Origin of the sequence: Mesorhizobium sp. M0854 (assembly GCF_040319815.1) — a bacterium.
GTDB lineage: Bacteria > Pseudomonadota > Alphaproteobacteria > Rhizobiales > Rhizobiaceae > Mesorhizobium.
Window position 1 is genome coordinate 1 of sequence record NZ_JAMYOL010000028.1, and the last position, 56,917, is coordinate 56,917.

Annotated in this window: 53 protein-coding genes and 1 pseudogene (1 of these 54 cut by a window edge); 30 read left to right on the forward strand and 24 right to left on the reverse strand. The window is 62.5% G+C overall.

Annotated features, from left to right (window positions below; translation table 11 throughout):
• Positions 1-105: 105 nt before the first annotated feature.
• Together NKH99_RS26960 and NKH99_RS26965 are read right to left on the reverse strand one after the other, a co-directional pair.
• Positions 106-2,157, reverse strand: coding sequence for an elongation factor G (locus tag NKH99_RS26960; protein WP_353016582.1), 2,052 nt, complete (start codon positions 2,155-2,157; stop codon positions 106-108).
• Between the two features lie 163 nt (positions 2,158-2,320).
• A complete protein-coding gene (locus NKH99_RS26965) occupies positions 2,321-3,187 on the reverse strand; it encodes an alpha/beta fold hydrolase (RefSeq protein WP_353016585.1) in 867 nt (288 codons plus the stop codon).
• A gap of 144 nt (positions 3,188-3,331) precedes the next feature.
• Between NKH99_RS26965 and NKH99_RS26970 the strand changes: the two genes are divergently transcribed.
• A complete protein-coding gene (locus NKH99_RS26970) occupies positions 3,332-3,931 on the forward strand; it encodes a methyltransferase family protein (protein WP_353016588.1) in 600 nt (199 codons plus the stop codon).
• 30 nt (positions 3,932-3,961) lie between these two features.
• On the forward strand, positions 3,962-4,357 hold the full coding sequence (locus NKH99_RS26975; protein WP_352683825.1) for a (R)-mandelonitrile lyase: 396 nt from the start codon (positions 3,962-3,964) through the stop codon (positions 4,355-4,357).
• A 6-nt stretch (positions 4,358-4,363) separates the two neighbouring features.
• On the opposite strand, the gene NKH99_RS26980 is transcribed toward NKH99_RS26975, so the two are convergent.
• A complete protein-coding gene (locus NKH99_RS26980; RefSeq protein ID WP_353016591.1) occupies positions 4,364-5,566 on the reverse strand; it encodes a pyridoxal phosphate-dependent aminotransferase in 1,203 nt (400 codons plus the stop codon).
• 202 nt (positions 5,567-5,768) lie between these two features.
• On the opposite strand from NKH99_RS26980, the gene NKH99_RS26985 reads away from it, so the two are divergent.
• The 3 genes from NKH99_RS26985 to NKH99_RS26995 all read left to right on the forward strand — a co-directional run bounded on the left by NKH99_RS26985 (position 5,769) and on the right by NKH99_RS26995 (position 8,384).
• Positions 5,769-6,662, forward strand: coding sequence for an EAL domain-containing protein (locus NKH99_RS26985; protein WP_352816137.1), 894 nt, complete (start codon positions 5,769-5,771; stop codon positions 6,660-6,662).
• On the forward strand, positions 6,659-7,513 hold the full coding sequence (locus NKH99_RS26990; RefSeq protein WP_023678335.1) for an EAL domain-containing protein: 855 nt from the start codon (positions 6,659-6,661) through the stop codon (positions 7,511-7,513). Before NKH99_RS26985 ends, NKH99_RS26990 begins: the two co-directional genes overlap by 4 nt.
• A 262-nt stretch (positions 7,514-7,775) precedes the next feature.
• Complete coding sequence (locus NKH99_RS26995) at positions 7,776-8,384, forward strand: glutathione S-transferase family protein (protein ID WP_353016594.1); 609 nt, start codon at positions 7,776-7,778, stop codon at positions 8,382-8,384.
• 79 nt (positions 8,385-8,463) lie between these two features.
• Here NKH99_RS26995 and NKH99_RS27000 read toward each other — a convergent pair whose 3' ends face one another.
• From NKH99_RS27000 to NKH99_RS27010, 3 genes are all read right to left on the reverse strand, one after another.
• Positions 8,464-8,718 carry a type II toxin-antitoxin system RelE family toxin gene (locus tag NKH99_RS27000; protein ID WP_352616729.1) on the reverse strand — a complete coding sequence of 85 codons (255 nt, stop codon included), beginning with the start codon at positions 8,716-8,718 and terminating at the stop codon, positions 8,464-8,466.
• On the reverse strand, positions 8,715-8,915 hold the full coding sequence (locus NKH99_RS27005; protein WP_352475039.1) for a hypothetical protein: 201 nt from the start codon (positions 8,913-8,915) through the stop codon (positions 8,715-8,717). Before NKH99_RS27005 ends, NKH99_RS27000 begins: the two co-directional genes overlap by 4 nt.
• Before the next feature lie 274 nt (positions 8,916-9,189).
• Positions 9,190-9,402, reverse strand: coding sequence for a cold-shock protein (locus NKH99_RS27010; protein WP_023678332.1), 213 nt, complete (start codon positions 9,400-9,402; stop codon positions 9,190-9,192).
• Positions 9,403-9,701: 299 nt separating this feature from the next.
• Between NKH99_RS27010 and NKH99_RS27015 the strand changes: the two genes are divergently transcribed.
• Complete coding sequence (locus tag NKH99_RS27015; protein WP_352772958.1) at positions 9,702-10,028, forward strand: hypothetical protein; 327 nt, start codon at positions 9,702-9,704, stop codon at positions 10,026-10,028.
• A 52-nt stretch (positions 10,029-10,080) separates the two neighbouring features.
• Here the strand turns inward: NKH99_RS27015 and NKH99_RS27020 are convergent, their stop codons facing one another.
• Complete coding sequence (locus NKH99_RS27020) at positions 10,081-10,650, reverse strand: methylated-DNA--[protein]-cysteine S-methyltransferase (RefSeq protein ID WP_353016597.1); 570 nt, start codon at positions 10,648-10,650, stop codon at positions 10,081-10,083.
• A gap of 207 nt (positions 10,651-10,857) precedes the next feature.
• Here NKH99_RS27020 and NKH99_RS27025 point away from each other — a divergent pair, with 207 nt between their 5' ends.
• From NKH99_RS27025 to NKH99_RS27040, 4 genes are all read left to right on the forward strand, one after another.
• Positions 10,858-11,634, forward strand: coding sequence for a transglycosylase SLT domain-containing protein (locus tag NKH99_RS27025; protein WP_353016600.1), 777 nt, complete (start codon positions 10,858-10,860; stop codon positions 11,632-11,634).
• A complete protein-coding gene (locus NKH99_RS27030; RefSeq protein ID WP_353016603.1) occupies positions 11,627-12,115 on the forward strand; it encodes a GNAT family N-acetyltransferase in 489 nt (162 codons plus the stop codon). Before NKH99_RS27025 ends, NKH99_RS27030 begins: the two co-directional genes overlap by 8 nt.
• Positions 12,116-12,401: 286 nt before the next feature.
• Positions 12,402-12,785, forward strand: coding sequence for a DUF6152 family protein (locus NKH99_RS27035; protein ID WP_353016606.1), 384 nt, complete (start codon positions 12,402-12,404; stop codon positions 12,783-12,785).
• Complete coding sequence (locus tag NKH99_RS27040; protein ID WP_353016609.1) at positions 12,786-13,250, forward strand: DUF6644 family protein; 465 nt, start codon at positions 12,786-12,788, stop codon at positions 13,248-13,250.
• 332 nt (positions 13,251-13,582) lie between these two features.
• Here the strand turns inward: NKH99_RS27040 and NKH99_RS27045 are convergent, their stop codons facing one another.
• The 3 genes from NKH99_RS27045 to NKH99_RS27055 all read right to left on the reverse strand — a co-directional run bounded on the left by NKH99_RS27045 (position 13,583) and on the right by NKH99_RS27055 (position 20,432).
• Positions 13,583-15,562, reverse strand: coding sequence for an ATP-binding protein (locus NKH99_RS27045; protein ID WP_353016612.1), 1,980 nt, complete (start codon positions 15,560-15,562; stop codon positions 13,583-13,585).
• A gap of 272 nt (positions 15,563-15,834) precedes the next feature.
• Positions 15,835-19,338, reverse strand: a complete 3,504-nt coding sequence (gene carB / locus NKH99_RS27050) for a carbamoyl-phosphate synthase large subunit (protein ID WP_353016615.1) — start codon at positions 19,336-19,338, stop codon at positions 15,835-15,837.
• A 212-nt stretch (positions 19,339-19,550) separates the two neighbouring features.
• A complete protein-coding gene (locus NKH99_RS27055) occupies positions 19,551-20,432 on the reverse strand; it encodes an SH3 domain-containing protein (RefSeq protein WP_353016617.1) in 882 nt (293 codons plus the stop codon).
• A 263-nt stretch (positions 20,433-20,695) separates the two neighbouring features.
• On the opposite strand from NKH99_RS27055, the gene NKH99_RS27060 reads away from it, so the two are divergent.
• Positions 20,696-23,083 (forward strand): DNA/RNA non-specific endonuclease, encoded by a 2,388-nt coding sequence (locus NKH99_RS27060; protein WP_353016620.1) that lies wholly within the window; start codon positions 20,696-20,698, stop codon positions 23,081-23,083.
• Between the two features lie 106 nt (positions 23,084-23,189).
• On the opposite strand, the gene NKH99_RS27065 is transcribed toward NKH99_RS27060, so the two are convergent.
• Together NKH99_RS27065 and NKH99_RS27070 are read right to left on the reverse strand one after the other, a co-directional pair.
• A complete protein-coding gene (locus NKH99_RS27065; RefSeq protein WP_353016623.1) occupies positions 23,190-23,936 on the reverse strand; it encodes a metallophosphoesterase family protein in 747 nt (248 codons plus the stop codon).
• A 94-nt stretch (positions 23,937-24,030) separates the two neighbouring features.
• A complete protein-coding gene (locus tag NKH99_RS27070) occupies positions 24,031-24,384 on the reverse strand; it encodes an ArsR/SmtB family transcription factor (protein WP_352457526.1) in 354 nt (117 codons plus the stop codon).
• A 193-nt stretch (positions 24,385-24,577) separates the two neighbouring features.
• Between NKH99_RS27070 and NKH99_RS27075 the strand changes: the two genes are divergently transcribed.
• Positions 24,578-25,756 (forward strand): MFS transporter, encoded by a 1,179-nt coding sequence (locus NKH99_RS27075; RefSeq protein ID WP_254820339.1) that lies wholly within the window; start codon positions 24,578-24,580, stop codon positions 25,754-25,756.
• Positions 25,757-25,902: 146 nt separating this feature from the next.
• Entirely contained in the window at positions 25,903-26,088 is a 186-nt protein-coding gene (locus NKH99_RS27080; protein ID WP_352822014.1) for a hypothetical protein, read from the forward strand.
• A 2-nt stretch (positions 26,089-26,090) separates the two neighbouring features.
• On the opposite strand, the gene NKH99_RS27085 is transcribed toward NKH99_RS27080, so the two are convergent.
• Positions 26,091-26,690: a LysE family translocator gene (locus NKH99_RS27085; protein ID WP_352473933.1), complete on the reverse strand. Its 600-nt coding sequence runs from the start codon at positions 26,688-26,690 to the stop codon at positions 26,091-26,093.
• A gap of 92 nt (positions 26,691-26,782) precedes the next feature.
• Here NKH99_RS27085 and NKH99_RS27090 point away from each other — a divergent pair, with 92 nt between their 5' ends.
• Positions 26,783-27,652, forward strand: coding sequence for a LysR family transcriptional regulator (locus NKH99_RS27090; RefSeq protein WP_353016626.1), 870 nt, complete (start codon positions 26,783-26,785; stop codon positions 27,650-27,652).
• Positions 27,653-27,705: 53 nt separating this feature from the next.
• Here NKH99_RS27090 and NKH99_RS27095 read toward each other — a convergent pair whose 3' ends face one another.
• Both NKH99_RS27095 and NKH99_RS27100 read right to left on the reverse strand, forming a co-directional pair.
• Positions 27,706-28,359 (reverse strand): dihydrofolate reductase family protein, encoded by a 654-nt coding sequence (locus NKH99_RS27095; protein ID WP_353016629.1) that lies wholly within the window; start codon positions 28,357-28,359, stop codon positions 27,706-27,708.
• 151 nt (positions 28,360-28,510) lie between these two features.
• A complete protein-coding gene (locus NKH99_RS27100; RefSeq protein ID WP_353016632.1) occupies positions 28,511-29,878 on the reverse strand; it encodes an Nramp family divalent metal transporter in 1,368 nt (455 codons plus the stop codon).
• A 235-nt stretch (positions 29,879-30,113) separates the two neighbouring features.
• On the opposite strand from NKH99_RS27100, the gene mntR reads away from it, so the two are divergent.
• From mntR to NKH99_RS27115, 3 genes are all read left to right on the forward strand, one after another.
• Positions 30,114-30,569, forward strand: coding sequence for a manganese-binding transcriptional regulator MntR (gene mntR / locus NKH99_RS27105; protein WP_023678308.1), 456 nt, complete (start codon positions 30,114-30,116; stop codon positions 30,567-30,569).
• Positions 30,570-30,792: 223 nt separating this feature from the next.
• Entirely contained in the window at positions 30,793-31,710 is a 918-nt protein-coding gene (ypfJ, locus tag NKH99_RS27110; protein WP_352473939.1) for a KPN_02809 family neutral zinc metallopeptidase, read from the forward strand.
• Positions 31,711-31,860: 150 nt separating this feature from the next.
• Positions 31,861-33,129, forward strand: coding sequence for a TCR/Tet family MFS transporter (locus NKH99_RS27115; protein ID WP_352683610.1), 1,269 nt, complete (start codon positions 31,861-31,863; stop codon positions 33,127-33,129).
• Positions 33,130-33,184: 55 nt separating this feature from the next.
• On the opposite strand, the gene carA is transcribed toward NKH99_RS27115, so the two are convergent.
• Positions 33,185-34,402, reverse strand: coding sequence for a glutamine-hydrolyzing carbamoyl-phosphate synthase small subunit (carA, locus tag NKH99_RS27120; protein ID WP_084641355.1), 1,218 nt, complete (start codon positions 34,400-34,402; stop codon positions 33,185-33,187).
• Between the two features lie 318 nt (positions 34,403-34,720).
• Here carA and NKH99_RS27125 point away from each other — a divergent pair, with 318 nt between their 5' ends.
• Positions 34,721-35,170 carry a GatB/YqeY domain-containing protein gene (locus tag NKH99_RS27125; RefSeq protein WP_353016635.1) on the forward strand — a complete coding sequence of 150 codons (450 nt, stop codon included), beginning with the start codon at positions 34,721-34,723 and terminating at the stop codon, positions 35,168-35,170.
• A 56-nt stretch (positions 35,171-35,226) separates the two neighbouring features.
• Positions 35,227-35,784: a GNAT family N-acetyltransferase gene (locus tag NKH99_RS27130; RefSeq protein ID WP_353016638.1), complete on the forward strand. Its 558-nt coding sequence runs from the start codon at positions 35,227-35,229 to the stop codon at positions 35,782-35,784.
• 2 nt (positions 35,785-35,786) lie between these two features.
• On the opposite strand, the gene NKH99_RS27135 is transcribed toward NKH99_RS27130, so the two are convergent.
• The 3 genes from NKH99_RS27135 to NKH99_RS27145 form a co-directional block, all read right to left on the reverse strand.
• The gene (locus NKH99_RS27135; RefSeq protein WP_353016642.1) at positions 35,787-36,968 is read right to left on the reverse strand and encodes an MFS transporter; all 1,182 of its coding nucleotides are present in this window, start codon (positions 36,966-36,968) and stop codon (positions 35,787-35,789) included.
• A 127-nt stretch (positions 36,969-37,095) separates the two neighbouring features.
• Positions 37,096-37,305: a DUF2061 domain-containing protein gene (locus tag NKH99_RS27140; RefSeq protein ID WP_292658743.1), complete on the reverse strand. Its 210-nt coding sequence runs from the start codon at positions 37,303-37,305 to the stop codon at positions 37,096-37,098.
• A 132-nt stretch (positions 37,306-37,437) separates the two neighbouring features.
• Complete coding sequence (locus NKH99_RS27145) at positions 37,438-39,102, reverse strand: Na/Pi cotransporter family protein (RefSeq protein WP_353016645.1); 1,665 nt, start codon at positions 39,100-39,102, stop codon at positions 37,438-37,440.
• Between the two features lie 378 nt (positions 39,103-39,480).
• On the opposite strand from NKH99_RS27145, the gene NKH99_RS27150 reads away from it, so the two are divergent.
• Complete coding sequence (locus tag NKH99_RS27150; RefSeq protein WP_353016648.1) at positions 39,481-39,852, forward strand: RcnB family protein; 372 nt, start codon at positions 39,481-39,483, stop codon at positions 39,850-39,852.
• An 87-nt stretch (positions 39,853-39,939) separates the two neighbouring features.
• On the opposite strand, the gene NKH99_RS27155 is transcribed toward NKH99_RS27150, so the two are convergent.
• Complete coding sequence (locus NKH99_RS27155) at positions 39,940-42,819, reverse strand: putative Ig domain-containing protein (RefSeq protein ID WP_353016650.1); 2,880 nt, start codon at positions 42,817-42,819, stop codon at positions 39,940-39,942.
• 282 nt (positions 42,820-43,101) lie between these two features.
• Here NKH99_RS27155 and dnaG point away from each other — a divergent pair, with 282 nt between their 5' ends.
• From dnaG to NKH99_RS27190, 7 genes and pseudogenes are all read left to right on the forward strand, one after another.
• Complete coding sequence (gene dnaG, locus NKH99_RS27160; RefSeq protein WP_353016653.1) at positions 43,102-45,063, forward strand: DNA primase; 1,962 nt, start codon at positions 43,102-43,104, stop codon at positions 45,061-45,063.
• 374 nt (positions 45,064-45,437) lie between these two features.
• On the forward strand, positions 45,438-47,459 hold the full coding sequence (rpoD, locus tag NKH99_RS27165) for an RNA polymerase sigma factor RpoD (RefSeq protein WP_023678297.1): 2,022 nt from the start codon (positions 45,438-45,440) through the stop codon (positions 47,457-47,459).
• A gap of 38 nt (positions 47,460-47,497) precedes the next feature.
• Positions 47,498-48,061, forward strand: a complete 564-nt coding sequence (locus NKH99_RS27170; RefSeq protein ID WP_353016656.1) for a hypothetical protein — start codon at positions 47,498-47,500, stop codon at positions 48,059-48,061.
• Positions 48,062-48,196: 135 nt separating this feature from the next.
• Positions 48,197-48,595: pseudogene (locus NKH99_RS27175) on the forward strand (sigma-70 family RNA polymerase sigma factor); the annotation flags it as partial.
• 10 nt (positions 48,596-48,605) lie between these two features.
• On the forward strand, positions 48,606-49,181 hold the full coding sequence (locus NKH99_RS27180) for a hypothetical protein (RefSeq protein ID WP_352815511.1): 576 nt from the start codon (positions 48,606-48,608) through the stop codon (positions 49,179-49,181).
• 234 nt (positions 49,182-49,415) lie between these two features.
• Positions 49,416-49,709, forward strand: coding sequence for a GYD domain-containing protein (locus NKH99_RS27185; protein WP_292658752.1), 294 nt, complete (start codon positions 49,416-49,418; stop codon positions 49,707-49,709).
• A 210-nt stretch (positions 49,710-49,919) separates the two neighbouring features.
• Positions 49,920-50,300 (forward strand): thiol-disulfide oxidoreductase DCC family protein, encoded by a 381-nt coding sequence (locus NKH99_RS27190; RefSeq protein WP_352491498.1) that lies wholly within the window; start codon positions 49,920-49,922, stop codon positions 50,298-50,300.
• 159 nt (positions 50,301-50,459) lie between these two features.
• Here the strand turns inward: NKH99_RS27190 and NKH99_RS27195 are convergent, their stop codons facing one another.
• Positions 50,460-50,612 (reverse strand): DUF2798 domain-containing protein, encoded by a 153-nt coding sequence (locus NKH99_RS27195; RefSeq protein ID WP_352591312.1) that lies wholly within the window; start codon positions 50,610-50,612, stop codon positions 50,460-50,462.
• Between the two features lie 270 nt (positions 50,613-50,882).
• Here NKH99_RS27195 and NKH99_RS27200 point away from each other — a divergent pair, with 270 nt between their 5' ends.
• Both NKH99_RS27200 and NKH99_RS27205 read left to right on the forward strand, forming a co-directional pair.
• Positions 50,883-51,566 (forward strand): PadR family transcriptional regulator, encoded by a 684-nt coding sequence (locus tag NKH99_RS27200; protein ID WP_352491496.1) that lies wholly within the window; start codon positions 50,883-50,885, stop codon positions 51,564-51,566.
• A 112-nt stretch (positions 51,567-51,678) separates the two neighbouring features.
• A complete protein-coding gene (locus NKH99_RS27205) occupies positions 51,679-51,969 on the forward strand; it encodes an HlyU family transcriptional regulator (RefSeq protein ID WP_023678291.1) in 291 nt (96 codons plus the stop codon).
• Between the two features lie 8 nt (positions 51,970-51,977).
• On the opposite strand, the gene NKH99_RS27210 is transcribed toward NKH99_RS27205, so the two are convergent.
• The 3 genes from NKH99_RS27210 to NKH99_RS27220 all read right to left on the reverse strand — a co-directional run bounded on the left by NKH99_RS27210 (position 51,978) and on the right by NKH99_RS27220 (position 56,710).
• On the reverse strand, positions 51,978-54,554 hold the full coding sequence (locus NKH99_RS27210) for a polynucleotide kinase-phosphatase (RefSeq protein WP_353016658.1): 2,577 nt from the start codon (positions 54,552-54,554) through the stop codon (positions 51,978-51,980).
• Positions 54,551-55,933, reverse strand: a complete 1,383-nt coding sequence (locus NKH99_RS27215; protein WP_353016660.1) for a 3' terminal RNA ribose 2'-O-methyltransferase Hen1 — start codon at positions 55,931-55,933, stop codon at positions 54,551-54,553. Before NKH99_RS27215 ends, NKH99_RS27210 begins: the two co-directional genes overlap by 4 nt.
• Before the next feature lie 132 nt (positions 55,934-56,065).
• Entirely contained in the window at positions 56,066-56,710 is a 645-nt protein-coding gene (locus tag NKH99_RS27220) for an FMN-dependent NADH-azoreductase (protein ID WP_353016663.1), read from the reverse strand.
• 110 nt (positions 56,711-56,820) lie between these two features.
• Between NKH99_RS27220 and NKH99_RS27225 the strand changes: the two genes are divergently transcribed.
• On the forward strand, positions 56,821-56,917 hold the beginning of the coding sequence (locus tag NKH99_RS27225; RefSeq protein WP_352450726.1) for a LysR family transcriptional regulator. It continues 860 nt past the right edge of the window; 97 of the gene's 957 nt are visible here — the first part of the coding sequence; the start codon lies at positions 56,821-56,823; its stop codon lies beyond the right edge, outside the window.

The following is a 56,917-nucleotide window of genomic DNA, read 5'->3' on the forward strand; positions in this document are numbered from 1 at the left end:
CCAACCTGGGGGCGGACCTCCCGTTTCGCCCCCCCCGAAGCCGGCCCGAAATAACGGGCGCCCGGGTCTTCGGGGCGCCGTTTTCTGTTGGGCCGCAAGGGCAGCTCAGGCGGCCTTGCCGTTGGCGTTCAGCGCTTCGTCGGCCAACCGGCCGGTGAGTTCGGCCATGTGGTCGAAGACGGCCCGGTAGCTGGCGACACCCGCAGTGGCCGAGCGCAGCTCGATGATGAGGTCGCCGATCTCGGCCTGCGGCATGGTCGCCTCGACCACGTCCCATCCCGGCCAGTCGGGCCGCGCGTCGTAGCCGAGGATCTGGCCGCGCCGCTGCGGGATCAGAGCGATGATCTTCGACGTCGCATCCGACGGCGTGACGATCTCGACCTTCATCACCGGCTCCAGCAGCACCGGCGAGCACGCGGCCATGCCTTCCTTCATCGCCAGCTTCGCCGCCATCTGGAAGGCCATGTCGGAGGAATCGACCGCATGGTAGGAGCCGTCGGAAAGGTTGACGGCAACATCGACGACCGGGAAGCCGAGCGGGCCCGATTTCAGGTAATCGCGCACGCCGGTCTCGACCGACTGGATGTAGGTCTTCGGCACGACGCCGCCGGTGATCGTATCGGTGAACTGGAAGCCTGACCCGCGCGGCAGCGGTTTGATCTCGATCACGACGTCGCCGAACTGGCCGTGGCCGCCCGATTGTTTCTTGTGGCGGCCGCGCTGCTGCGTCGCTTTGCGGATCGTCTCGCGGTAGGGCACGGCCGGCACATGGCCTTCGACCGGGATCTGGTTCTTGCCTTCCAGCCGCTCGCGCACGACGCGCAGATGCATCTCGCCATGGCCAGACAGCACGGTTTCGGCCGAATCCTGGTTGTGATGCAGGTTGAGCGAGGGATCTTCCTCGGCCAGGCGCTGGATGGCCGCCGACATCTTGACCTCGTCCTTGCGCTCTTTCGGCCGCAGCGCGAAGGCGAAGACCGGTTGCGGCGGCGCCAGCGTGACCAGCGGCTGGATGCCGCCCTTGGTCGAGCTCAGCGTCTGGCCGGTCCTGACGGCGTCCAGCTTGCCGAGCGCGACCGTGTCGCCGGCCTTGGCCGAAGTCAGCTTGACCTGATCCTTGCCGAGCATCTTGTAGATGCCGGAGACCTTTGCCGTCTCGCCGTTGGGAAGGAACAGCTCGGCGGCGTCGGCGACCTGGCCGGACAGGATGCGCGAGACCGACAGCTTGCCGCCATGCGCGGTGTGGATGGTCTTCATCACCTGGACCACGGTGGCATTGCCATCGGGCGCGCCGAGACGCTGGCGCGTCGCCGCGATGTCGGGTGCGTCGTGACGGATCGCCTTCAACAGGCGCAGCACGCCATTGCCTTTCTCGGCGGTGCCGATCAGTACCGGCGTCACCGTGCCGTCGCGCAGATCTGCGGCGAGGTCGTCGAAGATCGCGTCCTTCGGCGGTTCGATCTCGTCCAGCAATTGCTCCATCAGGCGGTCGTCATGGTCGGCGAGCGTCTCCAGCATGGAAAAGCGCGCCTCGAGCTCGCGCGCCTTGTCGTCGCTCGGGATCTGGGCGACCTCGCTCTCGGCATATTCGCGGTAGATGTAGGCACGCTCCAGAGCGAGGTCGATCGAGCCGATGACGACGCCGTCCTTGCGCAGCGGGATCTGGCGCAGCAGCAATGGCACCGAGCTTGCCGGCTGCAGCATCTTCAGCGTGTCGCGCACACCTGCTATCGCCTTGTCGACCTTGTTCAGGAACAGCATGCGCGGCACGCCGAGCTCGTCGAGCTTGCGCATGATCAGCTGCAGGGCAGGGATCTTCTTCTCGTCGGCCTCGGCAACGACCACGGCGACGTCGCAGGCGGCCAGCACCGGCTCGGCTTCGAAGGAGAATTCGATCGAGCCGGGACAATCGACGAAGGTGAACGGCTCGCCCATGAAATCGGTGGTGGCGAAGGTCGCCTCGACGCTCATGCCGTGAGCGCGCGCCTCGGGCGAATGATCGGAAACGGTATTTCCGGACGAAACGGGATTCTGGCGGGGAATGGCGCCTGTACGGGCGAGTATGGCTTCGAGAAGTGTCGTCTTACCGCTTGCGAAGGGACCGACTATGGCAATGCATTTCGGTCCCGTGCGTCGTCCTCCGGCGCGAGTACCCATGGCTGACCTCCACTCAGGCGTTTCCCTGTGAGCGGCGGCCGGCCTGTCGGCCGTCGCGGGCGAGGCTTTTTTCAATTTGCCACCTACCCAAAGGGCATCGTCCCACGGGCAGGCCGGGAGGGCAAGGGATTTGAAGTTGAAGGGATTTGAAGTTGAGGCCGGTTCAGCCGGTGCCGGTCAGGCGCGACGCCAGCGGGGGTGCGTCCATGCGCTGCACCGCCACCGTCTCGGCAAAGCGCGCCAGCAACGGATTGAACAGGTCCGCGCGCTCCCAGAAAGGCGCATGCCCGGCGCCGGAGACGATGTGGCAATGCTCCCACAGCGAGCCGTATGCGAGCGTCTCAAAATAGCCGAGCCGGACGAACGGATCGTTCTCGCCATTGACGATAGCGACCGGAAACGCGGCTTGCTCGACCACCTGTCTCTGGTCGGCGCCCTTGCCGGTGAGCATGCCGCGCGTCACCGCGGCGCGCAGCCGGCCGTCGGTGCGCAGGATGGCTTGGCGAAAGGACGGATCGGCGGTGTCGCCGAAACACAGCGTCTCGAAGCGCTCGGCATCGCGTTCGGAATACGTCTTTTTGGACGCCAGCAGCATGTCCCAATGCGCGTGGAAGCCGCGCAGCATGCCGAAAGGACCCTTCGATACCGGCGGCGCGCCGGTCAGCATCAGCCCGCCGACGGCGCGGTGAAAACTGGCGAGTTCGATTGCCACGTGCCCGCCAAGCGACCAGCCGAAGACGACGGCGCGGCCGATGCCCAAGGCATCGAGGAGCTGGGCCGCCGATTGGGCAAGGCCGGCGATGGTGTAGTCCGTCGCCGGATCGCGGGCGTCCGACGATTCGCCATGGCCGGGCAGGTCGAAAGCAATCAACCGATGGGCAGCGGCCAACGGGCTGTCGAACTGGCGGGCGAATACGGCGCGCGAACTGCCTGAGCCGTGGATCAGGACAAGCGGGATGCCGGGTCCCGACGACTGGCTGAGGCGCAAATCCGCTTGCGGCGTGCGGATCGTGCGGTGGGAAACGGCCATATCTGATTTGGACCTTGGGATTGTCTCCAGGTCAACATCGCATGCCGAGGTCACCATGTTGTTTAGAACGGTGGTTAAGAAATGATTTCTGGGTTTCTGCCGGGTATGATGGCCGAATCCACCACAGCTAACCCCCGGAGCCTGATGATGGAATCCACACTCGACCTTCTCGTCTCGATCAGCAGCATCGCGACGCTCGGCCAATATGCCTGGTCGATGCGCGCGCATTTCCAGTCGCCGACCATGTCTCCAGGCGCGATGATCATTTCGGCCGTCGTGGTCGGCACGGCGCTGTTCTTTCTTGCGCTGCTGTGGATCGAGCGGCAGCCGGTGGCGGCGAAGATCGGCGGGCTCGCCATCGAACTGGCAAGCTCGGCGCTGTTCTGGTGGGCGATCTCGGTCTCCCGCAAGGCGGGGCTGCGGTTCGCATTCGATCCTGACAATCCCGACAGCCTGGTGACCGAAGGCCCTTATCTCCATGTCCGGCATCCGTTCTACACGTCCTACATCATCTTCTGGGTCGGATGGGGTATCGCGACCTGGTCGGTCTGGGCGGTGGTGCCGGTCGCCGGCATCGTTACGATCTACGTGATCGCGGCCTTGGACGAAGAGCGAAAATTTTCGCGGACAAGGTTGGCCGATGCCTACGACGCTTACCGCACGCGGACCGGTCTGTTCTGGCCGCGTTTTGCCCGCAGCCGGCAGGAGATGCAGCCGGCATCGGACGAAAGTGGTAGGGTCTAAGACACTGGATTGAATCGAGGATTTGCGACGATGAAGATCATTGCCTGCGGCAGCGTGCCGACGATTGTTGCGCCGGAAAAATACTTCACTGGCCGGGTTTTGCAGACGCCGATCATCGAGAAAGAGGCGCCGGCGCGGCTCAGAGCCACGCTGGTCAGCTTCGAGCCCGGCGCCCGCACCCACTGGCACACGCATCCGCTCGGCCAGACGCTCTATGTCACATCCGGTGCCGGTCTCGTGCAAAGCTGGGGCGGGCCGCTGCAGGAGATCAGGGCCGGCGACGTCATCTCCTTTGCGGCCGGCGAAAAGCACTGGCACGGCGCCGCGCCCAAATCGGCGATGACCCACATCGCCATGCAGGAGGCGCTCGAGGGTGCGCATGTCGATTGGCTGGAGAAAGTGAACGACGAGCAGTATGGCGGCTGAAACGTCTCAGACCAGCGCGGCGGTAAAGCGCTGGATGCGCGTGCAGGCCTCTTCGAGCAGAGCCTCCGACGTGGCGTAGGAGATGCGAAAATTCGGGCCGAGGCCAAAGGCCGAGCCGAAAACAACCGCCACGCCCTCGGCCTCGAGCAGTTCCGAGCAGAAGGTTTCGTCGCTGTCGATCACCTTGCCGCTCTTGGTCTTCCTGCCGATCAGCTGGGCACAGGAGGGATAGACGTAGAACGCACCCTCCGGCGACGGACAGGTGATGCCGCGCGCCTGGTTGAGCATCGAGACGACGAGATCGCGCCGGCCCTGGAAGATCGCCTTGTTCTTCGGGATGAAATCCTGCGGGCCGTTCAGCGCTTCGACCGCCGCCCATTGGGCGATGGTGCAGGCGCCGGAGGTCTGCTGGCCCTGGATCATGTCCATCGCCTTGATCAGCGGCACCGGGCCTGCCGCATAGCCGATGCGCCAGCCGGTCATGGCATAGGCCTTTGACACGCCGTTCATCGTCAGCGTGCGCTCATAGAGCTTCGGCTCGACCTCGGCGATGGTCTTGAAGACGAAGTCGCCATAAGTCAGGTGCTCGTACATGTCGTCGGTCAGCACCCAGACATGCGGGTGCTTCAACAGCACGTCGGCCAGGCCCTTGAGCTCCGCCTCGGTATAGGCGGCGCCCGAGGGGTTGGACGGCGAGTTCATCAACAGCCATTTGGTGCGCGGCGTGATCGCCTTTTCCAGCACGGCCGCCGTCAGCTTGAAGCCGTTGTCGATCGAGGTGTCGGCAAAGGCCGAGGTGCCGCCGCAGATTGCCACCATTTCGGGATAGCTGACCCAGTAGGGCCGCGGGATGATCACCTCGTCGCCGGGGTTCAGCGTCGCCATGAAGGCGTTGAACAGGATCTGCTTGCCGCCGGTGCCGACGATGGTCTGCTCAGGCCGGTAGTCGAGATTGTTCTCGCGCTTGAATTTTTTCGCGATCGCATCGCGCAGCGGCACGATGCCGGATACCGGCGGATACTTCGTCTCACCGCGGCGGATGGCCTCGATCGCGGCGTGCTTGATGTTGTCGGGGGTGTCGAAGTCCGGTTCGCCGGCGCCCAGCCCGATCACGTCGCGGCCAGCGTTTTTCAGCTCGCGCGCCTTCTGCGTCACCGCGATGGTCGCGGAAGGCTTTACGCGGGAAAGGACGTCGGCAAGAAAGGCCATGACAGATATCTCCAGAAAGGACCGGCGGGCGAAGGCGCTGCGGCGCCTCTCATGTCGCATCATCTGGTCAAGCGCAAGCCCAGCGCAGGCATTGTCGAATGAGCCAGCGCGCAATGCTGGCAACAATAAATTCATCAACGATCGGTAAAAGCTTGAACGGCAGGACCGTAGCCGGTCCGCCAGTCTCGCATAGCGAGGAACCGTGACACGCAGCATCGGGCTTGCCCATATCATCCGCCATGATGACGGCACCGCCAGCGGTGTCTGGGGGGTCTATACGCTGCAAAGCGCGTTCCAGCCGATCTTCGCCTTCAACAAGGGCAAGCTTTCCGTCGTCGCGTTCGAGGGGCTGATCCGGCCGTTCCGCGAAGGCGAGCCGCAGCCGCCAATGAGTTTCTTCAACAGTTGTCCGGCGGTCGACCGCCTGCATATCGAGGCGCTGACACGGACGCTGCACCTTCTGAACGCCGGCGCCTGCCTGCCGCGAGACGCCTCCATCTTCATTAATTTCGATCCATCGGTGTTCACCGACCGCAGCATCGCCGACAAGGCGCTGCGCGAAATGCGGCTGGTGCTGCACGAGGCCGACATCGATCCGCGCCGCGTCGTCTGCGAGGTCACCGAACAGAAATCGGCGTCGCAGGAAACGCTCTACAATTTCGTCGAGGCGCTCAGGGGCAATGGTTTGCGCATTGCCGTCGACGATTACGGCGCCGACGAATCCGACATCAATCGCATCAAGGAACTCAGGCCAGACATCGTCAAGTTCGACGCCGACTGGATCATGACGCTGATGGAGTCCGGTGCCGGCTTCGCCTTGCTGACCGCTATGGTGACCAGCTTCGAAGAGCAAGGCATCCGTACGGTATTCGAGGGCATCGAGACGGGCTGGCAGCTCGAGCTCGCCGAAAAGTCGGGCGCCTCGATGGTGCAAGGCTTCGTGCTGGCACGCCCGGAGCTTGCACCGACCAGCTTTCACGTCTTCGACAAGGCCGGGCAGGCATCAGCGGTGTCGCCCGATAAGGACAAAGTTCCCGCGGCCGTTTCGCCATCGCGGCGGCCGATGCGGGCCTTTGGCCGCAGGGTGGCATCGTGACCGGGCGGGCCGACATGCGGCGCAAGGTCGGCGAAGCGATCTTTGCCGACGAGGTCGGCATCGAATATGGCGTCTACGGCGCATTTCGGCTGAGGAGCGCCTATCAGCCGGTCTTCGCGCCGCGCGGCAGGTTTCTCGCCGCCGTCGCGGTCGAGGGACTGATCGAGCCGCACCGCGCAGGCAGGCCGGTGGCGCCGCAAATCTTCTTCGAAGGCGTGCCGGCAGCGGATCGGCTGTTTGTCGAAACCATGTGCCGGGTGTTGCATTTGCGCAACTTCCGCAACATCGGCGTCGACGGGCTCGACCTGTTCTTCAACTACAATCCGCTGATCAACGATGACCCCGCACGGGCCCTAGCCGAAATCAGGCTGATGACCAGGCATCTGGCGGATTTCGGCCTGCATCCCGGCATGCTGGTCTGCGAGATTACCGAGCAGGCGGCCGGCGACAAGGTGCTTGTCAGCCTGGCGCGCGAGATGCGGCGCGACGGCGTCCGCATCGCCATCGACGATTTCGGCACCGGGCATTCGACCGAAGAAAGGGTAGCGCTGGTGCAGCCCGACATCGTCAAGATCGACGGCACCTGGTTCGCAGAATTCTGCCGCCATGCCGCCGCCGAGCGGTTTTTCCGGCCGCTGGTTTCAACGCTGCACGACCGTGGCGCCAAGGTGCTGGTCGAAGGCGTCGAGAACGCCACGCATCTGCGCGTCGCGCTGGATGGCGGCGTCGACCTGCTGCAGGGCTTTTACCTTGCCCGGCCGGCGCTGGCCGGTACGCTGTTCGACGAGGAGCCGCTGTCGATCGACAGGCTGCTTGGCAGGGACAACAACGTCATCCCCCTATTCGGCTAGGATATGTCGAGATTCAAGTGATGCCGGCCTGCGAACGGCGGTTTCCTGCGCTTCCGGTGCTCACGTACCCAAAGTACGCTCCGCTCCGGTTCTCGGAACCCACCCTTCTCGGCTCGGCCTGACTTGAATCTCGATATATCCTGAAATGCATCAGCGGCGCTGATGCTTACGCCAAAACAAATCACTGGATGAAGCCGCCGCTGCCGCGATAGAGGCTGGATCAAGCCCTGAGACGGGTGGTTGCGAGCAAGGGGGAGCACCGATGATACTCTATGGAATGATCGACAGCGGCAATTGCTACAAGCCGCGCCTGTTGATGGCCAAGCTCGGCATCGCTTTCACCAATGTCGAGGTCAGCTCGCACACCGGCGACACGCGCAAGCCCGACTATGTCGCGAAAAACCCGAACGCCATGGTGCCGCTGCTCGAACTCGACGACGGCCGCCGGCTGGCCGAATCCAATGCCATCCTGCTCTATCTCGCCGACGGCACGCGGTTTCTGCCGGCGGACAGATACGAACGCGCGCTGGCCTATCAGTGGCTGTTCTTCGAGCAATACAGCCATGAGCCTTATATCGCCGTGCGCAGGGCGCTGCTGACCTTCCCTGAAAGAGCCAAGGATGCGACGCCGGAGCGGCTGGCCCTGACGCTGGAGCGCGGCAACAAGGCGCTCGGTGTCATGGACAAGCACCTGGCCGGGAGCAGCTTCTTCGCCGGCAATGCGCTCAGCGTCGCCGACATCGCGCTCTATGCCTATACGCATACGGCCGAGACGGGCGGGTTTCAGCTCGACGCCTATCCGGCGGTTGCCGCCTGGCTGAAAAGGGTCGAGGCCGATCCGGGGCACGTGCCGCTGGAGTGGCTGCCTTAGTCACGCTTCTCGGCGCTTCGCGGCTCGCTCCGGAGGTCGGGCTTGCGGCCCTCGGCCGATGACGTGAATGGTCGCGCGGCTATTTCAGCAGGCGATCATATTCGGAATGGGTGCCTATCCAGAACCAGACCACGTCATCGTGGTCGCGAACAGCCACGGCGCGGTAGTTGATATCAACCCGCGCCGACCAGTAGCGCCCGACCTGTTTGAAATGCAACGACGGGTGGAACGGGTCAGAATTCAGTTTGGCGAAACGTCTGTTCGCCTTTGCTCTGATTAACGAGGGCAGTTTTGCGTAGGCCTCCCAAAACGAGGGAGTAGCAAAATGATTCACAGAGGCCGGGTCCGGCCGGCGCGATGATCAGCCAAGGCCTGCTCGGCAAGCTTGTCCAGCCTGCCGCCCTTGGCGTCGGCTTCGATCTGCCGGTCCCACATGTCGGCCTGCAGCGCCTCGAACCATGCGGCAAACGCTCTCAGCTCTTCGGGGCTTAGTTCGGCAACGGATTTCTCAATCTGTTCAAGCTTGCTCATGAATCAATAGTACCACATTGGGCCAAAAACACCACAAAGTGGGACTATAGGCCCAAGGCAGCGGTTCACTGGAATCCAGACAGCAAAAAGGCGGGACAAAATCCCGCCTTCCCATGCTTGGTAGCCTGATCGGGAGCGTTTTGGCCGGGCCGGCAGCAATCTGCTGCTTCGGCTTGTCGGGTCTTTCGCTCCGGCGCGCTTCTCGCGCGACCGCCAGTACATCCGTGACTTGCCGCGCGCCCCGGGCGATCGCCGGCGCGCGCCATTCGCAAAATCAGGCTGCCTTGCTCAGAGATCCAGCGGACGACTTGCCAGTGCGGCGGTCCTGCTCGATCTCGAAGTTGATCTTCTGGCCTTCGACCAAGGTCGACAGTCCAGCACGCTCGACTGCGGAGATGTGGACGAAAACGTCCGCGCCGCCGCTGTCAGGCTGAATGAAGCCGAAACCCTTGGTGGAATTAAACCACTTGACCGTACCTGTTGCCATTTCGATAGTCCTTTACGTTTGCTTTAGTTTGACTGGGCCGAAACCCAGCCGGTTTGTATCGAGATTTTGGAGATAGAACGTCAGCAAACGCGAAGATCGCGAGGCCCGGATCGATCGGCCGAAATATCAATGGACCGCATATAATATGCCTTCGCGCAAAAAACAAGACGGGGCGGAAAATGGCGCGACGGCAACGCTGCCCAACGGCCGCCCCAATCGCGTGAGAGCGTCGTTGTTGCGCGCCTGACCCGGGAGGATCGCGCCGGCTTCGGGCGCGACCGGGTTTTGGGGAGAGGGACATGAAAATCGTTCTGCTTGCCGCTTGCCTGACGCTGGTGGCCGCCGAGGCGCAGGCGGGCTCGCGCTACGACCCGACCCGCATGAGCTGCGGCAAGGTGCAGGCGACGATCGCGCGCGAGGGCGCGGTCATCCTGCGTTACAGATCGGCGCGCGTGCCGGGGCTGGCGCTCTACGACCGCTACGTGCGGAGCCAGCAATTCTGCGACATCGGCGAGGTCAGGGCGCGGGCCTCGGTGCCGAGCGCCGACACGAATTCCTGCACCGTCTACAAATGCAAGCGGGTGGAGATCGACCGGCGTTTTCGCCGGCGCCTGCTTCCGGATTAGAGTGGGACGAAATGGTGCGCCGGGTGCCGGCCTCGCCTGAATATCAGCACCACTAAAACCCGAACGACACCTGCGCCGGGGGCGGCGGGCCGACGCGTACGCCTTCCATGGCCAGCATCTTTTCTTTGGTGGCCGAGCCGCCGGCCGCGGAAAATCCGCCGATCTTGCCGCCGGCGGCAAGGATGCGGTGACAGGGTATGACCAGCGGCACCGGGTTGGCGCCGAGTGCGGCGCCCGTCTCACGCGCCAGCCCGGCATGGCCGGCGCGTTTGGCCAGTTCGCCATAGGTGGTGGTTTCGCCGAAGGCGAGTTTTCGCGCCGCGTCATAGATCGCCAGGCGGAACTCGTCGACGCCGCTGAGATCGACCGGCACGCCGGAGAAATCGATATCCTCGCCGGTGGCATAGGCCTTGATCGACGCGATCAGCTCGGCAACCCATTGCGGCTCGGGCTTCGCAGGCTGCTCGGCGGCGGCATGGCGCAGCAGCCGGCGCTCGACCGTGTCGCGGTTGCGCTGCGGCAGGCAGAGCCGGGTCAGCCCGGCTTCGCTCCAGGCGATACCCATGAAGCCGAGCACGGTTTCGAAGACCGCGTGGCCGACGGTGGCATGAGAGGCGTCCATGGCGTGCTCCTTTCCGGAATCCTTCCAAGTACAAATCCAGAACAATATCGCATTTCGCGGCCCGGCTCGCCACCCGAAAACCACCGGCTACCGCGGATTGCCCGGGGAAAGATGCTGGTGTAAGGACTTCTTAACATCCGACGAACCGGACCCGAGCGCCGCTTGCCAGCAAAATTCCTCTTTCCCGTCCTTGCGGCGGTGTTGGCCGTGGCCGCTCTCAGCGGTTGCACCTCGACTTCGCCGGTGACCCCGACGCCAGCCTTCACCGAAAATACGGCCAATACCGATGCCGGCTTTACGTTGGCGCTGCCTGACACGGTTTCGGTCCTGCCGGAGCCGTCCGGCGTCGCCCAGACAGCGGCGCTGCCGATCGAGCCGGCCGCCGCCTTTGCCGGGCCGACGCCGCTGGCGGCAAGTACCCCCGCCGTCATGACCGCCAACGCGCTGCCTGTTACCGCGACGCCAGCCGTCGCCATGCCGGTCAGCCAACAGACCGAGGCCATGCCCGGCGTTCAGCCGGTTTCCTACACGCTGCCGCAGGACCCGGCCGTTCTGGCCGCGACCGACCCCACCGAGCGTCAGTCGAACGCCGGCGGCCGCAGCGAGATCGAGCGACTGATCGAGAAATATTCCGCGCTTTACCAGGTGCCGGTCGATCTGGTGCGCCATGTCGTCAACCGCGAGAGCACGTTCAACCCGAAAGCCTACAATCACGGCCATTGGGGGCTGATGCAGATCAAGCACGCGACGGCGCGCGGCATGGGCTATGACGGGCCGGCAAGCGGCCTGTTCGATGCCGAGACCAATTTGAAATATGCGGTGAAATATCTGCGCGGCGCCTGGCTGGTCAGCGGAGGCAACCCCAAGCGGGCCGACCGGCTCTACCAGAGCGGCTATTATTACGACGCCAAGCGCAAGGGGATGCTGGGCGAAACCGGCCTCGGCAGCGACAGCCTGCGCCGCCGCATGCAGCCCGATGCCTGAGCCGGGTCCGCTGGCGCCAAACGACATCCGCCTGCGCAAGATCCTCGACGACACGCTTCTGGCGCCGCGCTGGCCCGAAGGTTTTTTCATGCGCGCCTTCGAAGCCGCGGATGCACTCGCTTTGCATACGCTGTTGACCGCGGTGTTCGACGATGGCGCCGACGGGCCGTTCGACGAATGGTGGCCGCGCATTTCGGCCGACGCGGAATTCGACCCAGCTTTGTGTTTCCTGGTCATCGACGGCAAGGGCCGGCTGGCGGGCGCGGCGCTCTGCTGGACACGGGCGTTCGTCAAGGATCTTGCCGTCCACCCCGAGGCGCGCGGCAACGGCATTGCCGAGGCACTGATGCGGCACGCGTTTGCGGTGTTTCAGGCAAGGGGTGCTGCGCATGTCGATCTCAAGACCAATACCGTCGAGAACGCGGCTGCGGTCAGGCTCTATCAGCGGCTGGGGATGGTCGAGGTCGATTGGGCGGCGTGAGGGGTCGGGGCAGGCGGGCGCTCGACCGTAGAAGTCGGCGCCGCCCCTCATCTGCCTGCCGGCATCTTTCCCCGTAGAGGGACGGGGAGAAGGGGGCTGGCGGCAAACTCAGCTCCCTTTCTTCAACTCTGGAGATTGGCGAAACCGTCGGCGAAGGCACCTTTCTCCCCGTCACTATACGGGGAGAAATGCCCGGCAGGGCAATGAGGGGCAGCGCACACCTCATGTGATTTGACGCTGCGGCGCGCTGACCTACCCTCTAATGCCGGAACCGGGGAGACGAGCGATGCAGTCACCTTTCAACCGGAGCATCACGCTGGCAGCGGCGGTAATCCTTGCTGCCGTCAGTGCGGCCTATGCCCATCACGGCTGGTCGTGGACGCAGGACGGGTTTTTCGAACTCAAGGGCAAGATCACGGCCATCTATATCGGCAATCCGCACGCCACGCTGGACGTCGATGCCGAGGGCGAGGCCTGGCGGGTGGAGATGGCGACGCCGTCGCGCACGATCGCCGCCGGCTTCACCGAGGAGGTCGCCAAGATCGGCGACGAGGTGACCGCGATCGGCAACCGCTCGCGCGACGAGACCGAAAAGCGCATGAAGGCGGTCCGCGTCATCGTCGGCGGCAAGACCTATGACGTCTATCCTGACCGCGTGCCGCCGGCCTGAATGGACGGGTTTTTCGCCGGCATCGAGCAACTCGCTTTGGTGCGGGGACTGAAGGCCTCCTTCGTCGCCTACCCCATCGTCAATGCGCTCCACATCATGTCGATCGGCGCGCTGCTGACCAGCGTCTGGCTCATGGATCTCAGGATCCTCGGCGCCTTCCGCTCGCTGCCGCAGGCGCCGTTCATCGCGCTGCTGCGCCGCACCGCATTGGCCGCGTTCGCCGGCGCGCTTGTCACGGGCTCGCTGCTGTTTTCAGTCAGGCCGAGCGAGTATGCGGCGATGCCCATCTTCCTCGCCAAGATGACGCTCATCCTGCTTGCCGGAGCAAACTTCCTCGTCTTCGTGCGCCGCGCAAAAGGCGGTGATGAGCCGGCCGGCGGGGCCGCGACCGTGCTGGCGGTGCTTTCGCTGGTGCTGTGGACGTCCGTGCTGTTTGCGGGGCGGTTTATTGGATTTCTCGGCTGAGGTGAGCGGCGGCAAATTAGCCGGTTGGCGATCATCTCGGGCAGCAGGGCATCCGTCATTTCTGGAGTTCCAAGCTTGGCTTCGCGTCCCCCAAACGCGCGCCATCGGCACCAACGAGCCTGTGGAACCTGATGGATTTTACCCCGGATTGGCACGAGCGTTGCAGTATGGCGTCGCGTACTGTCACCAGTGATTTGCGGGCTATTGTCGGGCGGGACACCTCTCGTCCGACACGACTTCGCTCGGTGTCACCTTGGCGAGCCAGCCAGTCCTCCGAACCTCACAAGGGAGGAAGGCAACTGCTACTTGTCGACGAAGTCGCCTTCGCTTGCTCACTCACCAAGTAGAACACTGAAAAACGCCTGGTTTCGCTTCTTGGCGTTCTCAACCAACGTTTCATAGCCTATCGCCTGTATAAATATCTCTTCATGATCCCTAAATCGAAAAAATATTTTCGGATTCCAGTCATTCTTGAAGTCATGCTTCCGAAGTAGGTTAACCATGCTTGGTGTATGGTCGGCGATTATAAATGAAAAACGGCGAATGACACCGGTAAAGGCAATATGGCTTCCGTCTGTCTTGTTTATCCCCCCTCGATCTGTTGCCTGCTCCAGGGTGTTTATCACCTGAAGAACTGGGTCGAGTTTTTCATTTCCAAATTTATAATCGTCACGGCTCGGTTTTTTAAACTCTATAATATTTATGGTTGTGCCATCGTTGTCGCCGAGAATTATACTGTCATCGAAGAAAATCAAATCGGCTACTTTGTCCCCTAACTTCCTTCGCCCGCCCTGCAGCGTCCGATCGCTGGACACGTAAGGTAAGAATGCTAGCGCATCATCAATGAGCCAAAGATTGTGAGAAAAGTACTCGGTATTCACACTGTCGGAAAATCGTCTAAAAACAAGCTCGTGTATGACGTCTTCGGGCTCTCTTTTTCCGTCTGACTTAAATTTCCGAGCCGCTTCCAAAAGCTCGATAATGTTCTTCCTGTGTATTACATACTCCGCCAAAGCTTCCTTTTTTGCGGCATCGATTTTACTGACTATCTCAGATAGTTTCTCGCTGTAATTCTCAGGATCACCCGCAGCAAGAGAGATTGCTTTTGACAGGTCGCCCGATGCTCTGAACCGCTCGATGGCCAGATCGGAAACGAATTCCTCTGCTGACCAGTTATTAGGCTTTGCTGCAACGTATTCGCTTACTGTTCTGCCGCGCAGTCCCAATCGTAGAATTGGATTTTCGCGAAGCGCATCTCCAAGATCGCTAGACTGCTCATCCTTGATCTTTTCAATTTGAGAGACCTCTGTCTTCTCAATTACATCGCTTATCGCTGAAACTATGTTTTCAATTGATTTTGGCGGAAGATTTATGCCTGTTCTTGCGTCATTAAGGCGTGTCTCAAATGCAGGCCCTCTGACTACCGCGATCACTATATATTTCTCACCCTTTTCATCAACGAAAAATGGTTGACCGAGTTTATTAGTCAGGTCACGCGGCTTTCCGACAATTCGATCTGCAGCAGAAAGTAAAAGGCAGTGGCTATTAAAAGTTCTGGTCTTCGGGATGCGGGTTACGGAGTATTCTAATTTTTCATTTTCCCCATCGATCTCGCATTCTATCTGACCGGAGTCGGATTCAACAAAAACGCTTTTGAAGTGCTCGGTTATGTCTTGTGGAGCCAACTCGTCGAATTGAATAGTAATCTTTGGAAGCCATTTGTACAAAAAATAGGGCAGGAAATGGCTGCCTATTTCATCAGCGACGTGGTCTGGACGTAACCCACGTATCAAATCGTGCCAGTTCGTCAGAGGCTGACGGTATTCTACCTGGAGTCCGGAATCGCGGAACTTAGGCTCGCCTCCGATGAACATAATTTCATTGTCATTTGCTATATCAAATTTGAAAGATCTGGATCTTTCAATGGAAAAAAAATTGTATCTGCTTTGATACAATATGGAAGAATATACTTTGAAGGCAATGAACCGGCCGAAACCTCGGCCGTTTTCCTTAAGTTTGTAGCCGGAAAAAGGTGTTCGAAAAGATTTATAGTTTTCGTCCGTTAGGCCTATCCCATTGTCTGCTATCGTAACACGAAATTTCAATGGGTCGGCCGGATGGATGAAATGTACTTCAATTTTCCCATTTTCGGCGGCGCTATTTTTGAATCTTGCCTCAATACCGTGCATCCCATTCGAGATAGCCTCTAGGACTGGAAGCAGAAAACTATGAAGATCGTAGCCGAGATGTGTTCGTGATAGGACTGCTCGCATATCGGGTTTCAAAAGTTCGTCAGAAATACTTTCAATCATGACAGGGCCCCTCCCATCTCAAATCCTACATCACCTGCCATATTCTGTTCAAGGGAACGACATGTCACCCGCTTTCAGCGCAACGATGGCGTCCGCGATGGTTGCGTGAGAGCGTCGGGTAGTAGGGGCACCGTCAGCACCCTTCCTCTTGTGGGAAACGGTGGGTCGGCAGTAACACCGAGACGGGGTGTTGGATCGCAGCATTGGCGGGACAGCGCCCCCCTCTGGCCTGCCGGCCATCTCCCCCACAAGGAGGGAGATTGGCTAATCGCCTACGCGAAGTACTCCTGCAGCGGCCTCACTTCCAAGCTCCCCGCCTTCAGCGCGGCAATCGCCTCGGCCACCGCGGCGGCCCCCGAGAGCGTGGTGTAATACGGCACCTTCTGCATCAGCGTCGCGCGGCGCAGCGATTTTGAGTCCGACACCGCCTTCTGGCCGTCCGTGGTGTTGAAGACGATCTGCACCTGGCGGTTGCGGATGGCGTCCTCGATGTGCGGGCGGCCTTCCAGCACCTTGTTTATCTTCTCGGCGGCGACGCCATTCTCGGCGAGGAAGCGTGCGGTGCCTGAGGTGGCCAGCACTTTAAAACCCTGGCCGGCGAGGCGCTTGACCGCCGGCAAGATGCCCTTCTTGTCCTCGTCGCGCACCGAGACGAACAGCGTGCCCGCGCGGGGGAGATCAACACCCGCCCCGAGCTGGCTCTTGGCGAAGGCCAGCGCGAAGTCGCGGTCGAGGCCCATGACCTCGCCGGTCGAGCGCATTTCCGGGCCGAGCAATATGTCGACGCCGGGGAAGCGGGCGAACGGGAATACCGCTTCCTTGACGGCGATGTGGCCGGGGTTGCGCGGGTCGGGCATGGCGCCGTAGTGGGCGAAGGCGTCTTCCAGGCTTTCGCCGGCCATGATGCGGGCAGCAATCTTCGCGATAGGCCGCCCGATGGTCTTGGCGACGAAGGGCACGGTGCGCGACGCCCGCGGGTTGACCTCCAGCACATAGACGGTGCCGTCCTTGATCGCATATTGCACGTTCATCAGCCCGCCGACATTGAGCGCGCGGGCAAGTGCTGCCGTCTGGCGCTCCAGCTCGTCGACCAGCTCGGAGGGCAGCGAATGCACCGGCAGCGAACAGGCCGAGTCGCCCGAATGGATGCCGGCCTCCTCGATGTGCTCCAATATGCCGGAGACGTAGGTCGACCTGCCGTCGCAAAGGCAATCGACGTCGACCTCGATGGCGCCCGACAGATAGGTATCGAACAGAAGCGGGTTCTTGCCGAGCAGCGTGTTGATCTGGCCGGTCTTGTCGTTGGGGTATTTCTGCTTGATGTCCTCCGGCACCAGGCCGGGCACGGTGTCGAGCAGATAGGATTGCAGCATGCTCTCGTCGTGGATGATCTGCATGGCGCGGCCGCCGAGCACATAGGACGGGCGCACCACCAGCGGGAAGCCGAGCTCGCCGGCGACGAGGCGGGCCTGCTCGACCGAATAGGCGATGCCGTTCTTCGGCTGGCTGAGGCCAAGCTTGTGCAGCAGCTTCTGGAAGCGGTCGCGGTCCTCGGCCAGATCGATCATGTCGGGCGAGGTGCCGAGGATCGGGATGCCGGCCTTCTCCAGCGCATCCGCCAGCTTCAGCGGCGTCTGGCCGCCGAACTGGACGATGACGCCGACGAGCTCGCCGGACGCCTGCTCGGCGCGCAGGATCTCCAACACGTCCTCCGGCGTGAGCGGCTCGAAATAGAGCCGGTCGGAGGTGTCGTAGTCGGTCGACACGGTCTCGGGATTGCAGTTGATCATGATCGCCTCGAAGCCGGCGTCGCGCAGCGCAAAAGCGGCATGGCAGCAGCAATAGTCGAACTCGATGCCCTGGCCGATGCGGTTGGGGCCGCCGCCGAGGATGACGACCTTCTTGCGCGACGAGACCTGCGCCTCGTTGGCGAGCGCGCCGGCAAACGGCACCTCATAGGTCGAATACATGTAGGCGGTGGGCGAGGCGAATTCGGCGGCGCAGGTGTCGATGCGCTTGTAAACCGGATGAACGTCGAGCTTGTCGCGTATCTTCTGGATCTCTTCGACATCCTTCCTGACCAGGGAGGCGAGGCGGGCGTCCGAAAAACCCATCGCCTTCAGCATGCGCAGATTGGCGGCGTCCTCGGGAATTCCGTGCTCGCGGATGCGGGCTTCCATGTCGAGAATGCCGGCGATCTGTTCGAGGAACCACGGGTCGATCTTGCACATCGCGTGCACGTCTTCGAGCGAAGTGCCCATGCGGATCGCTTGCGCCACCATGCGCAGCCGGTCCGGCGTCGGCGTGCCCAAGGCGGCGCGGATGGCGTTGCGGTCGTCGACGTGGCTGGCAGCTGTCGTCCCATGGCCGATGCCGGGGATCTCGATTTCGTCCAGACCGGTCAGGCCGGTCTCCAGCCCGCGCAGCGCCTTCTGCAGCGATTCCTGGAAGGTGCGGCCGATGGCCATGACCTCGCCGACCGACTTCATCGAGGTGGTCAGCACTGGCTCGGCGCCGGGAAACTTCTCGAAGGCAAAGCGCGGGATTTTTGTCACGACATAGTCGATGCTCGGCTCGAACGAGGCCGGCGTTGCTCCGCCGGTGATGTCGTTCTCGAGCTCGTCCAGCGTGTAGCCGACGGCGAGCTTGGCGGCGATCTTGGCGATCGGAAAACCGGTCGCCTTGGAGGCCAGCGCCGACGAGCGCGAGACGCGCGGGTTCATCTCGATCACCACCAGGCGGCCGTCGGCCGGGTTGACGGCGAACTGCACGTTGGAGCCGCCGGTCTCGACGCCGATCTCGCGCAGCACCGCGATCGAGGCGTTGCGCATCATCTGGTATTCCTTGTCGGTCAGCGTGAGCGCTGGGGCGACGGTGATCGAATCGCCGGTATGCACGCCCATCGGGTCGATGTTCTCGATCGAGCAGACGATGATGCAGTTGTCGGCTTTGTCGCGGACAACCTCCATCTCATACTCCTTCCAGCCGAGCACGCTCTCCTCGATCAGCACTTCGGTGGTCGGCGAGGCGTCGAGGCCGGACTGGACGATCTCGAAGAATTCGGCGCGGTTGTAGGCGATGCCGCCGCCGGTGCCGCCCATAGTGAAGGAGGGGCGGATAATGGCGGGCAGGCCGACATGGTCGAGCGCTTGTGCTGCAATCGCCATGGCATAGCTGATATAGCGCTGCTTGCGGTCGCCCTCACCGAGGTTCCAGCGCGTTTCCAGAGCATCGAGCGCGGCGTCGAGATTTTCCGGCTTCTCGGCCTTCAGCGCGGCGCGCTCGGCCTCGTGCGTCTTGCGGTCGGTGTTCTTGACGTCGGTTGCGTTGGCCAGCATCGACTTCGGCGTTTCCAGGCCGATCTTGTTCATCGCCTCGCGAAACAGCGCGCGGTCCTCGGCCTTGTCGATTGCGGTGGCGTCGGCACCGATCATCTCGACCTGATAGCGGTCGAGCACGCCCATGCGGCGCAGCGACAGAGCGGTGTTGAGCGCGGTCTGGCCGCCCATGGTCGGCAGCAGCGCGTCCGGCCGCTCCTTGGCGATGATCTTGGCCACCACTTCGGGCGTGATCGGCTCGATGTACGTGGCGTCGGCCAGTTCCGGATCGGTCATGATGGTGGCCGGATTGGAATTGACCAGGATAACGCGAAAACCCTCTTCCTTCAGCGCCTTGCAGGCCTGGGTGCCGGAATAGTCGAATTCGCAGGCCTGGCCGATGACGATGGGGCCGGCCCCGATGATCAGGATCGACTTGATGTCGGTGCGTCTTGGCATGTCGAGGGTCCGTTCGGCGGGCGGCTTGCACAAAAAGCCGGACGGGATGACCCGGCCGGTTGTGCTCGCGATTCTGGTATCAGGCTAGGAGGGCCTTATAGGGAAGAGTTTTGCCGGATGTAAGCCCCTAAAATGGCAGGCAGTAGGGCAGTAGGGCAGTAGGGCAGTAGGGCAGAGGTTCGAGTGCCCTTTAAACATATTGCCCTACTGCCCTACTGCCTTATTCCCCTCATCACTATCCCCAGCGCCAACTGGTCCGTGATCTCGAAGCGTTCGGAAGCACCGACGCGGATCATGTTCAGGCTGCCCTCGCGGGTGAAGCGGAATTCGCCGGGCGCGTCCGCACCGGCCGGCTTGCCGGCCTTGAAGCTGATGATGCGCGTGCCGCCATCGGGCCAGGTCACGGTCACGTCGGTCTTGTCGCCGGTGCGCACCACGCCTGCCTTGCAGCTGGTCATCGGCTGGCCGAGATAGCGCGCACAGGGGATGGCGTTGCCGGCACCGGGTACCGGTGTCCCCGGCGGCTGAAGCCGCGCAACGGTCTGTGCGTCGGCCGGGGGCGCCGCGTTGGCCGCGCCGAAATTCTGGACGGGACCCACTGCCGCGGGCGGCGATCCATCAACCTGTCCAGTCGTGGGGTTTCCACCGGCCAGGGCCAGGCGGTAAGCATCCTCGATCGCCACCCTGCCGATCGCGTCAGGGGAATTCAGCGGCGTTTCGGGAGCGGTCGCGCCGAGGCGCGTTGTCAGGTCGGGCAGCGGCTGAGGCGCAGGGTTCTCCGCACTGGCCGCCACCTGCGGTGTCACTTGCCGGGGATTGATAGGGTCGAGGTAGCGTGCGGGCGCCCATCCGCTCATCTTCGGGTCATCAATGTCTTCAACCTTGCACCATTTGTAGCCGCTGACGTCGCCGCAGCCGAGATTTTTCACGCTCGAACCACTCGGCAGCCGCGCCTCGATCTTGCCCATGGCCGACGCCGTGGCGCGCACGTTCAGGAGGTCATCCGGAGCGAGACCCGTCACAATCGAGACGATGGGCTCCGGCTCCTGGCCGTTGGCCGGCAACTCCGCCAGCATCAGCGGAGCGGCGATCACCGCAAGCAGCGTCGTCGGGAGTGTTACTGTGCGCCTAATCATCTGCCATGGGCGGTAGGTTCAATTGCCGAAGGCGCGGCCAGGCACGAAAGCGCCATCGCACGCCAGCCGGTTTTTATAGGCGACGAGACGGCGCTGTGTAAGCCCGAAAAGGTGCCGCGTGTTGAATCGCGACCAGGCCACTTCCGTGAACTAACAGCCGGCAAAATATTGCACATTTCATGTAAATATGCACTGTCTCAAGTAAGGTTGAGGAGGGCAATATGGTCGACCTTGAAATATTTGCGCAGGTGGAAAACATAGTTCGCCAGCGTATCAAGAAAACGCGCGCCGAGATTGAGGCTTCACTTGGCCACATCGCCAACGGCAATCCGCTGGCCGCCGAACAGACCCTCTCCAGGCGCCTCGACAGGTTGCAGGTAAAGGCGTCGCTCAGCCGCACCGAAGCGGAGATGATATCGGCAGCGATCGACATGAGGTCTGCCGGGGAAAGAAAGGCCGCCGCCAAGCAGCCAGGGCCGGAGGCAATTCTCGGCCCAACGCTCGATTTCATCGGGGTCGCATTCCTCGAGCGTGGGCGCCGTGCTGCCGATGCGGTTGGCCGCGTTGCCTTTCTCAACGGCAATCCACAAGGATCGGGTTTTCTGGTCGGGCCAAGGCTGTTCCTCACAAACAACCATGTGATTTCGTCGCCGGCGGATTCCCGGCGCTTCCAGGTCCAGTTCGATTATGAGCAGGACGGTGCGAATGCCGTGCGTACGCCGACGACGTTCCTGTTCGATCCTGAATCCTGTTTCGTGACCGATAGCATAGAGGGTCTGGACTATACGCTGATCGGAGTCGGCGAGCGGCGTTCCGGTCCAAAGGAACTGGGGGAGTTCGGTTTTATCTCGCTGTCGGATGCGCGCGACAAGCATATGCTCGGCGAAATCGCCAACATCGTTCAGCATCCCGATGGCCGCTTCAAGGAACTGGTGTTGCGTGAAAACCGGCTGGTGGCCCGCGACGAAACGGTGCAAGTGCTGCACTATGTCGCCGACACCGAACAGGGTTCGTCCGGCTCCCCGGTCTTCAACAATGAATGGGAACCTATCGCCCTGCACCATTGGGCCGGCCCGTTCCACGAGGTGACGGGCATAGGTGGCTATGCGCTCGCGCGCGAGATCAACGAAGGCATACGGATCAGCGCCATCGTTGACCATCTGGGTGCTAGAAAGTCCAAGCTGCCGGGCTCCTCGGCATCGGCGGTTTCGCAAGCTCTGGTGATTTGGGCCGGCATGCCGCGCATGATGGACGAGACAGTTCGGCTGAACGCCGATATTCGCGAAGATGTGCCGGACAAGCCGGTGCAGCGGTCGGAACCGGATCGCAATCCGCCGGCGACGAGACACAATGCCGATGGCTCGGTCACCTGGACTTTTCCCGTCGAGATAAATGTCCGGGCGCCGCTGATCGACCGCGACGGAGGCGATGCGAGACGAAACGACGGCAAAGGCCCGGCAAGCGAACCCGGGAAGGTGGCCATCGCCGAGGCCGCGGGTTGGAAAACAGAGGATTTCGACGATCGTGGAGGGTATGAGCCCGGCTTCATACCGGGCTTTGTCCTGGCAATGCCGACGGTTGCCAATTCACCCTACCGGTTGGCCAAAAACCTTCTTGCCAAACCGGGAGAGGACCCACACGAATTGCGCTACCATCATTTTTCGATCTTGATGAACGCCGATCGCAGGCTTGCCTTCGTCACCGCCTGCAATATCGATGGATCCCGCACCAAGGCGGTCAATCGTGAGGACAAGACGGTCATCGACAACCCGTCGCTTCTCGAATTGGGGGTGGAGTCGATTTCCGGTTCGGAAGCCAGCGATGCTTTCCGGCCCGATCGGCGCATCGACCTTGGCGAGCAGATGAACCAGGAATTCTATTCGAGCCAGAATGTCCCTGGATTTCCCGTCGCAAAATCCAAGGAACGAATCGCTCGAATGTTCCAGAAGGGCCATATTACACTTCGCGGCGACCCCGCATGGGGCGTCGATCAGGAGGCGGTCGCGGCAGAACGCGACACGTTCTTTTATACCAATGCTGCGCCGCAAGTCGGCTTCTTCAATCAAGGAAGCTCGCTTAACCATCCCGGCTCCAAAGGGAAGTTGAGATGGCGCGCGGTAGAAACCTATGTGCTGCGCAACGCCTATACGACGCGAGGCCGTGTCACGGTGTTTGCCGGGCCAGTGTTCGGTGAGGACGATCCTCCCTACCGCTTCGACAGCCATGTCCCCCTGAAGTTCTGGAAGATAGCGCTGTGGTCCGATCAAGCTGGCCTGCGCGCCATCGCGCTGCTGGCGGACCAGAAGCCGGTTTTGGAAGTGATGCCCGAAGCGTTCGGCGAGCGGGACGAGGCATTCGATGACCCGCTTGAAATTGCCCGGGTATCGGAGTTCCTTTCGACGGTGGCCGAGATTGAAGAGCTGACCGGCCTGAACTTTGGCCAGCAGGTGCGCGACGCCGACATTCGGGCCGGTTCCGAATCCGCCCCAGCACAGAGTTTCAACCCAACGCAACTAGCGCCCAAGACGTCACGGCCAAAGCCTTCGGCGACCAAGACTTCGACGTCCAGCGCCCGACGTCCTGCTAAGCGATCGGCGTCTGACGACTGAAGCTTGGACCGGTCGCGACTTCTGCCGCTCGAAGGCGGTCATCCGTTCAGCTAGGCATGAGCAAGCTCAGCCTGGGATGAGCAAGCTCAGCCCGGGATGAGCAAGCTCAGCCCGGCATGAAGCCGGTGCGCAGCGCGTGAGCCCATTCGGGCCGTCCCGCCTGCTCGGCCTGGCGCGCCGCCGCCTCGTGGTCATAATCGACGGCGATGGCTTCGAAACTGTCGGGGTGCAAGTCGACGATGCCGTAGCGGGCGTGCGGCGAGCCCTGCTCGGAGACATGCGCCGGCGGGGTTGAATCGTCATAGGCGGGGCAGCCGATGCTGCCCGGGTTGAAGATGACCGGACCGCCGGGAATGCGGACCAGCTCGCTGCGATGGCTGTGGCCGCAAAGCATGATGCGGCAGGCGGGATCGATCGCGCCGAGGCGCCGCTCGATTGCGACCAGCGGCGCGCGCACCAGCCGGCCGTCGACGATCGCGTCAGTCAGGTATTTTTCGTCGTGGTCGGGCCGGGCGTGGAAGGCGAGTATGCCGGGCGCCACCTCCAGCGTGACGGGTAGCGCAAATAGCGCCTCGCGTTGGCCTGCGGTCAGCCGTTCCTGCGCGTAGCGGTCGGACGGCCACATGGTCTCGTCGGCGGTGTCGCGGGCAACGCGGCGGTCGTGGTTGCCGCGCACCGTCGGCAGGTCGAGCGTCTCGAGCCTCTCCATGGTCTCGCGCGGCCAGAGCGGGCCGGAAACGCAATCGCCGAGATTGACGATGAGGTCGGCGCGGCCGCGCTGCCGCAGATCATCGAGCACGGCGTCGAGCGCCAGGACATTGCCGTGGATGTCGGCGAGGACGGCAATGCGCATGGCAGGCTCCGTTAATTGGAATGGCTGGAGGGCGGGTGAAACTACTTTGCCCGCCTAGCGAGGCGGGCGAGAGCGGAACCCAGCTTCGGGTCGTTCAGGCGCGGACTTCGATCTCGTGGCCGCCGACCGCCGGCAATGATGCGTCGCCGGCCGCGGCAATAACACTGTCGAGCAGGCCCGGGAAGCGGCGGTCGAGATCGTCACGGCGCAGCGTGATCAGCCGGCTGGTTCCAACCGCCTCGGTGCGGGTGACGCCGGCCTCACGCAGCTTGGCCAAATGGTAGCTCAGATTGGTCTTCGAGCAGAGATCGAGGAACCGGCTGCAATTCAGCGGCACGCCCTCTTTGCTGGCGAGATAGCGCACGATGGCCAGCCGCGTCGGGTCGCCGAGCACGGCAAGCACGTTCGGCAGGCTGATCTGGTCGGCGGTGGGATGGGGCAAGGTCATGCCCAGGAATTAAGCACATTCGGAGCCGATTTCAACGCATCTCCTCTCGTGGCCAATGGACACATAGTTTCGTCCCGTCGCCCCGTCCTGACACCGGGCTGTCAGGATGGTTCGGCTATGTTGCAGCGGCTTTATTGACATCATGCCCTGTTATGTCCAATTGTTCAATAACCTTTGAACTAAGGAAATTGCCATGGATAAGCGCCTAATCTGGCTTGCGCTCGGATCGTTCACGATTTCGACCGAAGGTTTCGTCATCTCCAGCCTTTTGCCCGACATTGCAAAGGATGCCGCCATCTCCGTTCCGCTCGCCGGCACGCTGATCACCGCGTTTGCGCTCGCCTATGCGATCGGCACGCCGATCCTGGCAACGCTGACCGGCGAATGGGACCGGCGCCGCGTCATCCTGTGGACGCTGGTGTTCTTCGTGTTGGGCAACGTCGCCGCGGCGCTAAGCTCCTCCTTCGAATTGCTGTTGATCGCGCGCATCGTCATGGCGCTGTCGTCAGGCTTGTTCGCGGCGACCGCACAGGGAACGGCCGTTGCGCTTGTCGACGATCATCATCGCGCCCGCGCCATTGCCGTGGTCGTCGGCGGCACTACGGTTGCGGTCGCGGTCGGAGCACCGCTCGGCGCGCTCGTTGCGACGGTTGCCGGCTGGCGCGGCACCTTCTTTGCCATTGCCGGCCTTGGTGCGCTCGCCGGCGCGATCCTGTGGTACCGGCTGCCGCGCGGCATCGTCGGCACCAGGCTGCCGCTCCGGATGCGGCTTGCAGCGGCACTTCGCCCCGGCGTCATGCCTATCCTGGTGACGACCATCCTGGCCCTGATCGGCGCCTTCACCGTCTTTGCCTTTGTCGCGCCGCTCGCGATCGAAGGCGGCGGACTGAACCCGATCGCGCTTCCCGGAATGCTGCTCGCTTTCGGCGTTGGCGCGGTCATCGGCAATATCGGCGGCGGGCAGGCCGCCGACCGTTTCGGCGCGACGCGCACCGTCTGCTGGTCGCTGGCGCTGAGTGCCGCCATGCTGGTCACGTTTTCGCTGATCCCGATGTTTCTGCCGCGCGAGATCGCCGGGCCGGCGCTCATGGCCATGATGGTGCCGTGGGGCATCGTCGGCTGGGCGTTCCCGCCGGCGCAGGCCAGCCGTATCATCAAGCTGGCGCCCGATGCCGCGCCCATCGTGCTATCGCTGAACGCTTCGGCGCTCTATCTCGGCGTGGCACTGGGTGCCGTGGTCGGCGCCGCTGTGCTGCGCTATGGCGCACCGGCCGACCTCGGCGTGGTCGCGGCGGCGTTCCCGATCATTGGTCTGGGCGTGGTGCTGGCGGGCCATCTGGCGGCGCGCCCGGTGGCGATGCCGGCCGAATAAGGCTGTCAGTGGAGCTTGGCTGCCCGCCGCCGATAGTTCAAGTCGCGGCGGGCGATGCGTCAAAATCCAGCGCGGCGATTTCGTCCAGTGCCGAATTCTGGGAAGTAGCCGGAAGCGAGCGCGCCAACGTTCCGCAAGAAATCGTCATGACCGCCGACGATCTGGTCGATGCAGCGCTGGTTGGCCTGGCAAAGGGTGAAGCATTCACGGTACCGGGTCTTGCCGATATTGCCGGGGGAGGTGCCTTTCTTCGCGTCCGCAAGGCTTCTTCGGCAGCCTTCTGGCCGGCAAGCCGGCGGCGCGTCACGCTGCCTGACATAGCTAAAGACTAACTTTACGCTGTCCGCCACATCGGGATGATCGAGGCGGCCAGCAGCAGGCCAAGCACGGCGTTGAGCATGCGCCACTGCCGCTCGGTTCGCAGCAACCGGGCGAGCAGCGTGCCCGCCACGCACCACGCCGCCAGCGATAGGGCCGCTGCAAGACCGAAGACCGTGCCGAGCAGCACGGCGAGCTGCAGCGGCCCGTTGGCGAGCGCGGCAAAGGATGCCGCCGCTCCCAGCCCCATGGCCCAGCCCTTGGGGTTCATCCATTGCAGGCCGGCGCCGCCCAAAAAGCTGTTCGGCTTTGCCATGGCCACGTCCAGATTGGGCGGACCGCTGCGGCCGATCTTGAGGGCAAGCCACGTCAGATAGAGGGTACCGGCCATTTTCATTGCCAGTTGCAGGGAAGGAGCGGCGGCCAGCAGACCGGCGAGCCCGGCAGCACCTGCCGCAGCCACCGTGGCCAAGCCGGCCGCACTCCCGGCCATCAGCGGGATAGAGCGGCGAAAGCCGAACTGCGCGCCGGACGCCGTCGATAAGGTCGTGGCCATGCCAGGCGTTGAGGTTGAGACCAGCGCGAACAGGACGAGGGGAAGGACGGTTTCAAACATGCTGCTTCCTTTGAAGCCTGCACGGTAGGCTGTTTGGCTCATCAGTAAATGCAATGTTTGCTATGATCTGTATTAGCAAATATAATAGCCGGATGCTCCGCAACCTCGATACTGCCCTGGTTCGAACCTTCGTCACCGTTGCCGACAAGGCCAGCATGACGGCGGCGGCCAACGCGCTGCATTTGACGCAAGGTGCCGTCAGCCAGCAGATCAAGCGTTTGGAAGAGGTTCTCGGCTGCAGCCTGTTCGAGCGCGATCGGCGCGGATTGCGATTGACCCGCTCCGGCGAGCGATTGTTCGGCAAGGGCAAGCGCCTGCTTTCCCTCAATGACGAGATCTTGGCGGAGATGGCGGGCGATGCGGTTGCCGGTCAGGTGCGGCTCGGCGTGCCGTACGACCTTGTCGGCACCTTGCTTGCGCCGGTGCTGAAGGCCTATGCCGAGGCCTATCCGCAGGTCGAGATCTCGCTTGTCTGTGCTTCGTCGCCAGAGTTGGCCGCAGCCTTGGCGACCGGCACGATAGAACTCGCGGTGATCGAGGAGCCGATCGGTCGGTCGGCCGGCGAATGCCTTGTTGTCGACCGGCTGGTCTGGGTCGGCGCCAAAGGCGGCGCCGCCCGCGGCAAGCGGCCCTTGCCGGTTTCGATGGTCGCCGAGACCTGTGCGTTCCGCCCGGTGGTGCTGGAGGCGCTTAACGAGCATGGGCTGGAATGGCGCACCGTATTCGAAAACGGCAGCATCGACGCGACGACGGCGACGGTGCGTTCGGACTTGGCCGTCACCACCTGGTTGGCGTCGACCGTGCCTGTCGACCTCGACATTTTGGCCAACGATCCGGAGCTGCCGTCATTGCCGAATTTTTCGATCAATCTGCATTTGCCGAAGCACGACGTCGCGCCGGCTGCACTGGCATTCGCGGGCCACCTCCGCGATGGGTTGGCACGGCGACGAGAGGGGGCTTAAAAACAGCAAAAAGGACGGCCAGTGTTCAGCCGTCCTTGATCGCCCCGCGGCATCTACTTCCAATTCTTGCGCCGCTCGATCTCGGCTTCGGACGGCTGCTCCGTGGCAAATGACCCGGTCTTGATCTCGCCGGAGCGTTCATAGCTCGCCATGAGGACGCCGGTGGTCGATGCCTGCGAACGGGTCAGCTTGAAGGCGGCAGGTATCGTGCCGCTGCCGAACAGTTTTTTGCCCTTGCCCAGCACCAGCGGGAAGATCAGCAGGCTGATCTCGTCGATCAGGTCATTGGCGAGCAAGGTCTGGATCAGCTCGCTCGATCCCTGAATGAGCAGGTCCGGGCCGTCCTCCTGCTTCATCCGTCGCAACGTCGCCACGACATCGCTGCCGAGCGGCTGGCTGTTTTGCCAGGACAGCGAATCCGGCCTGTGCGTCGCCACATATTTGGTGACGGCGTTGAAGCTGTCGGCGATCGGATCATTCTTCTGATAAGGCCAGTGGGCGGCGAAGATGTCGTAAGTCCTGCGGCCGAGAAGCAGCGCGAACGGTTTTGAAAACGTCTCGCCCATCTCGGCGCCCATCACATCGTCCCAGTAGTGAAACGTCCAGCCGCCGAATTCGAAGCCGCCGACAGGGTCCTCTTGCGGGCCGCCGGGCGCTTGCATGACGCCGTCGAGGCTGACGAATGTTGCGGCGATGATCTTCCTCATTGGAGCTCCCTTTCCCTGGTCCGTGCCGTCATGGCCGGAGTTCGAGCCAAGGACGGGCGAACGGACATTTGTCCGACAGCGGCCGGCAAATTTCTAGGACCGGGGGCAGGTGACTGCCGACCTTATCGTCTCAGCTTGGAGCCGAGAACGCTCAGCCCAAGCCAGCGACCGTATCGTAGAGCAGCTTGAAGTTGAGCACCAGGATGAGCGCGGCAACCACCCAGGCCAGCACGGCAACAGCGCGGGAAATGGCGAAATTGCCCATCTTGCGCTTGTCCGAGACGAACTGCACCAGCGGTACGACAGCGAAGGGGAGCTGCATCGACAGGATTACCTGGCTGAAGACCAGCAACTGGCCGGTTCCCTTCTCGCCATAGAGCGCGGTGACCACCACCACCGGGATGATGGCGATGCCGCGCGTCAGCAGGCGGCGCGCCCATTGCGGGATGCGCAGCCGCAAGAACCCTTCCATCACGATCTGGCCGGCGAGCGTCGCCGTCACCGTCGAGTTCAGGCCGGAGGCGAGCAGCGCTACGGCAAACAGGATGGAAGCGATGCCGAGGCCAAGCAGCGGCGACAGAAGCTCGAAGGCCTGGCCGATCTCGGCGACGTCATGATGACCGGTGCCGTGGAACGCCACCGCCGACACGATCAGGATGGAAGCATTGACGAACAACGCCAGTATCAGCGCGATGGTCGAGTCGGTCGTCGCCCATTTGATGGCGTCGCGCTTACCGCGATCGGTGCGCTCATAGGCGCGGGTCTGCACGATCGAGGAATGCAGATAGAGATTGTGCGGCATCACCGTGGCGCCGATGATGCCGATGGCGATGTAGAGCATTGCCGGATTGGTGACGATCTCGGACGACGGCACGAACATCGCGTGCAGGATGGAGCCGACCGGCGGGGCGGCGGCAAAGATCTGAATGGCGAAGCAGCCGAAGATGATAATCAAAAGCGCTATGATGAAGGCCTCGAGGAAACGGAAGCCCTTGTTCATCAGCAGCAGCAGCAGGAAGGCATCAAGCGCGGTGATGATGGCGCCGCCTATCAGCGGAATGCCGAACAGCAGTTGCAAGGCGATCGCCGTGCCAATGACCTCGGCCAGGTCGCAGGCGATGATGGCCAGTTCGCAAGCGACCCAAAGCATGAAATTGACTGGTCGCGGATAATAGGCGCGGCACGCCTGCGCAAGGTCGCGGCCGGTGGCGATGCCGAGCCGGGCGGCGAGTGCCTGCAGCAGGATCGCCATCAGGTTCGACAACATGATGATGAAAAGCAGCGTGTAGCCGAATTGGGCCCCGCCGGCGAGGTCGGTCGCCCAATTGCCCGGATCCATATAGCCGACCGAAACCATGTAGCCCGGCCCCATGAAGGCGAACAGCCGGCGAAGCCAGATCCCCGAGTGCGGCACCGCGATCGTTGCGTTGACTTCGCGAAGGCTGGGCTGCTCGTCGTCCTCCGGGCGGGCAAATCGCCACATGGACCGGGGGGCTGAGGTGGCTTCGGCTTCCGACATGAAATGGCTTTCCACTGGAACGATCGATGTTGTCTCCTTATCTATGCCACGGCTGAACATTATGCAATATGCTATATTTCATTGTCTGAGCTTTTTCTTGTGGCCGCTTGGCGTGCGGCCTGAACGGCAGTGAACGCCGGTTGCGCCGGCCACCGAATGGAAATAAACGGCCAGAACCAATAGGGTTCCGTGTTATGACCGCAATGTCGATTCAAACTGCCGGGAGGAGCGCGTATTGGCGCTGAAGAAAAGACCGGTTCCTCGCGAAAAGCCGCTGCCTGACGCAGAAATCCACTCGGAAGGCTTCAGGCAGACGCGTGAAGCGCGCCGCAGCGCGCTGGTCGAGGATTATGTCGAGCTCATCGCCGACCTGATCGAGGATGGCAACGAGGCGCGCCAGGTCGATATCGCGGCACGGCTCGGCGTCGCTCAGCCGACGGTCGCGAAAATGCTGACGCGGCTGTGCGCCGACGGGCTGGTCTCCCGGAAGCCTTATCGCGGCGTGTTCCTGACCGATGCCGGCCGCAAGGTTGCGGAAGAGAGCCGCATTCGCCACCAGACGGTCGAGGCCTTCCTGCGCTCGCTCGGGGTCAGCGCCGAGACGGCGCGCATCGACGCCGAGGGCATCGAGCATCATGTCAGCGCCGAGACGCTCGAAGCCTTTCGCAAGGCAATAATCGCCGCCCGCTGAAAAGCACGGCCAGCGTATCTCTTCGCGCGACTCGCTTCCCACGAGCAGGGTGAACGGCACAGACCTTGCGATGTCTCGGCCAGAGCAGGCAAGCGTCAGCAAGCATTGCTTGTTCGCACGAAAAATACTGTGACTTGGCGTAACCGTTGAGATAATTGTTGTCGTGTCCGATCGAACCGGGACACGGCCCGATCGGCCGGAAAATTGCATCACGGGGGTTGCCATGCTCTGGAAGGGCCGTCGTCAGAGTGACAATGTCGAGGACGAGCGCGGCCAGAGCGGCGGGCTTGGCGGCGGGCCGGGGCAGTTTCGCATCCCGATCGGCGGTCGCGCGGGCGGCGGCGGCATGTCGGGCATTATCATCGTAGGGTTGATTTTCCTGGCAGGGTGGTATTTCGGCTTCGACCCGAGTCAGATCCTCGATAACAGCGGCTTGCAGCCCGGCGGCGGTCAGATCACCGACAATAGCGGTGCGCAAGGCGGCGGCACCGGTGCGCCCGCCTCCGACGAGATGAAGCAGTTCGTGTCGACTGTGCTGGCCGAGACCGAGGACACGTGGACCGGTATTTTTCAGTCCGAGGGCCTGACCTATCAAGATCCAAAACTGGTCCTGTTCAGCGGACGGATCGGCTCTGCTTGCGGCTCTGCCTCGTCAGCGGCCGGACCATTCTACTGTCCCAACGATCGCAAAGTCTATCTCGACACCACCTTCTTCCAGCAGCTCGATCAGCAGTTCGGTGCCTCGGGCGATTTCGCACAGGCCTATGTGATCGCGCATGAGGTCGGCCACCATGTGCAGAACCTCGTCGGCATCCTGCCCAAATTCAACCAGATGCGGCAGAGCATGGGCGAAGCGGACGCCAACCACATGTCGGTGCAGGTCGAGTTGCAGGCCGACTGCTTTGCCGGCATCTGGGCGCATTTCACCGGTCAGAAAGGCATCTTGGAACAGGGCGACATGGCGGAGGCACTGAACGCCGCCAAGCAGATCGGCGACGACACGCTGCAGAAGAAGATGCAGGGCTACGTCGTGCCGGAAAGCTTCAACCACGGCACGTCGCAGCAGCGGCAGACCTGGCTGGCGCGAGGCTTCCAGAACGGCAAGCTTTCGGACTGCGACACGTTCAACAACCCGATCTGAGCCGACGGTTTTCTCGTAATCCGAGAGACTGGATCGCAGTCAGGGGATGTCAGGATGAAAGCACTCTGCCCGTTCCCTCATTGTTCCCAGCGATGTGCTCGCCTATAAGGTGTGTTCCCGTTAGCTTGGGCGGCCCGAGGAGATACCATCATGATAGACCCCAAAACCGCCAGGCGGGGCCTTGCGCTTGTTTTCACCACGCTGCTGCTCGACATCATTGGCTTCGGCATCATTATGCCGGTGCTGCCGGCCTATCTCAGGGAATTGACCGGCGTCGGCATCAGCGAGGCGGCTATCGAGGGCGGCTGGCTGTTCTTCGTCTATGCGGCGATGCAGTTCGTTTTCGCACCAGTGATGGGCGGGTTGAGCGACCGGTTCGGGCGGCGGCCTATCCTGCTTGCCTCGGTGCTGACGTTCGCTATCGACAATCTGATCTGCGCTATCGCCTGGTCCTATCCGATGCTGTTCATCGGCCGCGTGCTGGCCGGCATTTCCGGCGCCAGTTATTCCACGACATCGGCATTCATTGCCGATATCTCGACCGACGAAAATCGTGCGAAGAATTTCGGGCTGCTCGGCATTGCTTTCGGCGTCGGCTTCGTCATCGGGCCGGTTCTGGGCGGGTTGCTCGGCACGTTCGGGCCGCGTGTGCCGTTCTATTTCGCTGCCGGGCTTGCTTTCGCAAACTTTCTGATCGCGCTGTTTCTGTTGCCGGAAACACTTGATAACAAGCACCGTCGCCGCTTCGAGTGGAAACGCGCGAACCCGGTCGGCACGCTCGTCCAGATGCGCAACTACGAAGGTATCGGCTGGATCGGACTTGTCTTCTTTCTGATGACGCTGGGGCACATGATGTATCCTGCGGTCTGGTCGTTCGTCTCCAGTTATCGCTATGGCTGGAGCGAACAACAGATCGGCTTCTCGCTCGGCGCTTTCGGCCTGTGCGGGGCGATCGTCATGGCGACAGTCCTGCCGCGCGTGATCCCTAAGCTCGGCGAGTGGAAGACGGCGGTAATCGGTCTGGCATTTACCGCACTCAGCGCCTTCGGCTACGCCTTCGCGTCACAAGGCTGGATGATCTATGCAGTGATCGTCGTCGGATGTCTCGAGGCGTTGGCCGACCCGCCGCTCAGAAGCCTGGCGGCCGCCAAGGTGCCACCTTCCGCCCAGGGCGAACTCCAAGGCGCAATGACCTCGATCTTCTCGATCACCTCGATCATCACACCGCTGCTTTATACGGCGATCTTTTCCTGGTTCACGGGCCCGAACGCGCCCGTGGTTTTCGGCGGTGCCCCCTATCTGCTCGGCGCGATTTTCCTCACGCTGGCGCTCGTCGTCTTCGTCACCAGGGTGGCCAAGCCGACGCCGAAGGAAGTCAAACGCATGCACACGCAGGAAGCCGTGACGGACGGGGCTTGATCGGCGCCGGGAGCCCGGCCGGCGCCGTCAATCAAATCCGTTTTTACGCAATGCGCTAAACACGCTCGGCCAGTGCCGGCTCGCCGCGCTTTTCGCGGATGAGATTGACGAAGCGGCGAAACAGATAGTGCGAATCCTGCGGGCCGGGCGAGGCTTCGGGATGATGCTGGACCGAGAAGACTGGCCTGCCGGTGAGCGCAATGCCGCAATTCGAACCGTCGAACAGCGAGACATGGGTTTCCTCGACGCCGCTCGGCAATGAGTCGGCGTCGACGGCAAAGCCATGGTTCATCGAGACGATCTCGACCTTGCCGGTGGTGTGGTCCTTGACGGGATGATTGGCGCCGTGGTGGCCCTGATGCATTTTTGCGGTCTTGCCGCCCAGCGCCAGCGCCAGCATCTGGTGGCCGAGGCAGATGCCGAAAAGCGGGATTTCGGTCTTCAACAGATCCTGGATAACCGGAACGGCGTAGTCGCCGGTGGCTTCCGGATCGCCAGGGCCGTTGGATAGAAAAATGCCGTCCGGCCGCATCGCCAGGATCTCCTCGGCGCCGGTTTTTGCCGGCACCACAGTGACCTTGGCGCCGAGGCCGGCCAGCAGGCGCAATATGTTGCGCTTGACGCCGTAGTCGACGGCAACGACGTGCATCGACGGATCAGCCTGTTCGCCAAAGCCCTCGTTCCAGACCCAAGGCGTCTCGCGCCAGACTGATGACTGGCCGGAGGTCACCTCCTTGGCGAGATCAAGCCCGATAAGCCCTGACCATGCGGCGGCGCGGCGCTTGAGGTCATCGACGTCGAAGATACCGTCGGGCGCGTGCGCGATGACGGCATTGGGCATGCCCTTTTCGCGGATCAGCGCGGTCAGCGCCCGCGTGTCGATGCCTGAAAGTGCGACGATGCCGCGCTTCTTCAGCCACTGGTCGAGACCGGTTCCGGCCCGGTAATTCGACGGGTTGGTGACATCGGCCTTGAACACGGCGCCGACGGCGCCGGCGCGGGCCAGCGGGTTGAGGTCCTCGATGTCTTCGTCATTGGTGCCGATATTGCCGATATGCGGAAAGGTGAAAGTGACGATCTGGCCGGCATAGGATGGGTCGGTGAGTATCTCCTGGTAGCCGGTCAGCGCGGTGTTGAAGCAGACCTCGGCGACGGCGGAGCCGGTGGCGCCCAGACCGCGGCCCTCTATGACAGTGCCGTCGGCCAGCACCAGCAGGGCTGTCGGCCTCTCGCTGGCCCAAGGGGGGGTCGACGCGGCTGTCATCGTTGCCATGGCGGCACTCCTAAAGGTTGCGCCCTCAGTCGGCGCAACAAAAGGCGCGAAGCGGCGATCTCACAGCCTCGGCGCGCTAAGTTTTCATTTGTGCCTGTCGTTGCCCAAAACCGCTACGCATTTTTGGGCGACGTGCACTAGAATTCAATTCATGCAAGGCCCAGTACATAGGGGAAGGCGCCAAGGCGGTCAATGATTCCAGGAAGTGCGAGCCCGGATTTATTTCGTCGAACAATATCAGGGATTTGGCGGTAGTGTCGCATTTGCCTTGGGCTTTCGGCACGGCTATTGTCCGCCGCATTCGAAGGAGAAAGCACTATGCGAGGCAAAATCGCCGAATCCCTGAAGAGCGCGATGAAGTCGCAGGACAAGCGCCGGCTGCCGACATTGCGGCTGATCCAGGCAGCCATTCATGACCGCGACATCGCCAATCGCGGCGCCGGCAAGGAGCCGGCGAGCGACGACGAGATCCTGCAGATCTTGGCCAAGATGATGAAGCAGCGCGAGGAATCGGCCAAGGCGTTCGATGACGGCAAGCGGCCGGAGCTTGCAGCGCAGGAGCGCGACGAGATGGCCATCATCCGCGACTTCCTGCCGACGCAACTGGGTCAGGCCGAGACGGAAAGCGCCGTCCGTTCCGCCATCGCCGAGACCGGTGCCAGCGGCGTCAAGGATATGGGCAAGGTGATGGCGGCGCTCAAGGAAAAATACGCCGGCCAGATGGATTTCTCCAAGGCGAGCGGCATCGTCAAGAGCCTGCTGCAGTAAGCCACCGAAGGCCCTTGCCGTCGCGCCCGCAATCCGGCAGCCAAAAGCTCGCGCCCGTGATCGAACTCGTCAAACCGGCGTTTGAACACCTGCCGTCCTACAAGGCGGCCCTCGAGCGCGGCTGGTCGCCGGACAATGTGCGGCTGCTCGACGCGACGCGCGAGCAGCTTGCGGCTATCGAAAAGGATCCAGCGACTTTCCTTGGCGATCTCGACGATTCCGATGGCAAGGGACCGCCGATCACCTTGCTCGACGGTTCGACGGTGCCGCGGCTGCCCGGATTCCGGCGCTGGATCTGGGACGGGGAAGTCGCAGGCTCAATCGGCCTGCGCTGGCAGCACGGCACCGCGTCGCTGCCGTCGCATGTGCTCGGCCACATCGGCTATGCGGTGGTGCCGTGGAAACGGGGACGCGGCTATGCGACCGAGGCGCTGCGGCTGATGCTGGTGGAGGCGAGGGCGGTTGGCCTGCCCTTCGTCGAAATCACCTGCAAGCCTCACAATGTGCCCTCGCAGAAGGTCGTTCTGGCCAATGGCGGCCGGCTCGTCGGGCGTTTCTTCGAGGACGCCGCCTATGGCGGCGCGGAAAGCCTGCGCTACCGGATCGATCTGTAGCCCTATTCGGCGGCAGCCGGCAGCGGCGGCGCAGCCCAGCTTCGCCATTCCCAGACATGCGAGGCAAGCGCAACCGCGACGGCGACCAGCATGGCGATCGCGCCAACCACCGGCAGGCTGCGATAGCCATAGCCGGCATTGAGCATCGCCGCGCCGAGCGATGCGGCGAGCGCGATGCCGACATTGAAGCCCGACGGGATGAGCGACGAGGCAAGGTTGGAGGCGTCCGCGGTCCAGGTCAGGATGCGGGTCTGGATCGGCGTGCCGATGGCAAAGTTGAGGCCGCCCCAGACGAAGATCGCTATCACCATCGGCAGCGGGTAAGGGCCGACAGCGTAGATCAAGGCGAGCATTGCCGCCTGTAGGAAAAGCATGGCGATAAGCGACGGCATCAGCTTCCAGTCGGCGAGCCGCCCGCCGACAAAGACGCCGATCGTTGCGCCGACCCCGTTGAGCAAGAGCACCCAAGGTATCCATTTCTCGTCGAGGCCGGTGACCTCAAGCAGCGTCGGCGTGATGTAGGTGAACAGGCCGAACTGGCCGATCATCAGCATCAGCATAATAATGAGCGAGGTCCAGACCTGCTGGCGTGCGAGCACACGGACCTCGCTTCCAAGGCTCGCCGACGGGCTCGACGATCCCGTCTTGCGCGGCAGCAGGGCGCCGATTGCCGTGAAGGCCACCACACCGAGCGCGCACATCACCCAGAATGTCGCACGCCATCCCCAGATGTTGCCGATTGCCGTGCCGGCCGGAACGCCGATTACGTTCGATACGGTGAGGCCGGACAGGATCAGCGCCACCGCCATGCCGCGCTGGTCTTCGCGCACGAGGCCGACGGCCACCACCATGGCAACGCCGAAATAGGCGCCATGCGCGACGGCCACCGCTATCCGCAACAGCAGCATCGAGGCGAAGTCGGGCGCCAGCGCACAGGCGGCCTGGCCGATGGTGAAGGCTGCAGTCAGTCCAAGCAGCAGGGCCTTGCGGGAGAACCTTTTGGTGGCGAGCGCAAGCAGCGGGCCGCCGACTGCAATGCCGCCAGCATAGCCGGAAACGAGATAGCCGGCGGTCGGGATCGCGACGCCAAGGCCCTCCGCCACCTGCGGCAGCACGCCGGCGATGACGAATTCGGTGGTGCCGAAGGCGAAGGCGGCAATGAACAGGGCAATGAGGGGGAGCATGGCGGAAAGGCGATCCTCAGATAAGGTCGCCTCAAACCACGGATGAGGGCAGCGGGCAATCCAGAAATTGTCGACGCCGCTTTAGCTTTTCTTGATCGCCGGTCAGGCGTCCGCGCGGAGGCAAGAGCTAGGCGGCTGCCTTCCTCCCGTAAGGAATTTTCAGCCACGCACGTTCGTGAAGATAGTAGAGCAGCGACTTGGTGACGACCTCGGTCAGGCCGATGGCAGCGGCGAGCTTGATGCTTCCGGTCACGACGAGCGAAATGATCATCGTGTCGATGGTGCCGGTGATGCGCCAGGAAAGCGCTTTGGCGAAGCTGCGAGAATGGGTGTCCATCGACTTTCCTTCCGGTAGATGCGGCGATCTTTAGCCGACAGACAGGAGGTGGCGCAAAGATAATTTCTGCGCATTGGCCCACAGCAATTTTCATAGGCGATGTTCTAAAGCTTCCCGGCCTGTGGATGCAATCTATCCGGCCTTCAGCCGCGAACCGGTGAGCAGGCCACGTTCTTCAAGAACGGGATAGGCCATCGAGGCGAGCAGCGAGTTGATCTGCTTGAGGTCGCGAATGGTGTCGAGATGGATGGAACTGGTCTCGACACTCTTGGCGGTGCCGTCGCGCAGCCGCACGAAATGGCTCTGGCTGGTTTCCTTCTCGCGGTCGCGCAGCCGGTCCTTTTCCAGCACCAACTGGCGAGCAGTCTCCGGATCGCGGGACACCAGCACGTTGAAGGCAAGCCTGGCATTGGCAAGCACCAAGGCATGGAAGGCGCAAAGCTCATGCCAGCCTTCCGGCGTGAACTCCAGCCCACGCTCGAATTTCTTCTTCACGTGGACCAGCATGTTGCGCACGATGATGTCGCCGACCTGCTCCAGCTTGACGCAGGCGCCGATCAGTTCCTGGCAACGCAGCGCCTCGTCCTCGCTCAGCGGGTTCTTGGTGACCCTGGCCAGATAGAGCTTGATCGCAGCGTGCTTCCTGTCGACACGGTCGTCGAGTGCGGCCAGCGCGCCGATCTTGTCGGCATCGGCGCTCTCATAGAGCTCGATGATCCGTTTCAGCATGATCTCGACCGTTTCGCAGACCCGCACCACCTCGCGGGTGGCGTTGGCCAATGCCTGGCTCGGCACGTCGAGCGCACTTTCGTTGAGCGCCGAAAGCTCGACGACGTCGAGCGCGTTGGCGGCCTGGGGCTTGGTGCCCAACGCCACGATCCTTTCCGAGGCGCGATAGACCAGGCTCGCCAGCGGTAGGCCGGCGACCAGGATCAGGATGTTGAAGACAATGTGGGCATTGACGATCTGCTCGGGCACCGTGCTGCCCAAGAAGGCGACCGGCGGCTTGAACGTCAGGAACAGGATCAGCATGATCAGCGAACCCATGCCGCGCATCAGGAGATTGCCGATCGGCACGATACGAACGCCGGGTTCTGCGTTGCGGGTTAGAAGCGGCGCGATGATCGAAGAGCCGAGATTGACACCCAGCACCAGCACGATACCGAGTTCGGGCGGGATGAAGCCGCGGCCGGCCAGCGTCACCATCAGCAGCACCGCGGCGATCGAGGAATGGAACAGCCAGGTGATCACCGCCGCCAGAAGATAGGCGGTGACCGGATCGCCGGAGAAGTAGTCGACGATGAGCGGCATCAGCGTGCTCTGGCGCAGTGGCTCCGACGCCTGGCCGATCATCTCCAGCGACAGAAGCAGCAGGCCGATGCCGACCAGGATGCGGCCGAACTGGCGCCAGTCGCGCCGCTCGGTGGCCATGAACATGACGGTGCCGGCGACCAGGCAGATCGGCACCAGCAGCGACAGATCGAAGGTGAGCAGCTTGACCACGAGTGCCGAGCCGATCTCGGCGCCGCGCACCGCAAGCTGGCCCGACATGCCGCTGACAATACCGGAGCCGGCGAACGAGCCGACCAGCAAGGTGACGGCGGTCGAGCTTTGCAGCGCGACAGCCAGGCCGCAGCCGGCCAGAACCGCCATGAACGGATTGCGCATTGTGGCGCGCAGTTTGTGGCGCAGCACATCGCCATAGGCGCGCTCGACGCCGGTCTTCACCAGACGGGTGGCAAACAGCATCAGTGCGACCGCACCGGCCAGGTGCAGCAAGACGACCGAGCCACTCATGCCAGGCCCCGCAACGCGACAGGTGCCAGCGACGCGGGCGCGGTGAAGTCAAAGAGGCAAAAGTGGGCGCGAATCGTGGACATTGCAGAGGTTGATATTACTCCGATTTATTTTAGCCGAATAATAAATTTTGCCCGGTTCGGACGCGTGTTGCCACGCGACGGGGCGTGTCGGAAATGGATGGCTGACAAAATGGTTGCATAGCCTGCGGAGTTGCGGAGGGTCATGCGTCCATTCTCGGACGCCCGCTTTAAAGGTAGCGCTGAATTAGTCGTTATAAAGGTAAGAAATCATTACGAAAACGTAATCTCGGTGTTCAGTTTCGGTTCATCCTTCCGGCTCTATTCCGTAGGCATCGACAACCAAGGAGTACCCGCCATGAAACGCATCGTTCTTTCCGCCATTGCCTTCTCGATGCTGGCTGCAACCACCTGGCAGGGCCAGGCCGCACCTCTGAACACACCAAACGCGCCGCAGTCGAACTACAGCCAGGTCGACTGGCAGAAGCCTGGCAGGCATGTCGACGTGAACAAGCGCGTCCTAGTGAAGAAGAAGAACGTTGTGAAGCGCAGCCATTGGCGCAACGGCCAGAGATATTCCAGCTGGAAGCGTCACCAGCCGATCCGCGACTATCGCCACTATGGCCTGCGCCGTCCGGGTCCCGGGCAGGAATGGATCCGGGTCGGCAACGACTATCTGCTGGTCAGCGTTCTCTCCGGCCTGATCTTCGGCGCCATCGCCACGCAGTGACCGCGGAACGTCTGACCGGCACGGCGCTGGTCAATGAAAGAGAGGCGGCCCGCCAAGGCCGCCTTTTTTCATTGGTCCATCTTGATCCTAATTCAGCGCGGCCGAAAGTTTCACGGTTCCGCTGAAATACTTCGCCGAATCGGAGCCGATGCCGCCATAGCTGGTGGAGAGGCCGAGACGCATGCCGCCCGGCATGCGGGTATCGACGCCGGCTCCGACGCGGCCATGGAAATTGTCGGCGCCGCTTTCGGTCGCTGTGTCGCTTATGTCGAAGACGCCGTCGAGCCGCAGGTTAAAGTCGAGGGTAACGTCGTCATCCGTGACATGGCGATAGGAAACGCCGGGGCCGAAGGCGATCTGGCCGAGGCCGGCGGTGACGGAGGGAATGGGGACGTTCAGGCCGTCGACATAGGCTCCCGATTTTTCCTCGAAATAGGAGAAGCGCGCCCGCGGCGAGAAGGTCCAGGCGTCATATTGCCATTCCCCTTGCAGCGTGGCGCTGACCATCCAACGGCTGGCGTCGAAGCCGTCGGTGTAGGTATCCATGGGGCTGACGCTGTTCGAGGATGTTCCAGCTCCGGCGAGCAAATCGAAATACAGATTGTCCGTCAGCCGAGCGGTCAAATAAGGCCCGGCGATCCAGCCGGTGCCCTCGGCGGTTCCGCCGCCGCTGCCGGTGAAGCCGTCGGTACGATCGATCTGGACGAAGGCGCCAACAAGCAGATTGCGGCTGACCAGATAGTCGGCGCCGAAGGTTGCGAGGGCGAATTTGCCGTCTTGGTCATTGATGTCGAAGCGGCTGTAAGTGCCTTCGAACCAGATGTCGAACAGGCTGTTGGCATCTTCCCCGCCAAGCCGCCGCATGGAGGCAAGGCTTCCGCTGACATTGACCGAGTTGATGTCGGCCATGCCGGGCAGGTACGCGAGCAGGGTGGCCACTGGGCTGCCGCCGCCGGCGACGCCGTCGAGCCGGTCGATGCGGCGCTGGATGTCGGGCTGGTTCTCCAGGATGAGGCTGGCGCGTGTCTCCATGAATTCCTTGATGAGCGCCGTGGTATTTTCGCGTGAATTGGTGCTGGCGAACGTGCAGACGACGCTTTCGCCGGGCGCCATGTTGATCACAGCCGTGCGGTTCGCCACATTGCCGACGGAATCGCCATCGTTGCAACTGATCGAGGTCAAGGCGAAGCCGGCGGCGGTCATGTCGGCGGCGGTGATGCTGTAGGAGCCGGTCGGCAGCGAAACGGCCGGTCCGTCGCCGGAGCCGCTGCTGGTGGCGATGGTGAAGTTGAGGCCGGGCGCCGGCGAGGAGAAGCCGAAGGAGCCGTCGCCGCTGTCGGTGGTCTGGCGGATGGTGATGGAGCCCAGGGCGTGGACTTCCTGGGCGAGCGCGCTGGAGGTGCTTGTCGCGTTCGCGTCGCCATTGTAGGTCGCGACGACCTGACGGGTGCCGACCGGGAGGGCGGACGTCGTCAGGGCGGCGGTACCGCCGGCGAGCGCGACCGTAGCGGCGGGCGAGCCGTCGACACTGAAGGTGACCGTTCCGGCCGGCGGCGGGTTGCCGGGAGCCGAAACCGTTGCCGTGAAAGTGACCTGATCGCCCTGATTGGAAGGGTTGAGGCTGGAAACGACCAAGGTGGTGGTGCCAAGCTTGTCGATGGTCACCGAATAGGCCTTGGAACCGGATTTCCCATTCTGATCGGTTGCAACTGCGGTGAAGTCGAATGTGCCGGTATTGGTCGGGGTACCGGAGAGCAGACCGGTCGCGTCGAAGCTGATGCCCGACGGGAGGGTTCCGGACGTCAGCGCGAAAGTATAAGGCACCGCGCCGCCGCTGGCCGCAAGCTGTTGCGAATAGGCCTGGTTGTATATGGGGTTTGGCAAGGATGCCGGCGTCAGCTCGACGGTCGGCTCGGCAATGATCAGCGTGTAGGATTTCGAACCGATGAAACCGTTTGCGTCGGTTGCCGCCACGACCAGGTTGAACGTGCCGGTATTAGTCGGGGTTCCGGAGAGCAGACCGGCCGCGTCGAAGCTGATGCCCGACGGGAGGGTTCCGGACGTCAGCGCGAAAGTGTAGGGCGTCATGCCGCCGCTGGCCGTCAGCTGCTGCGAATAGGCCTGGTTGTAGACCGGACTGGGCAATGACGGCGGCGAGACCGTGATCACGGGCGGTGTAAAGGTGACCGTGTTGTCGGTGCTGGTCGAGGCTTCGTTCGCATCGACGGCGGCGTTGGTTGCCACGCCGGCCGGTATTGTGGCCACGACGGACCCTGAACCCGTCATGCCGCTGACCGCGACGCTGAAAGTGCTGCCGGAGCCCGTAACGACAGCGATGGTGGCGCCGGCGGCGCCGGAAAGCACAACGTCGCTGCCGCTGAAGCCGGTCACCGGCTCGCTGAAGACCACGTCGAAGAGGATTGGTGACGAACCGGTCGGATCGCTCTGGCCGGCAGCCTGGTTGACGGTCACTGTCAGCGGCGGTGGCGGCGGCAGATTGTAGGTGACGGTATTGTCGGTGCTGGTCGAGGGCTCGTTCGGATCGACGCTGGCGTTGGTTGCCACGCCGGCCGGTATTGTGGCCACGACGGAACCTGAACCCGTCATGCCGCTGACCAAAACGCTGTAGGAGCTGCCGGAGCCGGTAACGGACGCGGTGGTGGCGCCGGCGGTGCCGGAAAGATCGACGTCGCTGCCATTGAAGCCGGTCACCGGCTCGCTGAAGACCACGTCGAACCGAATTGGTGACGAACCCGCCGGATCGCTCTGGCCGGCAGCCTGGTTGATGGTCACCGTCGGCAGCGCGAACGCCGCGGTCGGCACGAGCACGAACACGAGAATGGCGGCGAGGGCGCGCCTCAGCGTTGCGAACAAAAGCAGGAAAATCGACGACAACAGAAAGGAAAGTGCGGACAACGGCAAACGCCGCAGCCGCATGGTGACATGCGCATCCAGAGCTACGGTCACCCCGTCCCCCAAAATCCCCCGACCGGCGGGCCTGCTCTCTACGGGCGCTGAATTCCGGACGAGTCGCCTTTGCTTATGATCATCTAGATTGGCGAGTTCATGCAAAGTCAATCTTGAAGCCACGGGTCAGGTAAGCTTGAGACTATTCCCGCTGCGGTGTGGCAGCCACGCAACGTCAGGCGCCTGGACCCCTTGGCCCTGTGAAAACCGGGTATGGTTCCGCATTAGGAGTCGTCGGGCTTCGCCGGCGTGATTATATGGAGGCCAAACGAGCTGTCCCCCATGCGCTTTCCGCCTGCTTTCCTCGACGAGATCCGCGACCGCGTGCCGATTTCTTCGGTGATCGGCCAGCGCGTCGCGTGGGACAGGAAGAAGACTAACGCGCCGCGCGGCGACTATTGGGCGTGCTGTCCCTTCCATGGCGAGAAGAGCCCGTCCTTCCACTGCGAGGACAAGAAGGGCCGCTACCATTGCTTCGGCTGCTCGGTTTCGGGCGACCATTTCAAGTTCCTGACCGAACTTGACCGGATGAGCTTTCCTGAAGCGGTCGAGAAGATCGCCGACATGGCCGGCGTGCCGATGCCGGTTCGCGATGCCCAGGAGGAGCGGCGCGAAAAGGAACGCGCCAGCCTGACTGACGTCATGGAGATGGCGACGGCGTTCTTCCAGGAACGGCTGCAGGGACCGGAAGGGGCAAAGGCCCGCGCCTATCTGCGCGACCGAGGGCTGACACCGGCGACGCAGCAGTCTTTCCGCCTCGGCTATGCCCCCGACAGCCGCAATGCGCTGAAGGAGCATCTTGCCGCCAGGGGTGTCCCCAAGGCCGACATCGAGGCGTGCGGGCTGGTGCGCCATGGCGACGACGTCCCGGTTTCCTACGATTGGTTCCGCGACCGCATCATGTTCCCGATCCCGGATTCCAGGGGCAAGATCATCGCCTTCGGAGGGCGGGCACTGGCGCCGGATGCGCTAGCCAAATATATGAACTCGCCCTATACGGAGCTCTTCCACAAGGGCAACGTGCTCTACAATTTCGCCCGTGCGCGGCAAGCACTGGGAAAGGGGGCGCTGGCCAAGGGCGGCACCGTCATTGCCGTCGAAGGCTACATGGATGTGATCGCGCTGGCGCAGGCCGGCTTCGAAAACGTGGTGGCGCCGCTCGGCACCGCGTTGACTGAAAACCAGCTCGAACTTCTATGGCGCATGGCTGGCGAGCCGGTGCTGTGCTTCGACGGCGACCAGGCCGGGTTGAAGGCAGCGTGGCGCGCCGCCGACATGGCGCTGCCGGCGGTCCAGGCAGGCCGCTCCGTGCGATTCGCCCTGCTGCCGGAGGGCAAGGATCCCGACGATCTGGTCAAGGGTGACGGGCCGGATGCGTTCCGCGCCGTGCTTTCCGAGGCACGGCCGCTGGCCGACCTCTTGTGGATGCGCGAGACCGCCGGCGGCATCTTCGACACGCCGGAACGGCGGGCGGAGCTCGAAAAGACGCTACGCGAACTGACCAGCCGCATCCGCGACGAGAGCCTTCGTTATCACTACCAACAGGAAATGCGCGAGCGCGTACAGAGCTTCTTCGGGACCCAGCGCGGACGCCAGGGACGTCAGGACGGACGGCCAGGTGAGCGCTTCCCGGGCAGGGTCTCAGCACCCGGCGGACAGTTTGCACGTGGCGGCAATGCCGGTGGGCGCACCGCGATCACCGAAAGCCTCGGCCGCTCGGCGCTGGTCAAACGCGGCGGCGAGGGCATGTCGGTGCGCGAGGCGACGATCATTGCGGCCCTCGTCAACCATCCCGTGCTGATCGACGAGAATTTCGCCCATGTCGAGTTCCTCGATCTCGCCAATTCCGATCTGAAGCGGCTGCATGCGGCCATCCTCGACGCCATGGCGCACGATATGGCCAACAACCGCGAGGCTGTAATCGCGACGATCGAGCGGGCCGGCTGCGGTGAGATCTGGCAGCGCGCGGTGGCGCTGATCAAGCGTGCGCGGCAATGGCCGGCGCTGGAAACGGCAGCACTCGACGATGCTCGCGATGCGTTCAGCCAAGCTCTCCACTTGCAGCGCAGCGCGCGCACCTTACATAAGGAGCTGAAGCAGGCGGAAGCAGCGCTCGCCAGCGATCCCACGGACGAAAATTACCGGCACCTGGTCGAAATCCAGGCGCAATTTCGTGATGTGCAGGCAACGGAAGCGCTGATCGAAGGGTTTGGCGTATCGTCGGGCAGAGCTGGGCGCGTTTAGATCGAAGCCTCCAGAAGACTGAAATGTAAGGACGTGCTTGCGCGTTGAATCAAGCGTGCGGTGCTCTAAGTCGGGTAATTGATTCGCTTTTTTCATGCGAATCATGCGAGAGGCGCTTGACCTTCCGGCAGAATGGCGGAATCAGGTCGATTCGAAACGTTAACCCGCCCCGGCATCGACGGGAATGCAGCGATGTAAGGTACTGATCACTGGACAGGCAGTCAGCTTGCCACAGATATCAGGGTTAATCTGGACTTAACGAGAGATGCAGTTACTGGCCCGGTAAAGCGCGTTCTGGAAAGAGCGCATCCAATTTGACCGGACCGGCAGCTTACGCGGCTTTGATACTCAGCCGCTTGGAGAAATTAAAGACTATGGCGACAAAAGAAAAGGAAGAAGTCGAGACCGAACGCGAGGCCGCGACCGATGGCCCTCTGCTTGACCTTTCCGACGATGCTGTCAAGAAGATGATCAAGGCCGCCAAGAAGCGCGGTTATGTCACCATGGACGAGCTGAATTCGGTGCTGCCCTCGGAGGAAGTGACCTCCGAGCAGATCGAGGACACGATGGCCATGCTTTCCGACATGGGCATCAACGTGGTCGAGGACGACGAGCAGGGCGAGGAGCCCGAAGCCGCCGACACCGCCGCTGACGCCGAGGAAGACGCCAACGAGCTGGCCGAGCAGACCGGCACCGCCGTCGCCGCCACCACGACCAAGAAAGAGCCGACCGACCGCACCGACGATCCGGTCCGCATGTATCTGCGCGAGATGGGCTCAGTCGAGCTTCTGTCGCGCGAGGGCGAAATCGCGATCGCCAAGCGCATCGAGGCCGGCCGCGAGACGATGATCGCGGGCCTCTGTGAAAGCCCGCTGACTTTCCAGGCCATCATCATCTGGCGTGACGAGCTCAACGAATCGAAGATCCTGCTGCGCGAGATCATCGACCTCGAGGCGACCTATGCCGGGCCGGAGGCCAAGCAGGCGCCGGTTGTCGAGCGTATCGAGGAAGCCAAGACCGAGGAAAAGTCGCGCCGTTCGCGCGAGGACGAGGACGACATCACCAATGTCGGCGGCGACACCCGTGGCCTGGTGGACGACGACGAGGAAGACGACGACGAGGCGAGCCTGTCGCTGGCGGCCATGGAAGCGGAACTGCGCCCGCAGGTGATGGAGACGCTCGACGTCATTGCCGACACCTACAAGAAACTGCGCAAGCTGCAGGACCAGCAGGTCGAGAACCGGCTGGCTGCCGCGGGCACGCTGTCGCCCAGCCAGGACCGCCGACTGAAGGAATTGAAGGACCAGCTGATCAAGGCGGTGAAGTCGCTGTCCTTGAACACGGCGCGCATCGAGGCGCTGGTCGAGCAGCTCTACGACATCAACAAGCGCCTGGTGCAGAACGAAGGCAAGCTGCTCAGGCTGGCCGAAAGCTATGGCGTGCGCCGCGAGGAATTCCTCAAGGAATATCAGGGCTCGGAGCTCGATCCGAACTGGACCCGCTCGATCGGCAATCTGACTTCGCGCGGCTGGAAGGAATTCACCAAGAACGAGAAGGACGCCATCCGCGACCTGCGCGCCGAGATCCAGAACCTCGCCACCGAGACGGCGATTTCGATCCAGGAATTCCGCAAGATCGTCAACCAGGTGCAGAAGGGCGAGCGCGAAGCCGCGATCGCCAAGAAGGAAATGGTGGAGGCCAATCTGCGCCTCGTCATCTCCATCGCCAAGAAATACACCAATCGCGGCCTGCAGTTCCTCGACCTGATCCAGGAAGGCAATATCGGCCTGATGAAGGCGGTCGACAAATTCGAATACCGCCGCGGCTACAAGTTCTCGACCTACGCGACGTGGTGGATCCGGCAGGCGATCACCCGTTCGATCGCCGACCAGGCGCGCACCATCCGCATTCCGGTGCACATGATCGAAACGATCAACAAGATCGTGCGCACCTCGCGCCAGATGCTGCATGAGATCGGCCGCGAGCCGACGCCAGAAGAACTGGCGGAAAAGCTCGCCATGCCGCTGGAAAAAGTGCGCAAGGTGCTGAAGATCGCCAAGGAGCCGATCTCGCTCGAAACGCCGGTCGGCGACGAGGAGGATTCGCATCTTGGCGACTTCATCGAGGACAAGATGGCGATCCTGCCGATCGACGCGGCGATCCAGGCCAATCTGCGCGAGACGACGACGCGCGTATTGGCCTCGCTGACGCCGCGCGAAGAGCGCGTGCTCAGAATGCGCTTCGGCATCGGCATGAACACCGACCACACGCTTGAAGAGGTCGGCCAGCAGTTCTCGGTCACCCGCGAGCGCATCCGCCAGATCGAAGCCAAGGCGCTGCGCAAGCTCAAGCACCCGAGCCGGTCGCGCAAGCTGCGCAGCTTCCTGGACAGTTAGGCTAGGCTTCCGTGGGGGAGATAACAGAGAGACGGTCATTGCGCCGCCTCCTCCCACGGGTCATCGTTTTCAGCCTGGCCGGTCTTACCATTCACCTATTGGCTCTATTTGGAGCAATGATCTTCGGTCATTCTTTTGTGCCGTCGCAACGTTATGTGAGCGACCACGATATGATCGCGAAATCGATTGCTATACCTGCTGGCTGCTTAATTCTCGTTCTTTACTGCCGAAAGTTTGCAAGGGACTTCGACGCCCCGCAGGTGTCCATCAAGACCCTCATCCTTTCTGGTTTTGGCGTTATTGTGTTGCCTTTTATTTTCGGCGTTTTTATCCGTGCAACTGTCCTGACTGCATACCCGCTCTGGCTGGCGGCACTGATGGGGAAGCATACGCAACTCGAATTTTCCGTCAGTGATACGGCGGGTTGGTCTTACCGCTGTCCGAATAGAGTCAGTCTGGCGGGCATGCCGATGATGACCGGCACTCTATGCGGTATCTCGGACAACTTTCGTAATACACTTCATCAGGGCACTCGGGTCGTGTTGACCGGGCGCGGCACGGCGGACGGACTTTTTGCGGCGGGAATTGATGTTGTTCAATAACTGTAATTCCACAGGGATTTGTCCGTGATAGTGACAGCCGGATGAAAGCGGTTGACATTTGCATGATAGGGCAATGGCCATCGACGGTTCACCGGGCTCGTGGTGCAGTCGGCTGCATGAGACCGGCCGCGAGCCGAACTGGCGGAAAAGCTCGCCATGCCGCTGGAAAAAGTGCGCAAGGTGCTGAAGATCGCCAAGGAGCCGATCTCGCTCGAAACGCCGGTCGGCGACGAGGAGGATTCGCATCTGGGCGACTTCATCGAGGACAAGATGGCGATCCTGCCGATCGACGCAGCGATCCAGGCCAATCTGCGCGAGACGACGACGCGCGTGCTGGCCTCACTGACGCCGCGCGAAGAGCGCGTGCTCAGAATGCGCTTCGGCATCGGCATGAACACCGACCACACGCTTGAAGAGGTCGGCCAGCAATTCTCGGTCACCCGCGAGCGCATCCGCCAGATCGAAGCCAAGGCGCTGCGCAAGCTCAAGCACCCGAGCCGGGCGCGCAAGCTCAGAAGCTTGCTCGACAGCTGAGGATTTTTAGGTGGGCGCGACCTACGGAACCGTCAGCATAAAGGGGCCAACGCAAGAAGCGTTGGTCAACTGGCTGAGGACGAAGACCATCGACGCCTTCGTCACAACCGAACAGAATGGTTGGACCACTTTCTCCGACCGTTACACAGACCAGCTCGACCCGCGCTGGATTGAATCCTTGCTTCAGAGCCTGACCCTCGATCTGACCTGCGTCGGCATCGCGATTACCGTCTATGATGAGGAACAGCTAAACCTCTGGGCGGCAAAGCACGGTGTTCTCCAATCGCGCTACAATTCCTGTCCGGGAATGGAGATGAGTGACCCTGACGATGCGGACATGCGTCCTCGGCTGGAAGACGCTCCCGCCTTGCTGGCTATGATCGGCAAGCAGGCCGCGCCTGACGATTTGCTTCAGATATTGGGAATAGATGGAGCGAAAGAGTACATGGCTCCGCTCGACCTCCATGAGGAACTCGCCGCCTATCTGGGACTTCCGGAAAATTCTGTTGGCCTTGGCCACAGATACATTCTGAAGGACAAAATCGATCTGTCAGAGCAGGGCTTGATCAGGACGGTCGATAGCTGACGTCGTGCTCGAGCATGCTCGGAACCGTCTTAGGAGCTGACACTCAAGAATGACTGAACGAGTCAGAGGGCGCCATCCGGCGCCTTTTTAATTTTATCGTCCGGCCGTTTGTTCTTGCGGTGCACCGGGTGTGGGAGGATAATTCCGCAACGGACGCATTCTCTGGGCGACAAACCCGGATGCCCGCCCCGGCGGTTGGACGCCGTGCTCCGTGGCACCGGAGGGAGGTGTGCCATGACAACTTACATCGTGCTGATCAACTGGACCGAGCAAGGCGCCAAAAATGTGCGCGAATCGCCGAAGCGGCTCGATGCCGCCAAGAAGCTGCTGGGAGACATGGGCGGGTCCTTCAAGGCATTTTATCTCACTATGGGGGATTGCGACATGGTGGCCGTGCTCGAAGCGCCCGACGATGCTGTCCTGGCTCGTTTCTCGCTGATGCTGGCGACGGGCGGAAACGTCAGGACGCGGACACTCAAGGCTTTCCCCGAGGATGCCTATCGCGAGATCATCACCTCGCTCGGCTGAGCCGCGGCGCCTGAAGCGCGTCGCGCTGAACGGCCCTTGCGACGCGCTTTAAGCTCTTCTTTTTATGCATGTCGTTATCGTAAAACCGCTGCGTACCCTTTGGGCGACCTGGATCAGCGAAGCCGGCCGTTCCGCCGGTATCGTGTCACGTTGCGGCGCAACGGCATTTCTCGGATAATCCGTGCGTGTCCTCTGGTGCCGTTTCGAAACATGGCCAAGCCTCTGCTGACAGTCTGGTACAATACGCGCTGTCCGGTCTGCGATGCCGGCATCAGCCGGCAGAAGCGGCGGCTGATCGAGGCGGTCAAGGCCGGGCGGATCGAATTTCGCGACATCAATGCCGAACCGGCGGCGCTGGCCGGGTACGGCATCGGCCTGGAGGACATCCGGCGCCGGCTGCATGCGATCGACGCCGACGGCAAATTGCTGGTCGGCGCCGATGTTGCCATTGCTGTATGGCGCACGACGCCCGGCGAAGGCTGGCTCGCAACGCTGTTCGGCAATCCCGGCGCACTGCCGTTGACGCGCTATGGCTATGATCGCTTTGCCGATCTGCTCTATGCCTGGAACCGGCGCAAAGGCCGCTGGTAACGGGTATTATTCGCTCCGCACCGAAACGTCCGGAGATTGTTTCCGGGCCTTTCGCGTGCCCTGCTATCGAGCCACGGGCTCGCAAAGCCAGCCAACGATGCGGCGCACCGCCGGCAGCACTGGCAGCAGCGTCGGCCAGCCAGGACAGGCCTCAAGCCGTCAGCCAAGTGGCCACATGTCGGGCTGGAAGCCAAGGCTTTTCAGTGTCGAGATGAACGACACGATGAACGTCGTCAACAACGACAGCACCAGCGGGTCGAGCACGGCGGCATAGCGCACAGGCAGCCTGCTGCGCGGGGTTTTCATGGTCATTTGGATTTCCCTGAAGCATCCGGTTCGTCGCCTTGCACCCATTCGCCGGTATTGTCGGCGTAACTGCCCGGAACGACCGGGGTGGATGCGTTGCTTCACGTCAGACGCTTACGGAGCGGCCTTCGGCCCTCATGCACCGTCTAGCTGCCCTCGCTGGCGAACTCAATCCTGCTGGTGCCATTTTCAGATACATCGTAAGATATATCTTGACTCGGCCGTGGCGGGCACTTAGTTGAGATATATCGTAAGACATAACTCAAGGAGCAGACAATGCACAAAGACAATCATTTCAGCCATCATCGTTTCGGCGAACGCGCCGAGCGCGTCTTCATGCATATGGCCGGCAAGTTCGGCGGACGTGGCGGCGGCTTTGGCCCGTTCGGGCATGGCATGAGAGGCGGCGGACGCGGCGGGCCGGGCGACATGTTCCGCGCCGGCCGCATGCTGGCCGACGGCGATCTCAAGCTGATCACGCTGTCACTGCTGGCCGAGGCGCCGCGGCACGGCTACGACATCATCAAGGCGCTGGAGGAGCGCACCAGCGGCGTCTACAGCCCGAGCCCCGGCGTGGTCTATCCGACGCTGACCTTCCTGGAGGAGGCCGGCTACGCCGTTTCTGCGGCGGAAGGCAACAAGAAGGTGTTTTCAATCACCGAGGCTGGGCAGGCGCACCTCAACGAAAATCGCGAGATGATCGACCACGTGCTCGAACATCTCGAGCGCTTCGGCCGCAAGATGGCCAAGGCGCGCGACTGGTTCGGCTGGAACGATGACGGCGACGGTGGCCGGCGCGGCCGCGGCCGCTCGGAAAAGCGCGACGAGTTTCGCGCCGTGCGCCACCGGCTGCGCGCCGCGCTCGGCGAGATCGTCGATGCGCCTGAAGCAAAGCAGGCCGAGGCAATCAGCATATTGGAAGCTGCCGCGGAAGCCCTGGAAGCACTCACGCGCGACTGATCTTTAACGGCAAGCCGCAGGCGGCCCTTGCCGGTCCAGCCAAGGACCGGTACTGAAAATCATCCTGCACCGCGCTATGTGGTGCAGGATGATTGCCGTTGGAGGATACCCCATGTCTTTTCTGAAGCGTCTTTTCGGCGGAGGCAACGAAGCCGCCGAGCCAAAGACAGCGGCGCCGGCAAAGCAGATCGAGCACAAGGGATTTTTGATCAGCGCCACGCCCTACAAGGCGGAGGGCCAGTACCAGACCTGCGGCGTGGTTTCGAAAGAGATCGACGGCGTGATGAAGGAGCACAAATTCATCCGCGCCGACCGCTTTGCCGGGCTTGATGATGCCGTCGACATCTCGATCAAAAAGGGCATCCAGCTGGTCGACGAGCAGGGCGAAAAGATCTTCGGATAGATCGGCTACTACAGCCTTGGGTCGATTGGCTCGCTTTCCAACGCCAGCACGGCGAAGACACACTCGTGAACCCGGCGTAGCGGCTGCTTGGCGACAAATCGCGTTAGCGCTTCGTGGCCAAGCGCGAACTCCCGGAGCGCCAGGCTGCGCTTGCCGGCCAGGCCGCGTTCTCGGAGGCGGACGAGATTGTCGGGCGCGTCATATTCGGGACCATAGATGATGCGCAAATATTCCGGGCCGCGGACCTTCAGCGCCGGCTGGATGAGCCCCTTCTCGCCACGGCTGACGAAGTCGCGTGGTTTGACCACCATGCCTTCGCCGCCCGAGCCAGTCAGCGCTTCCCACCAGGAGATGGCCTCGGCACACGCGCTGCCGTCGGCCAGATCAACCATACGCCATCGAGTCGGCGTGACCACGCCGCCACGGGCAGCCAGACGGTCCGCGAGCGACATGTGCCAGACATGGTCCTGGTCAAACCAAACACGTCCCTCGCTGGCCAGCAGGTGGAAAGGCGCGGCCTTAAGGTCCTCGACGCCCGAAACTGGCCATACGTAGGGCGCCCAGGCGGTGGCGTATTTGGCTGCGCGGACGGCCCGGTCTTCAAGGAGTGCGTTCAGGCCGGCTGCATCGACGCCGCGCGCCATCGCACGGGCCAGCGCCTCGTTGCTGGCCTTGAAACCGGCGGCAGAGGATATCGCCACAGGCGCATACTGGCTTTCGATCAGACTGCCGGCCTTGGCGGACCAAGGCATTATCTCGGCGTCCAGCAGCAGCCAGTCGCTGTTCAATTCCTTCCATAGATCCGCCGCGTCGACCTCGGTGCGAAGACGGGCGAGCAGGTCCTCCGTCATGGCACTGTCATTGAAAAAGGAGCGTCCGGTGCGGGTCCAGATTGCGCCGGTTTCGTCGCCAGGGACCCCGAAGCGGCTGCGTGCCGCCTGCGCGTTCCGGCAGAGCGCGATCACTGCCCGCGAACCCATGTGCTTCTCCTCGCACACGATCTGCGCAACGCCGCACTCGCGGAAGTAAGCGAAGGCATCCTTCGGACGTTCCAGCCAGCCGTCCTGGCTGCTGGTCTCGGACGGCGACATGGTCGGCGGCAGATAGATCAGCCATTGCGGCGAGAGCGCGAAGCGGCTCATCACCTCCAGTGCTGCCGACGCGTTCTCCTCGGCCACGACAATCCGGCCCCTCAGTCCGGTCTCGATCCAACGGCGACCGGAGACATCCTGATAATCGAGCACGCCGTCGGCGTCGGCCTGTGCCGATTTACCGGGACCGGACCCGCCCAGCGGACGTATCGGCTCCGACCAGGTCTCGATTGCCGGCACCTCGACCAGTTCGCGTTCCGGCCAGCGCAAGGCCGTCAGCTTGCCGCCGAATACGCATCCGGTGTCGATGCACAGGGTGTTGTTGACCCATTCGGCCGATAGCGTGGGCGTATGTCCATAGATAATGGCCGTCTTGCCACGATAGGCCGCAGCCCAGTCGGCACGGACGGGCAGCCCGAATTCGTCGGTCTCGCCTGTGGTCTCGCCGTACAGAGCGAACTCGCGCACAGCGCCGGAACCGCGTCCGATCATCCCTTCCTTGAGGCCGGCATGGGCGACGGCGAGGCCTCCGCGATCGAGCCAGACATGGCTGCGCAGGCCGTCGAGAAAGGCCGGCAGCGCCTCGCGCAGGCCTCGGTCCTGTGCATTTAGCTGATCAAGAGTCTGCTGGAGGCCGTGAGCGACAGTGACCTTGCGGCCTTCTAGCCAGCGGCTGAGTTTGCGTTCATGGTTGCCCTGGACACAGTAAGCCGTTCCAGCCGCGACCATGCTCATGGCAATGCGCAGCACGTCGGGCGAGTTGGGGCCGCGATCGACGAGGTCGCCGACAAAGACGATCTTGCGGCCCTCTGGTGGAACCACGGTGACCATTCGGTCGCCCTGATGCTCAGACCAGGCGACGCTGTAGCCCAGTCGAGCGAGCAGGATATGAAGCTCATCCGAACAGCCATGGATGTCGCCAATGATATCGAACGGGCCATGGTCGTCGCGCTTATCGGTCCACAGCGGCTGTCGCGACACCTCGGCCGCGTCGATGCTGGCCTCGCTGGTAAGCTTCCAGACTTGGCGGAAGCCCTCGCGTTGGAGGCCGCCAAGACCCTTGCGGACCTCGGTTGTCATGCGCTGGGCGACCCCGGCGCCGAACTGCCGGTCGGCTCGCACCGCATTGCGTGCGACGCATACCTCGACGCCTGGATCGAGGACCACGGCGACGGGCAAAGCGTGCCACTTGCGCGCCAGCTCAATCCAGGGCTTGCGATCGGCGGCTCGCACATTGGTGGCGTCGATGACGGCCAGCCTGCGGTGTTTGAGCCGCTTGCCGGCTATTTCGCGAACCAGATCGAAGGCATCCGCAGAGACGTCCTGGTCGGTTTCGTCGTCGGAGATCAGCGCCCGGCACTGGTCCGAGGAGATAATCTCGGTCGTCAGGAAATGCTTGATGGCGAAAGTCGACTTGCCCGATCCGGTCGAGCCGATCAGCACGACGAGGGCGAAGTCAGGAATGGTGAGGTTGGTCTTATCAGGTTCTCTCATCGGGTGAACACTGCCATCTGGGTGGGGGCGCCGAGGGTCGGGTCCTCGGCTCCGATACCGCTGAAGGTGGCTGCATAGCCATAGATCTCGCCGATTTTGGCCGCCCAGGCTTGGAACTGAGCCCGGCTCCATTCGAAACGGTGATCGGGATGGCGAAATGCGCCAGGGACCAGTCTTGGAAACAGAGCGTTGTAGTCCGCATTCGGAGTGGTCACGATGACGGATTTGGGCGCCGTCTCACCGAAAACGATGCGTTCGACCAGGGGCAGCCTGTCCTCGTCGAGATGCTCGATGACCTCGACCAGAACGGCGACGTCGGCTGCGGCCCAACGGCTGTCGCGGTAGGTCAGCGATCCATGCAGCAGCGTGACCCGGCCCTCGGGCGGCCCGCCTAATTCGTTCAGCTTGAGACGCTTTGCGGCCCATTCCAGTTCGCGTGCCGCCGGATCCAGACCGAACAGCTTGTGAATCCATCGCTCGCGCACCAGCCTGTCGAGCAGCTTGCCTTCACCGCATCCCAGGTCCGCAACCGTGGTTCCTCGCGTCGCCCGAATGGCGTGGACAACTGCGTCCATGCGCAGATCGTTGAGCCGGATAGGCGTCTCCAGCGCTTCCTCGGGCGTAACGCGCGGCTCGGCAGGTTGTGCCTCGCCAGCCGTCTCGGGAGCCAGCCGCTCCAGGGCGATGCGGGCCAAAGCCCGGCGATTGCCCAGATAGCGGCGCACGATCAGGTCTTTGGCCGGATGGTTTTCCAGCCAGCCTTCGCCTTTGGACAGCAGCTTGTCGATCTCTGCTTCGCCGACCCAGTAATGCTTGGCATCGTCCATCACCGGGATCAGCACATAGAGGTGGTTCAACAAGGCGCTGAGCCGGCCCGTGCCGGTCAGCTTCAGATGGCCGTATCGGGGCTCGCCCGCAGCACCCCCGATTCCTTCGATTGGCGTCAGATCGACTGTCCAGCCCAAGGGTTCGAACAAACTTCGAACCAGAACCTCACCGCCGCGCGTTGGCAGTGGCGTAACCACGGCTTCCAGCGGCAGTTCGCTGTCGGCCAGTTCCTGGCGCTCCTTCGATATACCGGTCATCGCCGTCCGCAGCATTTTGTTCAGCGCTACCGACAGGAAGGATGATGCTGCGTAAGGCCGGTCGTTCACATATTGGTCGAGCAGGCCTTCTGCCTGGCCCTTGCCCCGCACCAGTCCCACAGGATCGACATCGAGCAGGAGTGCAGCCTCGCAACGCTCTTCGGTTGCCTCGGGATAGAACAGCCACGCCTTGCCGAAAGACAGGTCGGTCTCGTGCAGGCGATCCGGATGCTTGTGCAGCAAGAAACCGAGATCGGTGGCCGGACGGTGCGTTGTGGCAACGGAAAGGAACATCCGCGACCGATAGCGCAGACAAGCGGAATAACCAATGGCGGTTGTGTGACCCACCACAATAGGTTGTCGCCAACGATAACAAGGGCAGGCGCCGGGCGCCTGCCCTTGTACAATTCAGACGATGCTGACGCTTTACGCCGCGGTGGCGACGCGCTCGGCATTGCCGGTCGCGGCTACAATGGCGTCGACCTTGGTCGAGGCCTTGGCCAGCGCTGCTGCCACCGCATCGGCGCCCATGCCGACTCCTTCGATGCGGATGACCTCGAGATCGGTCATGCCGAGGAAGCCAAGCACGCTGCGCAGGTAGGGAATGGCGTGATCGAACTGCACGGCCGCACCTTCGGAATAGATGCCGCCCGAAGCCAGCACGATGTAGACCTTCTTGCCGGTGACGAGGCCCTTGGGGCCGTTCTCGCCATAGGCAAAGCTCTTGCCGGAACGGGCAATGTGATCGACCCAGGACTTCAGCGTCGAAGAGATGTTGAAGTTGATGAAGCCGGTGGCGAGAATCACCGTATCGGCGGCGAACAGTTCATCCAGAACAACATCGGAAACGCCAACGACTTCAGCCTGGCGCGAGGTGCGCGCTTCGGCCGGCGTGTAGATGCCGGTCGCATAATCGGCATCGATGTGCGGCAACGGATTGGCGACGAGGTCGCGCACGACAAGCGTGTTCGACGGATCGGCGGCAACAAGCTTTTCGGCGAATTCAGTAGCAATACGGGTCGAGTGTGAGGCAGCGCCGCGCGGGCTCGATGTGACAAGAAGGATGGACATAATGGGGTCTCCAGGGTTGGATCAAAATCTCCCGGCAGATATGTGTGCGCAGACCCATTTGAAAAACTGGTATATTTTGTATATTATCCATCTAAAATGTGGATTGAACGATGCAACCGAACCCGACGCTTGACCAACTGCAGATCCTGGTTGCGGTGGCCGAGACCGGCAGCTTCTCGGCCGCCGGGCGCAAATTGAATCGCGCGC

Coding starts and splice junctions, on each gene's coding strand:
- NKH99_RS26960 (WP_353016582.1), bottom strand. CDS start 2,157: ATGGGTACTCGCGCCGGAGGACGACGCACGGGACCGAAATGCATTGCC.
- NKH99_RS26965 (WP_353016585.1), bottom strand. CDS start 3,187: ATGGCCGTTTCCCACCGCACGATCCGCACGCCGCAAGCGGATTTGCGC.
- NKH99_RS26970 (WP_353016588.1), top strand. CDS start 3,332: ATGATGGAATCCACACTCGACCTTCTCGTCTCGATCAGCAGCATCGCG.
- NKH99_RS26975 (WP_352683825.1), top strand. CDS start 3,962: ATGAAGATCATTGCCTGCGGCAGCGTGCCGACGATTGTTGCGCCGGAA.
- NKH99_RS26980 (WP_353016591.1), bottom strand. CDS start 5,566: ATGGCCTTTCTTGCCGACGTCCTTTCCCGCGTAAAGCCTTCCGCGACC.
- NKH99_RS26995 (WP_353016594.1), top strand. CDS start 7,776: ATGATACTCTATGGAATGATCGACAGCGGCAATTGCTACAAGCCGCGC.
- NKH99_RS27005 (WP_352475039.1), bottom strand. CDS start 8,915: ATGAGCAAGCTTGAACAGATTGAGAAATCCGTTGCCGAACTAAGCCCC.
- NKH99_RS27010 (WP_023678332.1), bottom strand. CDS start 9,402: ATGGCAACAGGTACGGTCAAGTGGTTTAATTCCACCAAGGGTTTCGGC.
- NKH99_RS27015 (WP_352772958.1), top strand. CDS start 9,702: ATGAAAATCGTTCTGCTTGCCGCTTGCCTGACGCTGGTGGCCGCCGAG.
- NKH99_RS27020 (WP_353016597.1), bottom strand. CDS start 10,650: ATGGACGCCTCTCATGCCACCGTCGGCCACGCGGTCTTCGAAACCGTG.
- NKH99_RS27030 (WP_353016603.1), top strand. CDS start 11,627: ATGCCTGAGCCGGGTCCGCTGGCGCCAAACGACATCCGCCTGCGCAAG.
- NKH99_RS27035 (WP_353016606.1), top strand. CDS start 12,402: ATGCAGTCACCTTTCAACCGGAGCATCACGCTGGCAGCGGCGGTAATC.
- NKH99_RS27040 (WP_353016609.1), top strand. CDS start 12,786: ATGGACGGGTTTTTCGCCGGCATCGAGCAACTCGCTTTGGTGCGGGGA.
- NKH99_RS27045 (WP_353016612.1), bottom strand. CDS start 15,562: ATGATTGAAAGTATTTCTGACGAACTTTTGAAACCCGATATGCGAGCA.
- carB (WP_353016615.1), bottom strand. CDS start 19,338: ATGCCAAGACGCACCGACATCAAGTCGATCCTGATCATCGGGGCCGGC.
- NKH99_RS27060 (WP_353016620.1), top strand. CDS start 20,696: ATGGTCGACCTTGAAATATTTGCGCAGGTGGAAAACATAGTTCGCCAG.
- NKH99_RS27065 (WP_353016623.1), bottom strand. CDS start 23,936: ATGCGCATTGCCGTCCTCGCCGACATCCACGGCAATGTCCTGGCGCTC.
- NKH99_RS27070 (WP_352457526.1), bottom strand. CDS start 24,384: ATGACCTTGCCCCATCCCACCGCCGACCAGATCAGCCTGCCGAACGTG.
- NKH99_RS27075 (WP_254820339.1), top strand. CDS start 24,578: ATGGATAAGCGCCTAATCTGGCTTGCGCTCGGATCGTTCACGATTTCG.
- NKH99_RS27080 (WP_352822014.1), top strand. CDS start 25,903: ATGACCGCCGACGATCTGGTCGATGCAGCGCTGGTTGGCCTGGCAAAG.
- NKH99_RS27085 (WP_352473933.1), bottom strand. CDS start 26,690: ATGTTTGAAACCGTCCTTCCCCTCGTCCTGTTCGCGCTGGTCTCAACC.
- NKH99_RS27090 (WP_353016626.1), top strand. CDS start 26,783: ATGCTCCGCAACCTCGATACTGCCCTGGTTCGAACCTTCGTCACCGTT.
- NKH99_RS27095 (WP_353016629.1), bottom strand. CDS start 28,359: ATGAGGAAGATCATCGCCGCAACATTCGTCAGCCTCGACGGCGTCATG.
- NKH99_RS27100 (WP_353016632.1), bottom strand. CDS start 29,878: ATGTCGGAAGCCGAAGCCACCTCAGCCCCCCGGTCCATGTGGCGATTT.
- ypfJ (WP_352473939.1), top strand. CDS start 30,793: ATGCTCTGGAAGGGCCGTCGTCAGAGTGACAATGTCGAGGACGAGCGC.
- NKH99_RS27115 (WP_352683610.1), top strand. CDS start 31,861: ATGATAGACCCCAAAACCGCCAGGCGGGGCCTTGCGCTTGTTTTCACC.
- carA (WP_084641355.1), bottom strand. CDS start 34,402: ATGGCAACGATGACAGCCGCGTCGACCCCCCCTTGGGCCAGCGAGAGG.
- NKH99_RS27125 (WP_353016635.1), top strand. CDS start 34,721: ATGCGAGGCAAAATCGCCGAATCCCTGAAGAGCGCGATGAAGTCGCAG.
- NKH99_RS27135 (WP_353016642.1), bottom strand. CDS start 36,968: ATGCTCCCCCTCATTGCCCTGTTCATTGCCGCCTTCGCCTTCGGCACC.
- NKH99_RS27140 (WP_292658743.1), bottom strand. CDS start 37,305: ATGGACACCCATTCTCGCAGCTTCGCCAAAGCGCTTTCCTGGCGCATC.
- NKH99_RS27145 (WP_353016645.1), bottom strand. CDS start 39,102: ATGAGTGGCTCGGTCGTCTTGCTGCACCTGGCCGGTGCGGTCGCACTG.
- NKH99_RS27150 (WP_353016648.1), top strand. CDS start 39,481: ATGAAACGCATCGTTCTTTCCGCCATTGCCTTCTCGATGCTGGCTGCA.
- dnaG (WP_353016653.1), top strand. CDS start 43,102: ATGCGCTTTCCGCCTGCTTTCCTCGACGAGATCCGCGACCGCGTGCCG.
- rpoD (WP_023678297.1), top strand. CDS start 45,438: ATGGCGACAAAAGAAAAGGAAGAAGTCGAGACCGAACGCGAGGCCGCG.
- NKH99_RS27185 (WP_292658752.1), top strand. CDS start 49,416: ATGACAACTTACATCGTGCTGATCAACTGGACCGAGCAAGGCGCCAAA.
- NKH99_RS27190 (WP_352491498.1), top strand. CDS start 49,920: ATGGCCAAGCCTCTGCTGACAGTCTGGTACAATACGCGCTGTCCGGTC.
- NKH99_RS27195 (WP_352591312.1), bottom strand. CDS start 50,612: ATGACCATGAAAACCCCGCGCAGCAGGCTGCCTGTGCGCTATGCCGCC.
- NKH99_RS27200 (WP_352491496.1), top strand. CDS start 50,883: ATGCACAAAGACAATCATTTCAGCCATCATCGTTTCGGCGAACGCGCC.
- NKH99_RS27205 (WP_023678291.1), top strand. CDS start 51,679: ATGTCTTTTCTGAAGCGTCTTTTCGGCGGAGGCAACGAAGCCGCCGAG.
- NKH99_RS27210 (WP_353016658.1), bottom strand. CDS start 54,554: ATGAGAGAACCTGATAAGACCAACCTCACCATTCCTGACTTCGCCCTC.
- NKH99_RS27215 (WP_353016660.1), bottom strand. CDS start 55,933: ATGTTCCTTTCCGTTGCCACAACGCACCGTCCGGCCACCGATCTCGGT.
- NKH99_RS27220 (WP_353016663.1), bottom strand. CDS start 56,710: ATGTCCATCCTTCTTGTCACATCGAGCCCGCGCGGCGCTGCCTCACAC.